At 61.6% G+C, this 57,671-nt stretch carries 50 protein-coding genes, 1 pseudogene and 1 riboswitch (1 of these 52 running past the window's edge); of the genes and pseudogenes, 20 read left to right on the top strand and 31 right to left on the bottom strand.

The features are described 5' to 3' along the window. Both Q1A06_RS18775 and Q1A06_RS18770 read right to left on the bottom strand, forming a co-directional pair. On the bottom strand, positions 1 to 1,525 hold the 5' portion of the coding sequence (locus tag Q1A06_RS18775) for a hydantoinase B/oxoprolinase family protein (RefSeq protein WP_299567179.1). Its footprint begins 173 nt before the window's first position; 1,525 of the gene's 1,698 nt are visible here — the first part of the coding sequence; its start codon is at positions 1,523 to 1,525; its stop codon lies beyond the left edge, outside the window. Beyond that, positions 1,522 to 2,088, bottom strand: a complete 567-nt coding sequence (locus Q1A06_RS18770; protein WP_299567177.1) for a tautomerase family protein — start codon at positions 2,086 to 2,088, stop codon at positions 1,522 to 1,524. The genes Q1A06_RS18775 and Q1A06_RS18770 overlap by 4 nt, the downstream gene beginning before the upstream one ends. A 162-nt stretch (positions 2,089 to 2,250) precedes the next feature. On the opposite strand from Q1A06_RS18770, the gene Q1A06_RS18765 reads away from it, so the two are divergent. The 8 genes and pseudogenes from Q1A06_RS18765 (at position 2,251) to Q1A06_RS18730 (ending at position 9,538) form a co-directional block, all read left to right on the top strand. After that, on the top strand, positions 2,251 to 3,048 hold the full coding sequence (locus tag Q1A06_RS18765; RefSeq protein WP_299567175.1) for a GntR family transcriptional regulator: 798 nt from the start codon (positions 2,251 to 2,253) through the stop codon (positions 3,046 to 3,048). Beyond that, positions 3,045 to 4,438, top strand: a pseudogene (leuC, locus tag Q1A06_RS18760) (3-isopropylmalate dehydratase large subunit). The gene Q1A06_RS18765 and the pseudogene leuC overlap by 4 nt, the downstream one beginning before the upstream one ends. Next, positions 4,435 to 5,025 carry a 3-isopropylmalate dehydratase small subunit gene (gene leuD / locus Q1A06_RS18755; protein WP_299567173.1) on the top strand — a complete coding sequence of 197 codons (591 nt, stop codon included), beginning with the start codon at positions 4,435 to 4,437 and terminating at the stop codon, positions 5,023 to 5,025. The pseudogene leuC and the gene leuD overlap by 4 nt, the downstream one beginning before the upstream one ends. 48 nt (positions 5,026 to 5,073) lie before the next feature. Further along, positions 5,074 to 6,072, top strand: a complete 999-nt coding sequence (gene dctP / locus Q1A06_RS18750; protein ID WP_299567171.1) for a TRAP transporter substrate-binding protein DctP — start codon at positions 5,074 to 5,076, stop codon at positions 6,070 to 6,072. A 57-nt stretch (positions 6,073 to 6,129) separates the two neighbouring features. Further along, the gene (locus tag Q1A06_RS18745) at positions 6,130 to 6,636 is read left to right on the top strand and encodes a TRAP transporter small permease (protein WP_299567169.1); all 507 of its coding nucleotides are present in this window, start codon (positions 6,130 to 6,132) and stop codon (positions 6,634 to 6,636) included. Beyond that, on the top strand, positions 6,636 to 7,943 hold the full coding sequence (locus tag Q1A06_RS18740) for a TRAP transporter large permease (RefSeq protein WP_299567167.1): 1,308 nt from the start codon (positions 6,636 to 6,638) through the stop codon (positions 7,941 to 7,943). Before Q1A06_RS18745 ends, Q1A06_RS18740 begins: the two co-directional genes overlap by 1 nt. A 130-nt stretch (positions 7,944 to 8,073) precedes the next feature. Continuing rightward, on the top strand, positions 8,074 to 8,841 hold the full coding sequence (locus tag Q1A06_RS18735; protein ID WP_299567165.1) for a MipA/OmpV family protein: 768 nt from the start codon (positions 8,074 to 8,076) through the stop codon (positions 8,839 to 8,841). Positions 8,842 to 8,860: 19 nt separating this feature from the next. Continuing rightward, positions 8,861 to 9,538: a nitroreductase gene (locus tag Q1A06_RS18730; protein WP_299567163.1), complete on the top strand. Its 678-nt coding sequence runs from the start codon at positions 8,861 to 8,863 to the stop codon at positions 9,536 to 9,538. A 115-nt stretch (positions 9,539 to 9,653) separates the two neighbouring features. On the opposite strand, the gene Q1A06_RS18725 is transcribed toward Q1A06_RS18730, so the two are convergent. Further along, the gene (locus Q1A06_RS18725) at positions 9,654 to 10,508 is read right to left on the bottom strand and encodes a DUF481 domain-containing protein (RefSeq protein WP_299567161.1); all 855 of its coding nucleotides are present in this window, start codon (positions 10,506 to 10,508) and stop codon (positions 9,654 to 9,656) included. 625 nt (positions 10,509 to 11,133) lie between these two features. On the opposite strand from Q1A06_RS18725, the gene Q1A06_RS18720 reads away from it, so the two are divergent. Genes Q1A06_RS18720 through Q1A06_RS18690 form a run of 7 tightly spaced genes read left to right on the top strand, consistent with a single transcriptional unit; the run spans position 11,134 to position 18,220 of the window. Beyond that, positions 11,134 to 12,867 (top strand): class I adenylate-forming enzyme family protein, encoded by a 1,734-nt coding sequence (locus Q1A06_RS18720; protein WP_299567159.1) that lies wholly within the window; start codon positions 11,134 to 11,136, stop codon positions 12,865 to 12,867. Then, positions 12,864 to 14,153 (top strand): 3-hydroxyacyl-CoA dehydrogenase, encoded by a 1,290-nt coding sequence (locus tag Q1A06_RS18715; RefSeq protein ID WP_299567157.1) that lies wholly within the window; start codon positions 12,864 to 12,866, stop codon positions 14,151 to 14,153. The genes Q1A06_RS18720 and Q1A06_RS18715 overlap by 4 nt, the downstream gene beginning before the upstream one ends. After that, positions 14,150 to 14,929 carry an enoyl-CoA hydratase-related protein gene (locus Q1A06_RS18710; RefSeq protein ID WP_299567155.1) on the top strand — a complete coding sequence of 260 codons (780 nt, stop codon included), beginning with the start codon at positions 14,150 to 14,152 and terminating at the stop codon, positions 14,927 to 14,929. The genes Q1A06_RS18715 and Q1A06_RS18710 overlap by 4 nt, the downstream gene beginning before the upstream one ends. Positions 14,930 to 14,942: 13 nt before the next feature. Beyond that, on the top strand, positions 14,943 to 16,250 hold the full coding sequence (locus Q1A06_RS18705; RefSeq protein WP_299567153.1) for an acyl-CoA dehydrogenase family protein: 1,308 nt from the start codon (positions 14,943 to 14,945) through the stop codon (positions 16,248 to 16,250). Then, the gene (locus tag Q1A06_RS18700; protein WP_299567151.1) at positions 16,247 to 17,014 is read left to right on the top strand and encodes an SDR family oxidoreductase; all 768 of its coding nucleotides are present in this window, start codon (positions 16,247 to 16,249) and stop codon (positions 17,012 to 17,014) included. Before Q1A06_RS18705 ends, Q1A06_RS18700 begins: the two co-directional genes overlap by 4 nt. A 4-nt stretch (positions 17,015 to 17,018) precedes the next feature. Continuing rightward, complete coding sequence (locus Q1A06_RS18695) at positions 17,019 to 17,795, top strand: SDR family oxidoreductase (RefSeq protein ID WP_299567149.1); 777 nt, start codon at positions 17,019 to 17,021, stop codon at positions 17,793 to 17,795. Positions 17,796 to 17,848: 53 nt separating this feature from the next. Beyond that, entirely contained in the window at positions 17,849 to 18,220 is a 372-nt protein-coding gene (locus Q1A06_RS18690) for a VOC family protein (protein ID WP_299567147.1), read from the top strand. Between the two features lie 78 nt (positions 18,221 to 18,298). Here the strand turns inward: Q1A06_RS18690 and Q1A06_RS18685 are convergent, their stop codons facing one another. The 17 genes from Q1A06_RS18685 to Q1A06_RS18605 form a co-directional block, all read right to left on the bottom strand. Beyond that, positions 18,299 to 19,168 (bottom strand): acyl-CoA thioesterase II, encoded by an 870-nt coding sequence (locus Q1A06_RS18685; protein WP_299567145.1) that lies wholly within the window; start codon positions 19,166 to 19,168, stop codon positions 18,299 to 18,301. Positions 19,169 to 19,177: 9 nt separating this feature from the next. Continuing rightward, the gene (locus tag Q1A06_RS18680; RefSeq protein ID WP_299567143.1) at positions 19,178 to 21,130 is read right to left on the bottom strand and encodes an acetoacetate--CoA ligase; all 1,953 of its coding nucleotides are present in this window, start codon (positions 21,128 to 21,130) and stop codon (positions 19,178 to 19,180) included. Beyond that, the gene (locus Q1A06_RS18675; protein ID WP_299567141.1) at positions 21,127 to 22,332 is read right to left on the bottom strand and encodes a serine hydrolase domain-containing protein; all 1,206 of its coding nucleotides are present in this window, start codon (positions 22,330 to 22,332) and stop codon (positions 21,127 to 21,129) included. The genes Q1A06_RS18680 and Q1A06_RS18675 overlap by 4 nt, the downstream gene beginning before the upstream one ends. A gap of 15 nt (positions 22,333 to 22,347) precedes the next feature. Further along, a complete protein-coding gene (locus Q1A06_RS18670) occupies positions 22,348 to 23,031 on the bottom strand; it encodes an ABC transporter ATP-binding protein (RefSeq protein ID WP_366523544.1) in 684 nt (227 codons plus the stop codon). 14 nt (positions 23,032 to 23,045) lie between these two features. Next, positions 23,046 to 23,807: an ABC transporter ATP-binding protein gene (locus Q1A06_RS18665; RefSeq protein WP_299567137.1), complete on the bottom strand. Its 762-nt coding sequence runs from the start codon at positions 23,805 to 23,807 to the stop codon at positions 23,046 to 23,048. Continuing rightward, positions 23,804 to 25,165, bottom strand: a complete 1,362-nt coding sequence (locus Q1A06_RS18660) for a branched-chain amino acid ABC transporter permease (RefSeq protein ID WP_299567135.1) — start codon at positions 25,163 to 25,165, stop codon at positions 23,804 to 23,806. The genes Q1A06_RS18665 and Q1A06_RS18660 overlap by 4 nt, the downstream gene beginning before the upstream one ends. Next, positions 25,162 to 26,118 (bottom strand): branched-chain amino acid ABC transporter permease, encoded by a 957-nt coding sequence (locus tag Q1A06_RS18655; RefSeq protein ID WP_299567133.1) that lies wholly within the window; start codon positions 26,116 to 26,118, stop codon positions 25,162 to 25,164. Before Q1A06_RS18655 ends, Q1A06_RS18660 begins: the two co-directional genes overlap by 4 nt. 81 nt (positions 26,119 to 26,199) lie before the next feature. Further along, positions 26,200 to 27,444, bottom strand: coding sequence for a branched-chain amino acid ABC transporter substrate-binding protein (locus Q1A06_RS18650; protein WP_299567131.1), 1,245 nt, complete (start codon positions 27,442 to 27,444; stop codon positions 26,200 to 26,202). A gap of 393 nt (positions 27,445 to 27,837) precedes the next feature. After that, entirely contained in the window at positions 27,838 to 28,632 is a 795-nt protein-coding gene (locus Q1A06_RS18645) for an IclR family transcriptional regulator (protein WP_299567129.1), read from the bottom strand. A 5-nt stretch (positions 28,633 to 28,637) separates the two neighbouring features. After that, positions 28,638 to 29,669 carry a phosphotransferase family protein gene (locus tag Q1A06_RS18640; protein WP_299567127.1) on the bottom strand — a complete coding sequence of 344 codons (1,032 nt, stop codon included), beginning with the start codon at positions 29,667 to 29,669 and terminating at the stop codon, positions 28,638 to 28,640. 11 nt (positions 29,670 to 29,680) lie between these two features. Next, entirely contained in the window at positions 29,681 to 30,331 is a 651-nt protein-coding gene (locus Q1A06_RS18635; protein ID WP_299567125.1) for a histidine phosphatase family protein, read from the bottom strand. Between the two features lies 1 nt (position 30,332). Beyond that, on the bottom strand, positions 30,333 to 31,325 hold the full coding sequence (locus tag Q1A06_RS18630; protein ID WP_299567123.1) for a nitronate monooxygenase family protein: 993 nt from the start codon (positions 31,323 to 31,325) through the stop codon (positions 30,333 to 30,335). A gap of 72 nt (positions 31,326 to 31,397) precedes the next feature. Next, positions 31,398 to 32,594 carry an acetyl-CoA C-acyltransferase gene (locus Q1A06_RS18625; RefSeq protein ID WP_299567121.1) on the bottom strand — a complete coding sequence of 399 codons (1,197 nt, stop codon included), beginning with the start codon at positions 32,592 to 32,594 and terminating at the stop codon, positions 31,398 to 31,400. A 24-nt stretch (positions 32,595 to 32,618) separates the two neighbouring features. Beyond that, positions 32,619 to 33,545 (bottom strand): SDR family NAD(P)-dependent oxidoreductase, encoded by a 927-nt coding sequence (locus Q1A06_RS18620; RefSeq protein ID WP_299567119.1) that lies wholly within the window; start codon positions 33,543 to 33,545, stop codon positions 32,619 to 32,621. Next, positions 33,545 to 34,366, bottom strand: a complete 822-nt coding sequence (locus tag Q1A06_RS18615) for an SDR family oxidoreductase (RefSeq protein ID WP_299567117.1) — start codon at positions 34,364 to 34,366, stop codon at positions 33,545 to 33,547. Before Q1A06_RS18615 ends, Q1A06_RS18620 begins: the two co-directional genes overlap by 1 nt. 2 nt (positions 34,367 to 34,368) lie before the next feature. Then, on the bottom strand, positions 34,369 to 35,484 hold the full coding sequence (locus Q1A06_RS18610) for an acyl-CoA dehydrogenase (RefSeq protein WP_299567115.1): 1,116 nt from the start codon (positions 35,482 to 35,484) through the stop codon (positions 34,369 to 34,371). 5 nt (positions 35,485 to 35,489) lie between these two features. Next, the gene (locus tag Q1A06_RS18605) at positions 35,490 to 36,668 is read right to left on the bottom strand and encodes an acyl-CoA dehydrogenase family protein (protein ID WP_299567113.1); all 1,179 of its coding nucleotides are present in this window, start codon (positions 36,666 to 36,668) and stop codon (positions 35,490 to 35,492) included. Between the two features lie 138 nt (positions 36,669 to 36,806). Between Q1A06_RS18605 and Q1A06_RS18600 the strand changes: the two genes are divergently transcribed. Continuing rightward, entirely contained in the window at positions 36,807 to 37,805 is a 999-nt protein-coding gene (locus Q1A06_RS18600; protein ID WP_299567111.1) for an NADPH:quinone oxidoreductase family protein, read from the top strand. A 52-nt stretch (positions 37,806 to 37,857) separates the two neighbouring features. On the opposite strand, the gene Q1A06_RS18595 is transcribed toward Q1A06_RS18600, so the two are convergent. Further along, on the bottom strand, positions 37,858 to 38,511 hold the full coding sequence (locus Q1A06_RS18595) for a histidine phosphatase family protein (protein WP_299567109.1): 654 nt from the start codon (positions 38,509 to 38,511) through the stop codon (positions 37,858 to 37,860). Between the two features lie 46 nt (positions 38,512 to 38,557). On the opposite strand from Q1A06_RS18595, the gene Q1A06_RS18590 reads away from it, so the two are divergent. Further along, on the top strand, positions 38,558 to 39,562 hold the full coding sequence (locus tag Q1A06_RS18590; protein WP_299567107.1) for an NADP-dependent oxidoreductase: 1,005 nt from the start codon (positions 38,558 to 38,560) through the stop codon (positions 39,560 to 39,562). Positions 39,563 to 39,574: 12 nt separating this feature from the next. Continuing rightward, positions 39,575 to 40,045, top strand: a complete 471-nt coding sequence (locus Q1A06_RS18585; RefSeq protein WP_299567105.1) for a MaoC family dehydratase — start codon at positions 39,575 to 39,577, stop codon at positions 40,043 to 40,045. Between the two features lie 40 nt (positions 40,046 to 40,085). Here Q1A06_RS18585 and Q1A06_RS18580 read toward each other — a convergent pair whose 3' ends face one another. From Q1A06_RS18580 to Q1A06_RS18560, 5 genes are all read right to left on the bottom strand, one after another. Continuing rightward, on the bottom strand, positions 40,086 to 40,397 hold the full coding sequence (locus Q1A06_RS18580; RefSeq protein WP_299567103.1) for a 2Fe-2S iron-sulfur cluster-binding protein: 312 nt from the start codon (positions 40,395 to 40,397) through the stop codon (positions 40,086 to 40,088). A 41-nt stretch (positions 40,398 to 40,438) separates the two neighbouring features. Beyond that, positions 40,439 to 43,282 carry an aminomethyl-transferring glycine dehydrogenase gene (gcvP, locus tag Q1A06_RS18575; RefSeq protein ID WP_299567101.1) on the bottom strand — a complete coding sequence of 948 codons (2,844 nt, stop codon included), beginning with the start codon at positions 43,280 to 43,282 and terminating at the stop codon, positions 40,439 to 40,441. A gap of 17 nt (positions 43,283 to 43,299) precedes the next feature. Then, entirely contained in the window at positions 43,300 to 43,659 is a 360-nt protein-coding gene (gene gcvH / locus Q1A06_RS18570) for a glycine cleavage system protein GcvH (RefSeq protein WP_299567099.1), read from the bottom strand. Positions 43,660 to 43,676: 17 nt separating this feature from the next. Continuing rightward, positions 43,677 to 44,798, bottom strand: a complete 1,122-nt coding sequence (gcvT, locus tag Q1A06_RS18565) for a glycine cleavage system aminomethyltransferase GcvT (RefSeq protein WP_299567097.1) — start codon at positions 44,796 to 44,798, stop codon at positions 43,677 to 43,679. 161 nt (positions 44,799 to 44,959) lie between these two features. Beyond that, a riboswitch (glycine riboswitch) is annotated at positions 44,960 to 45,045 on the bottom strand. A gap of 276 nt (positions 45,046 to 45,321) precedes the next feature. Further along, the gene (locus Q1A06_RS18560) at positions 45,322 to 46,512 is read right to left on the bottom strand and encodes an acyl-CoA dehydrogenase family protein (RefSeq protein ID WP_299567095.1); all 1,191 of its coding nucleotides are present in this window, start codon (positions 46,510 to 46,512) and stop codon (positions 45,322 to 45,324) included. Positions 46,513 to 46,831: 319 nt separating this feature from the next. Here Q1A06_RS18560 and Q1A06_RS18555 point away from each other — a divergent pair, with 319 nt between their 5' ends. Together Q1A06_RS18555 and Q1A06_RS18550 are read left to right on the top strand one after the other, a co-directional pair. Beyond that, positions 46,832 to 47,791, top strand: a complete 960-nt coding sequence (locus tag Q1A06_RS18555; RefSeq protein WP_299567093.1) for a TAXI family TRAP transporter solute-binding subunit — start codon at positions 46,832 to 46,834, stop codon at positions 47,789 to 47,791. Positions 47,792 to 47,843: 52 nt separating this feature from the next. Continuing rightward, positions 47,844 to 49,616: a TRAP transporter fused permease subunit gene (locus Q1A06_RS18550; protein ID WP_299567091.1), complete on the top strand. Its 1,773-nt coding sequence runs from the start codon at positions 47,844 to 47,846 to the stop codon at positions 49,614 to 49,616. Between the two features lie 10 nt (positions 49,617 to 49,626). Here the strand turns inward: Q1A06_RS18550 and Q1A06_RS18545 are convergent, their stop codons facing one another. From Q1A06_RS18545 to Q1A06_RS18525, 5 genes are all read right to left on the bottom strand, one after another. Further along, the gene (locus Q1A06_RS18545; protein ID WP_299567089.1) at positions 49,627 to 52,716 is read right to left on the bottom strand and encodes an efflux RND transporter permease subunit; all 3,090 of its coding nucleotides are present in this window, start codon (positions 52,714 to 52,716) and stop codon (positions 49,627 to 49,629) included. Next, a complete protein-coding gene (locus Q1A06_RS18540) occupies positions 52,713 to 53,885 on the bottom strand; it encodes an efflux RND transporter periplasmic adaptor subunit (RefSeq protein ID WP_299567087.1) in 1,173 nt (390 codons plus the stop codon). Before Q1A06_RS18540 ends, Q1A06_RS18545 begins: the two co-directional genes overlap by 4 nt. Positions 53,886 to 53,978: 93 nt before the next feature. Further along, entirely contained in the window at positions 53,979 to 55,367 is a 1,389-nt protein-coding gene (locus Q1A06_RS18535; RefSeq protein WP_299567085.1) for a M20 family metallopeptidase, read from the bottom strand. Further along, the gene (locus Q1A06_RS18530; protein ID WP_299567083.1) at positions 55,364 to 56,944 is read right to left on the bottom strand and encodes a gamma-glutamyltransferase; all 1,581 of its coding nucleotides are present in this window, start codon (positions 56,942 to 56,944) and stop codon (positions 55,364 to 55,366) included. The genes Q1A06_RS18535 and Q1A06_RS18530 overlap by 4 nt, the downstream gene beginning before the upstream one ends. An 18-nt stretch (positions 56,945 to 56,962) precedes the next feature. Then, positions 56,963 to 57,671: oligopeptide/dipeptide ABC transporter ATP-binding protein (locus tag Q1A06_RS18525; RefSeq protein WP_299567081.1), on the bottom strand; the 709-nt coding region annotated here is incomplete at its 5' end.

Here is a 57,671-nt window from a genome sequence, read left to right as displayed (position 1 = left end):
TACCGACCATTTTCGAGGCCATCGGCGGGTGATGCCAGCCGTCGTCCTGCTCATAGCTGAACACGTTGAGCGCCGCATCGCCGCCGCCCGCCACGCCGTGCGGGGCATAGCGTCCGCGCTCTCCGAACAGGAACGCTTTCGCGCCGTTGCCCTCCAGCACTTCGATCTCATAGGTGGCACCCATGCCGCCGCGATGCATCCCCGCGCCTGCGCTGTCAGGGCGCAGGGCCCACTGTTTGAACATCACCGGATAGGCGGCCTCGAGGATTTCCATCGGCGGAATCGTTGCGGTGGAGATCGGCGCGTTGCCGTGGTTGAGCCCGTCGCTTTCGGCGGAGCCGCCATGCCCGCCGCCGTAAAAGCTGAACATTACCCACGGCTGACCATTGTCACGCTTGCCCGAGATCGACAGCGCGTTGATCGTGCCATAGGCGTTGGCCACCACGCGGTCCGGGGCGGCCCCGGCTGCGGCGGTAAATATCACGTCGATCATCCGCAAGATCGTCTCCGTATATCCGCCAACGGGGGCGGGGAAGGGGGCGCACAGGAGCGAGCCGTCAGGGATCTTTACGTTGATGGGGCGCATCACGCCCGCATTGGCCGGAAGGCTGGGGAAAATATGTTTGATCGCGACATAGGCCGTAGCGACCGCGGTAGGCAGCGCGATGTTGACCGGACCGGCACAGCGCGGCGCGGTGCCGTCAAAATCCAGCGTCATGGTGTCGCCGCTGATCTCAAGGGCGACCTTGATCGCGAGCGGCGTATCTGTGATGCCATCGTTATCGAGGTAATCTGTCGCCTCCCAGCGGCCATCGGGCAGATCCGAAAGCTCTGCGCGCATCAACGCTTCCGCACGGTCCTGCAGCGCATCCAATGCGGCGCGTACCGTATCCGCACCGTATTCCGCCAACAGCTCGTCCATCCGGCGCACGCCGAGGTCGAGCGCGCCCAATTGTCCGTTCAGATCGCCCTGTGCGGATTGCGGCAGGCGGGTGTTGCGCATGAGGATCTCGATGATGTCAGTCTGCGTCTCGCCGCCTTTGACCAAGCGCACGGGCGGCAGCACGAAAGCCTCCTGAAACGCGTCTGTGGCCGCCGGGTTGTAGTTGCCCGGCACGGCACCACCCACATCGTGCCAGTGACCTACCGAGGCGAGATAGCAAAACAGCTTCCCATCGTGAAAATAAGGTCTGACAAGGCGCATATCGCTCAGATGGGTGCCGCCGATGTGCGCATCGTTGAAGATATAGATATCGCCGTCTTCCAAATCACCGTTCTTCGCCGCCTTGTCGATCACCGCCTTCACGGCGAACGACATCACACCGACAAAAATCGGCAGGCCGGATTTGCCCTGTACCAGCGTGTCGCCCGATACCGCGTGATACAGGCCGTGCGAGGCATCATGCGCCTCCGCGATGATCGGGTTGAAGGCCGCACGAAACAGGGTCGCGTCCATCTCGTCGGCGATCTGCTCCATGCGTCCGGCCAGTACGGCCAGCGTGATCGGGTCGATTTCTGTAGTCATGACAATGCCTTTGTTTCTGCGATGTCGTTCCAGACATCCTGCCGGGTCAAAAGGCCCTGAATCACCTCGAAGCGGTCGATGAACCGGATGCCGTCGAAGGCGGTGCCATCAGGCCATTCGCCCGACAATGTGCCACGACAGTAGACGATTGCGGCCTCGCCAGCGGATTGCATTGCGTCGATGCCTTCGTAGGTCTTGGCGACAAAGCGGTAGCGGGGCGCGGCCCAGTCGATCATCTCGGTCAGGGTGGTCATCGGTGCGGTGGCTGGAAAAGTCATGGTGAATCCCGCGCCCAGCATGCTGCCCGCAGTGTCCAGATCACGCGCCTCCATCGCGGCGAGAAAGCGACGCACGGTTTCGGCGGGGTCGGGCAGGGCAGGCGCGGGGGTGCGCCGTTCACGGCCACGCATGTAGTCGTTCGATTGCATCTCGTGGATCATGACCGTGACGGCCTCGGGCGGCGCGGGCACGACGATGCGCACGGCGTCCGTCAATGCGTGGCTCAGGCGGGTCTTGTCGGCGTCCGAGTACCCTTCGAGCACATGAATTTGCAGTACCGGCACGTCTGTCCTCCTCTGAAAGCTGTATGTTTTGTAATACAGATTAGACGTTAGGCATAGATCAAATTTTTCGGCCAAAAGCAGATAGATTTCTTGCATTTGTGTTTTTCGCCGTTAGGCTTGCCATACCGGAAAGGGTTCAAAAGTATGCCTGACAGACCTTCTGTGAAAACGCAGAGCGGCCTCCCCGAGGGGGGCAAGGCGCGGCGTGTCTATCTTCAGTTGCACGACGAAATCGCGCGGGGTGTCTATCCGGTCGGCGACATCCTTCCCGGCGAGCAAAAGCTGGCGGCGGCGCTGAACGTCTCACGGGTCACGGTCCGCCGTGCCTTGGACGCGCTGGATGCGGACGGGTTGATCGAGCGGCGCGCGGGGGCCGGTACGCGGGTACGCGCATCGACGGCGACGCCCTCGATGGCTGCCGATTTCACGACGCTGATGCCGCAGGTCGTGGAGATGGGCCAGACGACGACGGCGCGGTTGCTGTCGTTCAGCTATGGGCTGCCGCCCACGGGCGTCGCCGCCGCGATGAAGCTGGGTTCGCAGGCGCGCGTGCAGACCGCCGTGCGCTTGCGGTTGGTCGAGGGACAGGCGTTTTCGCATCTGACGACCTACGTCCCCGAAGCGATTGCCGAGAATTATACCGAGGCCGAACTGGCCACGACGCCGCTGTTCCGGTTGCTGGAGCGGTCGGGCGTCGAGGTCGAGACAGCGGATCAAAGCGTCAGCGCGACGCTCGCCTCGCCGGACGTCGCCGAGGTGCTGGGGCTGAGCGTCGGCGCACCCTTGCTGTCGCTCAACCGTGTCGTGCGTGACGTGGACGGGCGGGGGGTGGAATACCTCGCGGCCCTTTACCGCCCCGACATGTTTAAGCTGGAGATGATGCTGAGCCGTGTGGGCGCCGGCGAAGGCCGGCATTGGGAGCCGGTGGTGAACAAGGCGATGCAGGAGGCTGCGGAATGACGGCGCGCACGATGCTCGACAAGCTGTGGGACGCACACGAGATCCTCAGGCGCGACGATGGCACATCCCTGCTGTGGGTGGACCGGCATCTGGTGCACGAAGGGTCGCACCACGCGTTTGCCAAGCTCAAGGAACGCGGTATGCCGGTCGCACAGCCGGACCTGACATTCGGGGTTGTCGATCACTACGCGCCGACGCGGGCGGGCGACATGGCCCCCGACATTCGCCGGATGATCACGACGCTGGGCGAGAACGCGCGAGAGACGGGGATCAAGCTATTCGATCTGCGCGATCCGGGGCAGGGGATCGTGCATGTGATCGGGCCGGAGCAGGGGCTGACCCTGCCGGGGCTGCTGATCAACTGCGGCGACAGTCATACATCTACCCATGGAGCCTTTGGCGCGCTGGCGTTCGGGGTCGGGGCGACAGAGGTGGCGCATATCCTTGCCACGCAGACGATCTGGCAAAAGCGGCCCGAAACAATGCGCATTCGGTTTGACGGGGCGCTTGGCGCCGGGGTCGCGGCGAAGGATATGGCGCTGCACTGGATTGCGCAGTTGGGCGCGGGCGGGGCGCGCGGTCACGCGATTGAATATACCGGCGCGGCGGTCGAGGCGCTGAGCATGGAGGGGCGGATGACCCTGTGTAACCTGTCGATCGAGGGCGGCGCGCGGCTGGGCATGGTGGCGCCTGATGATGTGACATTTGCATATATCAAGGGGCGTCCGTTCGCGCCGGCGGGCGAGGCCCGGACAGCGGCGGTTGCCGATTGGCGCGCGCTGATAAGCGATAGGGATGCCGCGTTTGACCGCGAGGTGGCGTTTGATGCGGGCGACATCGCGCCGACCGTCACCTGGGGCACCACGCCCGAAGAGGCGCTGCCGATCACCGGTGCGGTACCCGATCCCGACAGCCTGCCGGGGGGCAAGGCGGCGCACGCCCGCGCGTCGCTGGATTATATGAAACTGACGGCAGGTACGCCGCTGGACCGGATCGCCATTGATCAGGTGTTCATCGGCTCGTGCACCAACGGGCGGATCGAGGATTTGCGACTGGCTGCGGCGGTGCTGAAAGGGCGCACCGCGAAGGTGCCGGGGTTGGTGTCTCCGGGGTCCACGCAGGTAAAGGAACAGGCCGAGGCCGAAGGGTTGGCGAAGGTGTTCGTGGATGCGGGGCTTGAATGGGCCGATGCGGGCTGTTCGATGTGTGTCGGCATGAACGGCGACCGCGTCGGGAACGGTAAACGCTGTGCGTCATCCACCAACCGCAATTTCAAGGGCCGACAGGGACGCGGTGCGCGCACCCACCTGATGAGCCCGGCGATGGTGGCCGCCGCTGCGGTCAACGGGCATCTGGCGATGTGCGGCCCCTGCTGGAGGGGCGGACATGAGCGGCTGGAGCATGATCGAAGGGCGTGCGGTGGCGTTGGCGCAGGCGAATGTAGACACCGATCAATTGATTCCGTCGCGGTTCATGTCGCAGCCGCGCAAGGATGGTTATGGAGAGTTCCTGCTCTACGATGCGCGTGTGGATGACGCAGATCATCCTTTGAACCGCCACGCGCAGATTGATGTTCTGATTACCCGTCGCAATTTCGGTACCGGATCAAGCCGCGAGGCAGCGGTTTATGCGCTGGTTGATTTCGGAGTCCGCGCCGTGCTCGCCCCCAGCTTCGGGGATATTTTCGCGGGCAATGCGGTGAACAACGGCCTGCTTCCCGCACGCATCAAGACGGAGGAGATCGAGGCGCTGATCAATGCGCTTGGACAGGCGGATGCGTCGGCGCGCGTGGATCTTGACGCGGGAACCGTAACCGTAGGCGACACCACCGTGACCTTTGATCTGGACCCTGTCTGGCGGCAAAAGCTGATGAACGGCTGGGACGACATTGATCTGACAGCACAGCACGCGGACGCGATCAGACAGTTTTGGGCGGGCAGACTTGCCGCGCATCCGTGGACGAAACCCACGCAATAGCAAGCATGAAAGGCGCGAAATGCGTCACCAACAAGGGAGAAAAACCAAATGAAAAATACAATTCTCGGCGGCATCCTCGCCACGACGGCGCTGGCCGGCACGGCCTATGCGCAGGAAACGATCACTGCCGTGCACGCCTTTCCCGAATCGCTGATCTATACGAAATCGTTTCTGGAATTTGTCGACAAGGTGAACGACGCGGGCGACGGCGTCGTGCAGATCGAAGTGCGCGGCGGACCGGAGGCCATCGGCATGTTCCAGCAGCCCGACGCGGTGCGCGCCGGTGTCGTCGACATGGTCTACACACCCGGCAGCTTTTACGCAGGTGCCTTGCCCGAGAAAGACGCGCTGGTCACGTCGAACAAGGTCGCGGCCGAAGTGCGCGAGAATGGCGGCATCGCATTGATCGACGAGATCCACCAGGAAAAGATGGGCGTCAAATACCTCGGCTGGTTCGATTCCGGGGTCTGCTACAACCTGTGGACGCGCGATGAGCCGGCGCTGGACGACAGCGGAAATCTGGATGTCTCCGGACTGAAGCTGCGCGGCAACGCCGTTTATAATGCGTTCTTCACCGACTATCTCGGCGCGCAGGTGATCGACTTGCCCACCACCGAAGTCTACGCCGCGCTAGAGAGGGGCGTCGTGGATGCGACCGGCTGGACCCAGATCGGTTTGATCGACCTGAAGTGGAACGAGTTCCTGAACTATCGGATCGAGCCGTGCTTTTTCTCGACCGACCTGGGCGTGATTGTGAACCTTGAGAAGTGGAACAGCCTGTCGGAAGAGGCGCGGACAATTGTGCAGGACGTGGCGATTGCACACGAAAAAGAATCCGCCGAAAAGCTGGGCGCCGTGCGCGACGAAGATTTCAAGGCGCTCGAGGAGGCGGGGATGACGGTGGTAACGCTCGAAGGGGACGCGGCCGACGAATATCTGGCGGCAGCGGTCCAGAACACGTGGGACCGCATGAAAAGCCTCATGGAAGAGGCGCCCCAGGGGGCTGGAAACTACGACAAGCTGATCGAGCTTTTTTACGACAAATAGACGAAACGTGGCGCGCGGGATCACCCGTGCGCCTGTCTTACGGAGGCGGCGCACAGAATGGAACTGATCGGCAAGGCGTACCGCGCGGTACTCTACGCGATGGCGGGCATCGCGGGACTTATGCTTGTCTGGTTGATGATTTCCGTCATCATGTCCGTCACCATGCGCAATCTCGGAATGCAGCCTTTTGCGTGGCTGTTCACCTCTTCCGAATACGCGATCTTGTACATGACGATGCTGGGCGCGCCCTGGCTGGTGCGCGAAAAAGGCCATGTGCATATTGAGCTGGTCACGGCCGCCTTGCCCGGCTCCGCACGCCGGATCGTCAGCCGCACGGTGGCGGCGCTCTGCGTTGCTGTCTGTGTGATGCTGGCGTGGAAAGGCGGGGAGCTGATGCTTACCAATATCGCGCGTAATGATCTGGACGTGCGGGCCTATTATTTCCCGAAATGGATACTGACGCTGGCTTTTCCGGTCAGCTTTGGCCTCATGGCCATCGAATTCAGTCGCTTCGTATTCGGCGCTGACCTCATGCACTCCGGCGAAGCGGGAATTCACGAATAATGGAATGGTTTGAATCGCTCGGCCTGCTGATCGGCTCTATCCTCGTGCTGATGGCGATCGGTATGCCTGTCGCGCTCGCGTTTCTGGCAGCGAATATCATCGGCGCGTGGTTTTTCATGGGCGGCGCGCGCGGTGTCACCCTAATGCTCAACAACGGGTTTGGCGGGCTGACCAATTTTGCACTGGTGCCGATCCCGCTGTTTCTTCTTATGGGAGAGATCTTTTTTCACACCGGTCTGGGCGCGCGCATGTTCAATGCCATCGACAAGCTGCTGGGCCGGCTGCCGGGCCGCCTGTCGTATGTGACGGTGCTGGGCGGCACCGCATTCTCGACGCTGTCGGGGTCGTCGATGGGCTCTACCGCCCTGCTGGGCTCTCTCATGGTGCCGGAGATGACGAACCGGGGGTACAAGAAACACATGTCTATCGGTCCGATCCTCGGCACCGGCGGTTTGGCGATCATCATCCCGCCCTCGGCGCTGGCCGTGCTGCTGGCGACGCTGGCGCGAATCGATGTGGGGGCATTGCTGATCGCGGGGGTTGTTCCGGGGCTGATCCTTGCGACCTTCTATATTGCAACGATCTACGTGCAAACGCGGATCGACCCGGATGCCGCCCCAGCCTATGACGTCGAGACGCTGAACACCGGTGCCAAGCTGGGGCTGCTGTTCAGGGACATCGTGCCGATGCTATCGGTGATGGTCATCATCGTGATCGGCATGGTGGGTGGTCTGATCACGCCCTCCGAGGCGGCGGCCTTCGGTGCGCTGGGGGTGTTGATCCTGGGCGTTTTGTTCCGCTGCCTGACATGGGATTCGATGAAGAAATCGGTGATCGGCGCGCTCCGGGTGACGCTCATGGCCTATCTCATCGTGTTCGGGTCCGCGACGTTCAGCCAGCTGTTGGCGTTCTCGGGTGCGTCCAGCGGGTTGATCCGCTGGGCCACCTCGTTCGATCTTGCCCCGGTCGCGATGCTGCTGGTGATGTTCGGGGTCCTTTTGCTGCTCGGCATGTTCATGGAGCAGATTTCGATGATGTTGCTCACCGTGCCGATCTTTTTTCCGCTGGCGGCAACGCTGGGATTCGATCCGATCTGGTTCGGGCTTATCATCCTGCTCGCGCTGGAAATCAGTTTTACCACGCCGCCGTTCGGACTGCTGTTGTTCGTGATGAAAGGCGTGGCGCCCAAAGAAACGACGATGCGCGAAATCTACGGCTCGGCACTGCCCTATATGGCCTGCTCAATGCTTCTGGTCGTGCTGTTGATCGCATTTCCGCAGCTCGCGCTGTGGTTGCCCGGTTTGTGAGGGTGCAGCGGCAACATGCGGGGTGGAAATATCATTTTCCCGATATACTTGATGAAACGCGGCGCTTATGAATGGTCGCAATCCGCGGACGCTGCTGCTGCGTTCGCATCTGTTTTTGGAGTTTGCCCCGATGCGTTTCGTTCCCCTTCTGTCTGCCAGCATTTTCGCGATCGGTCTGGCCCTGCCAGCGTCCGCGCAGGACCGGTCCTTCAACTTCTCACTGCGCGGTGGTGCTGCTGCGGTGCCCGATTACCCCGGTTCCGACAACTATCAGGGTGCTGCGGATTTCGGTTTCAAATTCGGCGCGCTGAAATGGGGCGGCACAGACATCGGCAGCGGTGTGCGCGGCATCCCCGCCAACGGCTTCACCTACTTTGGCGCGTTCAAGGTGATCGGCGAGCGGGACAGCGACGACTATGACGAGCTGACGGGCCTTGACGATATTGATACAGCAGTCGAGCTGGGTTTCGGCATCGGATACCAGCAGACCTATTGGAAGGCCTTTGGCGAAGTGCGCAAGGGTATCGGCGGACATACCGCCGTCACCGGGACCGTGGGTGCCGACTTGATCTATCGCCCCAGCGACCGTTGGCTGTTTACCGCGGGCCCTCGCGTGAACTTCGGCGACAGCGACTATGCCAACACCTATTTCGGCGTGACTGCTGACGAGGCGGCGGCGTCTTCGTTCGGGATCTACGACGCGGATGGCGGTGCCATGTCAGCGGGTATCGAGGTGCAGGGCACCTATTTCCTCGATGATAGATGGGCCATTGAGGGTGCGGTCAGCTATGAGAAGCTGCTCAACGATGCCGCCGACAGCCCGATCACGGCCACCGGATCGGAAGACCAATGGCGTGTGCGCCTGGGTCTGAGCCGCGTTTTCACGCTGAACTTCTAAACGACGGATAGATCCCTTCATGAACCTTGACGAGGCGATGCAATCGCGCCGCAGCATTCGCGGATTTCAGAAAAAACCCGTTCCGCGCGACGTGATCGAAGAGATCATCGCACTGGCCAATCGCGCGCCGTCGTCGATGAACACGCAGCCCTGGCATCTGCACGTGCTGACCGGGAAGCCGTTGGAGAAAGTGCGGGAGGGCAACTCCACCCGCATGCTCTCCGGGATCGCGCCCGTGCGTGAGATCGCTGACCACGGCGCCTATGAGGGTCCGCACCGCGATCGACAGGTTGAAATCGCAAAACAGCTGTTCGCCGCAATGGGCATCGCGCGGGACGACAAGGAGATGCGGCAAGATTGGGTGATGCGCGGGTTTCGCCAGTTCGACGCGCCGGTCTCGATCGTCGTGACTTTCGACAAATCGCTCGACGGTGGCACCATCGCGCACTTCGATCTGGGTGCCGTGACCTACGGTCTGGTGCTTGCAGCGTGGTCGCGCGGATTGGGTGCTGTGATCAATGGCCAGGGCATCATGCAATCGCCTGTTGTGCGCGAGCACGCGCAAATCCCCGACGACGAAGTGATCATGACCTGCGTGGCGATGGGTTGGCCGGACGAGGATTTCTCGGCCAATGCCGTGGTGTCAAAGCGGCGCGATGTAAATGACGTCGCGCGGTTCGTTGGGTTCGACGAATAATTCAGAAATGATGTACTGAAAACGGAAAAAGGAGGATGGGGGCAATCCCATCCTCCTCCGGTGATGGTGTCGCGCGGTACGAGGGTACCCGGCGACACCATACCGTTTTTCCGGTTCAGAAGCCGAGAACCAGAGAAACACCGAGTGTGTTGTCGGTGGATTCTGTGCCAGCAACCGGATCGGTGTTGTAGTCTGTCCGCAAGCTGACCCGTGTCGACAGGTTGTCCGACAGTTTGTAGTTCACGCCAGCGTCGTTCGAGACGATCGTGTTGACATCGGAGCCAAGAATGTCCGTGTCCATTGTGAACGATACGGTATCGTTGAACGCGTAGAAGTAGCGCGAGGAAACGATGAAACCACCTTCGGTCTCAGAGTCGCCGGTCACGTCCTTGAAGTAACGCACGCCGGGGCCCGCCTGCACACGCCATGTGTGGTTTGGATCCCGCAGGACACGGTAGCCTGGACCAAAGCCGAGGAAGGCGTCTGTTTCGGAGCCGTCGATTTCGTCATCGTTGTCGTCTGTCAGGTAGCCGTCATACTGGTACCGGGCGATACCGAACGCATACCATTCGGGTGTGAACTGGCGGCTGCCTTCGTATGTTGCAAAGAATTTCTCTTCGCTGGTGTCGCCATTGTCTTCGCCGTATTCGATGGCGAAGCCCATCAGGTGGTTCCAATCGCCGACACCATATGTCAGGCGGCCGGCACCGGCGACTTCACCTGTGTCGGTGTTGCCGTCCGTTCCGGATGCGGACAAAGCGAACGAACCGCGCCAGCCTTGTGGCACGCCGTTCGGGCCGAAACGCTCGATGTCGTTCTGGTCGTCGAGATCATCGTTTACGTCATCTGTGATGTCGTCGATGTCGTCGTTCAGGGCTTCGATACCGGTGATGCGGGTCTGCGCGAACGCAGGGGCAGCAACGGAAAGTGCCAGCGCGGAAACGGTGGCGAGTTTCAAAAGAGTGTTCATGGGTCATTCCTTTCCCAAAAAGGTGACCCGACCTATCGCAAGGACCGGGAGCTTCTGTGCTGTCAAACCGTATAGAAGAAGCGTATGGGGAAAGCTATATTGATATTAATTGCCTATAAGCTGATAATTTCTCACTTGAAATTTCAGCGGCGCGACAGGGTAAATTGCTTTGGCGGCCATTAGAAAAAGCGTGAAATAACTATGTTGTTTCAATGAGTTGTAAGGTCAAACGGGAAGATGCCAACCGGCAGATTTTCGCCGCATGGTTGTAATTCCGCGATATTTCGGTAAATGCGTGTTATTTTCGCAACCCTGGATTGGTTTTTCGATAGCAAAGTAGACAGGGTCGCATCCCATGGGGCCGATCAGGGGGTGTGCGCCAGTGACCACTAAAGCAGGCGTAATACTAGTTATGTAATATTTTGGTGTCTCTTCGAGCAGGCACCTATATATGCCCGCTTGGCCAAAGCCGGCGCATATGCGGGAATCTGATATTGCGAAACGAAGTTCCGACCTGCGGTATTGGCAGCGAAGAAATTTACCCCTAGTCTACCTTCAGAAGGAGTCGCGCCCCCAAGGGAGGTGGGTGCGGACGGCATCGACTTGGGAGGGTCACGATGAAAGAATGTCACTTTACCCGGAAGTGCCACGCATGACCGCGATGAGCCCCGAAGAGGCCGTAGCGCATGTCCTGAGCACCAATCCGACCTTCGCAGTTGCGCCCGCGGAAATACGCGGCGTGACGTACAAAGCTTTTAAGAACATTCCACCGACCGTTCCCGCGTTGCTTGCCGCTGGAATGGCACAACATGCGGACGGCGCTGCGAATTACCTTCTTTATGAGGGAGAGCGGTGGACGTACGGCGCTTTCTCCGAGGAAGTGCATCGAATGTCACATGTTCTCAAGGACACGTTCGGCATCGGCAAGCAGGACCGCGTTGCGATTGCCTTGCGTAACTATCCTGAATTGCTGACAGCGGTTCTCGCGATTTCCGCCACCGGCGCCACAGTGGTGTTCCTGAACGCCTGGTGGACAACGCAAGAACTTGAGTACGCGTTGCGCGACAGCGACGCAAAGCTGGTGTTCGCCGATGGCCCGCGGGCGGAACGTCTGCAGCCGCTGACGGCGGAGCTTGATCTGACCGTGATCGGGGTGCGCGATGGTGAACAGATGTCGCAACACAAATACGGAGCTCTGCGCGATGGCGCATCCAGTGCGGAACCTCTGGATATCACGATCGATACCGATGACGATTTCGCGGTGATGTATTCATCGGGCACCATGGGGCATCCCAAGGGGGTGGTCCAGACCCACCGCAGTGCGGTGAACGCGGTATTCACCTGGTTGATGCAGGCGGTCGTGGCACCCCTTGTCACGCCGCCCGAGGGAGGCGCGCCCGATGCGTTGCGGCCCTCAGCTCTGGTGGCGACGCCGCTGTTCCATGTCACTGCCACCCATCCGCTGTTCCTGCTGAGCCTCGTGGCCGGGGCGCACGTCACACTCATGCGAAAGTGGGACGCGGAGGAGGCGGTACGGCTGATCCGTTCCGAGAAGATCACCCGCTTTCTGGGCGTGCCGACGCAATCGGCAGAGCTGATGACGGCGGCGCGCCGCATGGGCACGCAACTGGAAACACTGGATTATGTCGGCTCGGGCGGGGCCAAGCGGCCCGGAGCACAGGTGGCGGCGCTGGCCGACGCCTTTCCGAACGCGGGTATCGCGACCGGTTGGGGTATGACGGAAACGAACGCCCTTGGCATCGGGATGATCGGTGATGACTACGTCGCGCGCCCCGAATGCGCGGGCAAACTTCACCCGCCGGTTCAGGAACTCAAACTGCTTGACGATGATGGCAACGAGGTCCCTCTGGGCGAGCTGGGCGAGATTACCGTCAAAAGCCCCGCCAACATGCGCTGCTATCTCAATCAGCCTGAGGCGACGGCGGATGCCCTGCAGGATGGCTGGCTGAAAACCGGTGATTTGGCGGTAATGGACGCGGACGGCTACATCACCATTCTCGACCGCAAGAAGAACATCATCATTCGCGGCGGTGAAAACATCGCCTGTCTTGATGTCGAAGGCGCGCTGCACCGCCTGCCGCACGTCATCGACGCCTGCGCATTCTCGGTACCCGATGAACGGTTGGGCGAAAGCGTAGGTGCCTGTGTGCAACTCGCCGAAGGGGCGAGCATGACACACGCCGAAATGGCGCAGGCGCTGGACAGCCATTTGGCGCAATTCAAGATACCGCAGCATCTGTGGGTCCAGCACGAACCGCTGGCACGCGGAACCACAGATAAAATTGACCGGCGCAGCCTGCGCGCGGTCTGTCTGGAAAACGGAGACAACAAAGCATGACACCAACGACAGAAGACATCGGATCCTACATCGCGCAAGCCGGCAAAAAGGCGTGGGACGTCGAAGGCCTGGACCCCAACACGCCCAAGCGCGAGATCAAGACCGTGGGCATCATCGGCGCCGGAACCATGGGCGGCGGCATCGCGATGAATTTCGCCACGGCGGGATATGAGGTGAAGATCGTTGAGACGACGCAGGAGGCGCTTGACCGTGGCCTGAAGGTGGTACGCGGCAACTATCAGCGATCTTCCGACAAGGGACGTTTTCCGCAGGATGAGGTCGAGGCGCGAATGAACCGTTTCGAGGGGCGGCTTGAGCTGGGCGATCTGGCGGAATGCGATCTGGTGATCGAAGCGGTGTTCGAGGACATGGACCTCAAGCGCAAGATCTTCACCGAGCTGGACCGTGTGATGAAGAAGGGCGCGATCCTCGCCACCAACACGTCCGCGCTGGACATCAACGAAATCGCTGGCATGACAGATCGCCCCGAAGACGTGATCGGCCTTCATTTCTTCTCGCCTGCCAACGTGATGAAGCTGCTCGAAATCGTGCGTGCCAAGCATACCGCGGACGACGTGGTTGCAACCTGTATGGATCTGGCGAAAGACATCAACAAGATTGCGACGCTGGTGGGCGTCTGCCCCGGTTTCGTGGGCAACCGCATTTTGTTCGCGCGCCAGAAGCAAGCCAACAAGCTGCTGCAACAGGGGCTGATGCCGTGGGATGTGGATGCGGCGCTGAACGCGTTCGGCTTCAAGATGGGTCCGTTCCAGATGAGCGATCTCGCAGGCCTCGATATCGGCTGGTCCAAGGGCGCAACGACCGACAACCCGATCCGCGACGCGCTTTGCGAAATGGACCGGCGCGGCCAGAAGACCAAGGCGGGTTTCTATGACTACGACGAGAACCGCCAGCCGGTCCCGTCGGATGTGACGGCGAAGGTGATCAAGGACATCACCGGCGCGGAACCCTCCACGATGAGCGAGGATGAAATCATCGAAATCTGTATCTATCCGATGATCAACGAGGCGGTGAAAATTCTCGAAGAGAACAAGGCACAGCGTCCGTCGGATATCGATGTGGTCTGGCTCAACGGCTATGGCTGGCCCGCCGACAAGGGCGGACCGATGTTCTATGGCGACATGGTCGGCGCGCAGGCGGTGCTGGACCGGATGGAAAAACTCGGCGCGGAAGATCCTGAATTCGCCCCCGCCGAGACGCTGCGCAAATTGGCAAAAGAAGGTGGCAAGTTTACCGAAATCGACACCGGAGGGCTGAAGGTATGAGCTACGACTTCATCAAGACAGAGAAGAAGGGCCATATTCTGGTCGTGACCATGAACCGCCCCGACGTGTACAACGCGGTGCACGCCGACATGCACCACGAGATGGCGCAGTGTTGGGACGACTTCGCCGCCGACCGCGATCTGTGGGTCGCGGTGCTGACCGGCGCGGGGGACAAGGCCTTTTCCGCCGGTAACGATCTCAAGGCGACGGCCACAGGTGGCGGCAAGAAGGGGATGCCTGACAGCGGTTTTGCCGGTCTGTCCTCGCGCTTTGATCTGGAGAAACCGCTGATCGCTGCGGTGAACGGCTTTGCCATGGGTGGCGGGTTCGAAACTGCGCTGAGCTGCGATATGCTGATCGCGTCGGAGAACGCGAAATTCGCGCTGCCCGAGGTAAAGGTCGGCTTCTTCGCCGCGGCATCGGGTGTACAGCGTTTGTCGCGCTATATCGGTCGATTGGCCGCGCAGGAAATGATGTTCACCGGACGCACCATCGGTGCGGATGAGGCGTTGAAAATCGGTTGCGTGAACGAAGTCGTTCCGCACGATCAATTGATGGAACGCGCGATGGCCAAGGCCGAAGAGCTGTGCACCGTTTCCCCCTCCGCCGTGAAGGCGACGAAACGGGTGCTCAACGAGATGGCCAAGGCCGATGGCATGGCCGACAGCATCGAGTTCTCGCGCGAGGTGATCGAGGATCTGAGCAAGACCGAAGATTTCAAGGAAGGCGTCAGCGCCTTCGTCGAGAAACGTAAACCCAACTGGGTCAATAAATAATCAGGAGACACCGATGTCCGATATACCGATGGAAATGAACAATCTTGCGATGTCAGAGAAGAACAAGCCTCTCTTGGCAGCTGTGATCAAGCATATCCGCGAGAACGTGGATCCGATTACCGAAGAGTATTATCGCCTCGGCGAAGGTCGGGAGGACCGTTGGTCACATGCGCCCGGACAGCTTGAATTGCTGGAGACAGCCAAGCAGAAGGCACGCGACGAAGGGCTGTGGAATTTCTTTTTGCCGAACGCGGAAACCGGTGAGGGCCTGTCGAACCTCGACTACGCCTACATCGCGGCGGAGCTGGGCAAGAGCCCGCTCGCGTCCGAGACGCTGAACTGCTCTGCGCCCGACACCGGCAACATGGAAGTACTGGAGCGGATCGGCACGCCCGAGCAGAAGGAGCAGTGGCTCAAGCCGCTGCTGCGCGGCGAGATCCGGTCGGCCTTCGCGATGACCGAACCTGACATGGCGTCGTCGGATGCAAAGAACATTTCGACCTCCGCCGTGTTGGAAAACGGCGAATGGGTGATCAACGGCGAGAAGTATTACATCTCCGGTGCGGGTGATCCGCGCTGCAAGATCATGATCACGATGGTCAAGACGTCGCCGGATGCCGAACCTTTCCGCCAGCAATCGCAGATCCTCGTGCCAATCGACGCCCCCGGTGTCGAGATCGTGGGGCCGATGCACGTCTTTGGCCACGACGACGCGCCGCACGGCCACATGCACATCAAGTTCAAGGATGTGCGCGTGCCGCAGGAAAACATCCTGTGGGGCGAAGGTCGTGGATTCGAGATTTCGCAGGTCCGCCTTGGGCCGGGCCGCATCCACCACTGCATGCGTTCCATCGGGGCGGCGGAAAAGGCGCTGGATCTGATGATCGAACGGGGCCTGTCGCGCGAAGCGTTCGGCAAGAAGATCATCGACCTGGGCAAGAACATGGAAACCATTTCCCGCGCCAAGATCGAGATCGAGGCGATGCGCCTGATGGTCCTGAAAGCGGCCAAGGCGATGGATACGCTGGGCAACAAGGAAGCCCGCATCTGGGTGTCGATGATCAAGGCGATGGTACCTGAAAAAGTCTGTAACATCATCGACGACGCCATGCAGGTGCATGGTGCCACGGGCATTTCGCAGTGGTCGCCATTGTCGGGCATGTACACGTCGCAGCGCACGCTGCGCTATGCGGACGGCCCCGATGAGGTCCACCATCATGTGATCGCGCGCGCCGAGGTGAAGGACTATCAGTCATCCAACGCCCGTACCGATCGCGCCCGCAGCGAGATCGCCACCGGCCGCGAGCGGAGCGGCGTATGAGCTTGTTCGATCTCACCGGAAAGGTGGCGCTGCTGACCGGCGCCTCCAAGGGCATGGGGCTGGCGATGGCGACCGCACTGGCAGAGCACGGAGCGACCGTCGTGATTTCCGCGCGCAAGCAGGACCAGCTGGACGAAGCAGCCGAAGGCATCAATGCCCTCGGCAAGGGCAAGGCCTACGGCATCAGTTGCAATGTGGGCTATGAGGATCAGTTGCAGGCACTCGTGGACCAGACCCACGAGAAAGCGGGCAAGATCGACGCAGTGATCGGCAATGCGGGTGTGAACCCCTATTACGGCGTGACCTCGAAGATCCCCGATGATGCCTATGACAAGACGATGAACGCCAACGTCAAATCCAACCTTTGGCTGGCACGGATGGTGGTGCCGGACATGATCGAAAAAGGGTCGGGGTCCATGGCCTTCACCTCCTCGATCGGGGCGTTCAAGCCGTCTGTCATGCTGGGCACCTACGGGATGTCCAAGTTGGCGTTGATCGGGCTGTGCCGCAATCTCGCGGCGGAGTTCGGGCCGAAGGGCGTGCGGTTCAATGCGATCTGCCCCGGGCTGGTGAAAACAGAATTCGCACGCGAATTGTGGGAAAACCCGGAAACGGAAAAGCGTATCAACGAGGATATTCCACTGCGCCGTCTGGGCGAGCCCGAAGATTTCAAGGGGCTGGCCGTGTATCTCGCCTCCGATGCCAGCAAGTACATGACCGGACAGGCGCTGACCGTCTGTGGCGGCTCGAACATGTGGACGTGACGCGATGGAATTGAAAGACAAGATCATCGTCGTCACCGGTGCAGCATCGGGAATCGGTCGCGCGATGTGCGTCCGGTTTGCCGAGGAAGGCGCGAAGTACATCGCCTGCGTCGACCGGGACAAGGCCGGCGCCGAGGAGACGGCACAGATGATGGGCGGTACCGCCTATCAGGTCGACGTCTCGGACAAGGATCAGATCACCGGCATGATCGACACCGTAGAGAAGGATGCAGGACCGATCGACCTGTTCTGCTCGAACGCGGGTATTTCCGTGCCGGGTGGTGTCGAGGTCGAGGACGATGCGTGGCAAAAGATCTGGGAGATCAACGTAATGTCCCATGTCTGGGCGGCGCGCCATCTGGTGCCGCTGATGTCGGAGCGTGGCGGCGGCTATCTGCTCAATACGGCTTCGGCGGCGGGGCTGCTCAACCAGATCGGATCGGCACCCTACGGCGTGACAAAACACGCGGCAGTGGGCCTCGCGGAATGGCTGGCGCTGAGCTATGGCGATCAGGGCATCAAGGTGTCGGTTCTGTGCCCGCAGGCGGTGCGTACCGAAATGACCCGCGGCCACGAGGATCACGTCGCCGCGATCAATGGCATGATGGAACCCGGTCCGGTAGCAGAGGCCTGTGTTCAGACCATCCGCGACGAGACGTTTCTGGTTTTGCCGCATAAGGAAGTCGTGCAATACATGCGTAACAAGACCGACAACTATGATCGTTGGATCGGCGGCATGCGCAAGCTGAACCGCCGCTTCGGCAGCTTCGACGACGCTTGATTCCCAGAGCGCCGGGGCTACGCCGGCGTCTTTTTTTCAACAAGGATACCTTCATGATCGGCTATACCACCATCGGCGTTTCAGATATGGAACGCGCAAAGAAATTCTATTGCGACCTGTTCGAGAAGCAGGGTGCGAAGGTTGTGATCGACGCGGGTCGCATTGCATTTATCGGAACGGGCCGGGGCACACCGATGCTTGCCGTATGCGAACCCTACGACAAGGAAGCACCGACGCCGGGGAATGGCGTGATGATCGCGTTCCCGGCGGAAACGAAAGAAGAGATCGACGCGCTTTACAACCGTGCGATCGAGCTTGGCGCGACATGCGAAGGCCCCGCCGGACAGCGGATTCCGGACCGGTTCTACGGCGCTTATGTCCGGGACTTGGACGGCAACAAGCTGTGTTTCTTCATTTTTGGATAAAAAGTTCCCGGCCTGCGGATGTCGGCCTGTGTGGCGGGCGTCCGTGCCGGGATATTTTCAGCCAAAAGAAATGGGCAATCAGCCCTCTTTATTGAGCGGTCGCATCAGGCCTTCCTGAGCGACACTTGCCACGAGCTCACCGCTGGCGTTGTAGATGGAACCGCGGTTGAATCCCCGCGCCTTGCCGGTCCAGGGCGCGTCGAGATCGTAGAGGTGCCAGTCCGAGAACTCGATAGGGGCGTGAAACCACATGGCGTGGTCGAGGCTCGCGCTCATCACATTGCCTTGGAACCAGGTAACCCCGTGCGGGCGAAGCGACGATCCAAGCAGGTTCATGTCGGAGGCGTAGGCGAGCAGGCAATGCTGCATTTGCGGTCCCTGCCCCTGCGCCGCCTCCATCCGGAACCACAGTTGATTGCGGTCCGTCGTCTTTTCCGGCGTGAGGAAATCGCGCGGGGCGACCTCGCGCAGTTCGATGGGGCGTTCACGCAGGAAATCGGCGCGGTGGCGTTCCGGGATCTTATCGGCGTGTGCATCGCGCAGTTCGTCCCGGTTGGGCCAATCCTCGGGTGCGCCGACCTGGGGCATCTCGTGCTGGTACTTCCAGCCACTTTCTTCGACATGGAAGGACGCAGAGAGATTGAAGATCTGTTTGCCATGCTGGATCGCGACCACTCGGCGGGTTGTGAAGCTGCCGCCATCTCGGGCGCGGTCGACCTGATAGACAACGGGGATCTCGGGATCGCCGGGACGGATGAAATAGGCGTGCAGACTGTGGCACAGCCGGTCCGGAACTGTCCTGTACGCGGCCATCAGGGCCTGTGCTATGACGTGACCGCCGAAGATTCGCGTTGTCGTCTCGCCACCCGATCCGATCCCGCGGAACAGGTCTACCTCAAGCTGTTCGATGTCGAGAAGTTCGAGAAGTTGGTCGGCTACGGTGCTCATGAAAGGGCCTCAGGCAGGGGCCCGTGCCGCGGCATAGGCGATGAAGAAATCGAAGCTGTCGGGATTGGCCATGCTGTCGCGATTGACGACCGTCTCCGCATCTCCTCCCAACAACAGCTTTTTGACGGGAACCTCAAGCTTTTTACCCGACAGTGTCCGGGGTATCTCGGCGACTTCGATAATTTCGTTGGGGATGAAGCGCGCCGAGACGCTGCTTCGGATGGCGGCGTTGATCTTGTCCTTGAGCGCGTCGTCGAAAGCCACGCCGGCGGCCGGCACCACGAAGAGCGGCATGAAGCTGTCACGGCCCAGAAACTCGAGATCGATGACGAGGGAATCCGCGATCTCTGGAAGTGCCTCTACCGCCTGGTATATTTCGGCGGACCCGAGCCGCAGACCCTTGCGGTTGATCGTGGCGTCAGAGCGGCCATAGATTACGCTGGCCCCTTTTGCGTCAATGGAAATCCAGTCGCCGTGGCGCCAGACGCCGGGATAGGTGTCGAAGTAGCTTTCGTGCAGGCGCGATCCGTCATCGTCGCCCCAGAAGAAAAGCGGCATCGACGGCAGCGGTTCGGTGCATACGAGTTCGCCGACTTCACCAATCAGCTCTTCGCCGTCCGGTCCGAAGGCGCGCACGGCATTGCCCAAAGCGCGGCACTGCATCTCGCCCGCGCGCACCGGCATGCCGGGGTGGCCCATTACGAATGCACCGGCCAGATCGGTGCCGCCCGAAATCGGCGCGAGCCAGACATCGGGTTTCACATCGCGGTAAATCCAGGCGTAGGCATCGCTGCTGAGCGGTGAACCGGTAGAGCCGAGGGAGACGAGCGCATCAAGATCCACCTCGGTGCGCGGGGTCACGCCCGCCTTGAGGCAGCCGCTGAAGAACGCCGCACCGGCGCCAAAATAGTTGATCCGCTCGTCCGCGACGAAGCGCCAGACGGCCAGCATGTCGGGATGATTTGGCGCGCCGTCGTAAAGGCACACCGTTGCCCCCTGCCCCAGCGCAACCCATTGCGCGTTCCACATGATCCAGCCCGACGATGTAAGCCAGCAGAACCTGTCACCTTGGCGCAGATCATGGTGCAGCGATTGCTTCGCGGCTTCCAGAACGATGCCGCCGTGACCATGCACGAGCGGCTTGGGGTTTCCGGTGGTGCCGGACGAATAGACGATCCACAAGGGCTGATCAAACGGCACCTGTACCGAGGCATATTCGGCATCATGGCGGGTCAAATCGCCCCATGCGACGTGTCCCTCAGGTAGATCGCCGACCATGGGCAAGGTGACGAATTGGACCACGCTGGGCAATTGCGCGTCGATTTCGGCCAAAACCTCACGCCGGTCGATGGTTTTGCCGGCGTGAACGTAACCATCCTGCGCGATCAGCACTTTCGGCGCGATCTGCCTGAACCGGTCCAGGATCGCGACATGGCCCATATCGGGCGCGCAGAGCGACCATGCCGCACCCAGGCTGGCGCTTGCCAGAAACGCGATCAGCGCAGTTTCTGTGTTCGGCAGGATCGCCGCGACACGGTCGCCCTGCTCCACACCCATCTCGCGCAGCTCTGCCGCGACAGAGGCGACCTGACGGCGCAATTCGCCCCAGCTCAGTTCGACCCGCCCCGCAGTTTCGGAGTACGAGATGATCGCGGGTTCGTTTTCGTGGCCATCGGCATGCTTGAGGATCTGGTCGGTGTAATTGAGCATCACACCGGGGCACCATTCGGCACCGGGCATCTCGCGCGACGCCAGAATGCGCTTGTACGGCACACTTGCGCGGATCTCGAAGAAATCCCAGATCGCGGCCCAGAACGCCTCAAGGTCGGACACGCTCCAGCGCCACATCTCGTTGTAATCCTCAAACGAAAGATCGCGCGTGTCACCGAGAAACCGCTCGAAATCGGCCATCGTCGAACTTTCGGCCCGCTCGGCCGTCGGGGTCCATAAAATATCGCTCATGTCATCGCTCCATGCACCAGTGCCTTGAGCTGCGGACGGGCGGGGTACGCGCTGCTTGGCGAAAGTTGGGTGAAAAAGATCACGGACGTCTCCGTTTGCGGGTCGATCCAGAAAAACGTCGATGCCATGCCGCCCCAGCTGTAATCGCCGATGCTCGAAGGCGTACGCGACCGGCCCGGGTCCAGCACGACCGCACCGCCAAGTCCGAACCCCATGCCTTCCATGGGCTGTTCGGCAAAACTTGACGGTCCCATCGAAGCAATGTCGCCATTGAGATGGTTGCGCATCATGAAGGACAACGTCTTTGGCCCGATCAGGCCGGCACCGCCGGTGCGCATCATTTCGGCGAATTTCAGGTAATCGTCTATTGTGCCGACCAATCCGCCGCCGCCGGAATACATCTTGGCGTCGAGAAAGGGCGATCCCTCGACATCGTCGATCAGCCGCAGCGTTTCGTTGGTGTTGTCGACCCTACCGAGAGAAAAGCCGCTGCCCGCCAGCGGCGTGTAGAGAGCAGAGAACCTGTCACGTGCGGTGACGGGTACGGAAAACCGCGTCTCGTTCATACCCAGCGGATCAAAGATCTCTTCGACGAAGAACTGCTCGAGCGTTTTGCCCGAAACCACTTCGATCACATGACCCAGAATGTCGATACTGACGGAATACTCCCACCGGGTGCCGGGGTGAAAGGCAAGCGGCAGGTCGGCGACGCGGTCGCACATCTGTGCCAGAGTTCCCTGGTTGGACCGGAATATGATGTCTTCGTCGGCCATCTTCTCGCCCAGGACACCAGGATTGAACGGATAGCTCAGACCGGAGGTGTGGGTCAGCAACTGGTGCAGCGTCGGCGTGGCGCAACGCGTCACGTCGTCGATCGTCGTGGCGCCGGTGATCAGGCATTCCATATCATTGAATGCGGGGATGAATTCCGACAGCGGTGCATCAAGGTGAAACAATCCGCGCTCGGCGAGCATCATCAGGGCAACGGACGTGATCGGTTTGGTCATCGAATAGATGCGCGCAACGGTATCGCGCTGGAATGGTGTCGCGCGGGCCAGATCGCGCAGCCCGCAGTCGTGATAGTATACTTCCTGCCCACCCTGCGCGACAAGGACGGACGCGCCGGCGAACCGGCGCGTGTCTATGTAGCTTTGCATCCATGTCGCGATACGGTCGAGGCGGGGCTGGTCATAACCGGTCATCGGGCTGTCCTTTGCTCAAACTTCGAGCCATTCCTTACGCACGTCTTCGCGGTTTTTCAACTCATTGGGCGTACCCTCAAAGACAACCTGCCCGTGACCCATGACATAGACGCGATCCGCGATATCCATGGCGATCGACAGTTTTTGCTCGACCAAAAGTGTGGAAATACCGCGCTTTGCGATCTCCTTGAGCACTTCGGCGACTTTTTGCACCATTTGCGGGCTCAACCCTTCGGTTGGTTCGTCGATCATGATGAATTCCGGATCCCCCATCAGGGTACGGCACATCGTGAGCATTTGCTGCTCTCCCCCAGAGAGCACCGATGCCTCGACATCGGCGCGGCGTCTGAGATTTTCGAACATGTCGAACATGTTCTCCATCGACCAGCGTCCGGTTCCATCCTTCTGGCCGGGCTTAAGCCCAAGTGTCAGGTTCTGGCGTGTCGTCAGCCCCGGAAAGATATCGCGATTCTCCGGCACATAACCGATCCCCAGATTGGCGACTTCGTACGCCTTCTTGCCGGATATTTCCTGACCTTTGAACTTGACCGATCCGTGCGGTGTAACCTCGCCCATGATCGCCTTGCATGTGGTCGACCGCCCCACGCCGTTGCGGCCCAACAGGGCCACGATCTCGCCCTCCTGCACATTCATCGACACACCCTGAAGGATGTGCGATTTTCCGTAGTAGGCGTGCATGTCTGTGACTTCGATCAATGTTCTGCCTCCAATGCCGCGCCAAGATAGGCTTCTTGCACGCGCGCATCGGCGCGCACGTCGGCGGGTTTGCCGGTCGCGATGATCTCTCCGTAGACCAGCACGCTGATCCGGTCCGCCAGCCCGAAGACGACGCCCATGTCGTGCTCCACCATGATCAGCGTCTTGCCTTCGGTGACCTTCAGGATCAGATCGGTGATATAGTCGGTTTCCGAATGGCTCATCCCCGCCGTCGGTTCATCCAGCATGATTACGTTCGCGCCGCCCGCGATGGTGATCCCGATTTCCAGCGCGCGTTGTTCGGCGTAGCTGAGCGTACCTGCGGGCAGGTGACTCCGCTCGGACAGGTTGATTTGCTCCAGCACGGCTTCTGTCCCTTCGGTCAAGTCCCGCTTGCGGTTGACCATGTCCCAGAAGGAATACCTGTACCCCATGGACCATAAAAGAGCGCAGCGGACATTTTCGAATACCGTCATCGCCGGAAAGATGTTGGTGATCTGAAAGGACCGAGACAACCCCTTGCGGTTGATCTGGAACGGCTCAAGTCCGGTCAGGTCTTCGCCGTGCAGCTTGACCGTACCGGCCGTCGGCGCGAAACGGGCCGTGATCAGATTGAAAAGGGTCGATTTACCGGCGCCGTTCGGCCCGATCACCGCATGGCGTTCCGCCTTGCCGATGCTCAGGTCGATGCCCCTGATGATCTCCGCCTTGCCAAAGCTCTTCTTGAGACCTTTGAGTTCGAGAGCGGGCGTGCTCATGCGGCACCTCCTTTCACAGTCTGGGATGCAGGTGCCGTGTTCGCCGAATTCCACGCATCTTTGAGAGAGGGCGCGGTGGCACGGGCAATGCCCAGCCCGATCAGCGTGATTGCGCCCGCGATGATCCAGGGGAGAATCGCGTGGCTGTCGAAGGTCGTCCAGAACAGCGTCATCTCGTTATCCCCGGTTGCCGCGTGGCGAAAGTGGAACATCATCTCGACCAGGGCCGCGAGGCCGAGAATGCCGATCGCCGCCGGTAGCAGTGTTCGCAGATACGGCACGATGAGCAGCCGCGCACGCCCCATCTTGAACGCGGGCACGTGCATCATGATCAGACCCGCCAGACCGCCGGGAAAGAACATGACAGTCGCGAGGAACAGCGAGCCGGCATAGAAGGCCCAAAGCTCTGTCTGGAGGCTGAGAACGGTCTGGACCAGCGTGAACACCACCGCACCGATAATCGGCCCGAAGAAGAACCCGACGCCGCCAAGGAACGTCACCAGAAGGATCACGCCGGAAGAGGCCGTGTTCAGGTTTTCCTCGGTCAGGATCTCGTAGTTGATGGCGAAAAGCCCGCCCGACACACCGGCGAAGAAGCCGGACGCGACGAAGCTGTAAAACCGGACCCAGCGCGATGAGTAGCCGAGGAATTCGGCGCGTTCGGGGTTGTCGCGTACGGCGTTGGCCATCCGACCGACGGGCGTGCGGCTCCACAGGTACATCAGCAGCGCCGAGAGAACGACCCAGGCAGCGGTGAGGTAGTACACCTCGATCTGTTGCAGAAATTCGACCCCGAAGAAGGGCTGGGCATAGGTCCGGTCACCGGACACCCCGCCCTCGCCGCCGAAAAAGGCGACGATTATGACGGAACATGCCGCGATCAATTCGCCGACACCGAGCGAGATCATCGCAAACACGGTACCCGCCGAACGTGTCGAAAACGCGCCCACGATCATTGCCAGCCCCATGCCGAACAGACCGCCGAACAGCGGCAGGATCACCAGCGGGAAGCTGGCGAAGAAATCAGACATGTTCATGATGTGCATACACGCAAACCCGCCGACACCGGCATAGACGGCATGGCCGAACGACAGCATCCCGCCCTGTCCCAGCAGCATGTTATAGGCCAGCGCGAAGACGATCGTGATCGACATCTGGTTCATGATCGTCAGCGCGGAGTTGTTGGTGAACACCAGCGGCAACATCAGCAACGCGGCAGACGCGATAACCCAAGGCGCGACGGCGATCATCAATGGCCGGAACTGCATCCTCTCGGACGGGCGCGAGGGATCGGTCGTGATCTGCTCTTTGGGGCGTGCCCCTTTGGGCAGGTCGGTATCGGGATCAAATTGGCTCATGTGCTGCGCTTTCCGAAAAGTCCTGCAGGGCGGAAGATGAGGATCAGCACCATCAGGATGTAGGGAAGGATATCGGCGATTTGGGGGCTCGTGAGGCTCCACAGGTCACGGAAGATACTCTCGTCGAGGTTTTCCGGCGTCGAGATTCCCAATCCGTTCAGGATGTTCTCCATCTCGATGTTGTAGGATTTCGCGAAGGTGGTGATCCAGCCGATCAACAGCGATGCGACCAACGCCCCCCAAAGCGAGCCGAGGCCACCGATCACGATGGTCACGAACACGATGGACCCGAGGACGAATGCCATGCCCGGAAACGTGCCAAGCACCGGTCCGGCGATCACACCGGCAACACCGGCCAGCGCCGTGCCGACGCCAAAGACGCCCATAAAGATCAGCGGCACGTTGTGCCCCAGCGCCTCGACAGTGCGCGGATAGCTGAGTGCGGCCTGAATGATCATGCCGACGCGGGTTTTGGTCAGAACGAAGAGCAGGCCGATGAAGATGGCCACCGACACGAAGATCATGAAGATCTTGTACGCCGGGATCGCGGCGCCGGAGATGGCGAATGCGGTAAAGTTGAGGATGTCCGGTACGTTGTAGGGCATCTGGTTCTTACCCCAGATGAATTGCACCAGTTCCTCGATCAGCAACGCCAGACCGAAGGTAAAGATCAACTCGGGGACGTGGCCGTATTTGTGCACCCGGCGTAAGCCATAGCGTTCGACGCCGGCGCCCAGCACGCCGACGATCAGCGGCGCGATCAGAAGGCCCATCCAGAACCCCAGCGCAATGCTGATCTGATAGGCGAAATACGCGCCTAGCATGTAGAAACTTGCGTGGGCAAAATTCAATACACCCATCATCGAGAAAATAAGGGTCAGGCCGGCGGACAGCATGAAAAGCAGCAGTCCTGTCACCAGCCCGTCGATCAGATTGACGAGAATGAGGTCCATTGGCCCCTCCGGTAGAGTGGTGATGCGGGTTATAGGTGCCTGCCTTCCATGGTCGGAAGGCAGGCAGGATGCAGCGCGCAGTTAAGGGCGCTTCATCTCGCAGGTTGTGGCGATATCGGCGGACGCCATTTCGACGGTCGCTTCGTTCACAACGCCGAATGTCGAGCTGTCGAAGGTATACGTCACATCTTCATCCGTATGGTTCAGAATGTTGATGTTCTGGATCGCCTGATGGTCTTCGGGACGCATCATGACCTTGGAACCCCAGATCGTCTGGTACTCCATGCCTTCGAGGGCTTTCGCAACGGCGACGACATCATCCGCTGTACCGGCTTTCTTGATCGCTTCGGCAAGCATCCCGACCGTATTGGAAATCCGGGTCTGGTCGACATTGCCTTCGGGGTATTTGGCAGAAAACGCGTCATAGTACGCGGATGCTTCTTCGGTTGGCGGCGGGTTTACGATCCCTTCTGACACCAGACGAATAACACCTTTGCCTGTCTCGCCGAATGCGGCTGTCATCCCCGAACCGGCACCATAGTAAGTGTAGATCGGTCCGTCAAAGCCGTTTTCGATGATGGATTTACCCAGACCCAGCATGTCCGCGCCCCAGTTGCCGGTGATCACGGCATCCGCACCGGATGCGACGATCTTGCGCGAGTAGGGGGTGAAGTCCTTCACCTTGCCGATGGGGTGCAATTCGTTGCCGACGACTTCAATGTCGGACCGCTTCTCGTCCAGCATGCTGACTGCGGCGTCGGCGACGGCCTTGCCGAAGGAGTAGTCCTGACCGATGACATAGACCTTCTTGATGGAGTCATCCTCGGCGATCACATCCGTCATCGCGTCCATTTTCATGTCGGCGTTTGCATCGAAACGAAAGTGCCAGAAGTTGCACTTTTCGTTGGTCAGCGCAGGATCGACAGCGGCGTAGTTCAGGAACAGAACGCGGCTATCGGGATTGCGACGGTTATGCTTGTCGATCGCTTCGGTCAGCGCGAGCGCCACGGCCGAGCCGTTGCCCTGCACGATATAGCGGATCCCCTGGTCGATAGCGACCTGAAGCTGGATCAGCGATTCTTTCGGGCTTGTCTTGTTGTCGAAACCAATGACTTCGAACATGTCGCCGTCAAGAACACCGCCGTTCTGGTTGACCATATAGTCCGCGGCGAACTCAAGCTGGTGCAAGCCGTTCGCACCGGTGCTTGCAAATGGGCCGGACAGGGGATCGATGAATCCGATCTTGATATTCTCGGCGAATGCGGCGCTTGCGCCGATGACAAGTGAGAGTGCGGAGACCGCACCAAGCTTGGTGGTTTTCTTCATTTCTTTCCTCCCTAGGACGGTCCATCGCTGTGGTGCGATTTTTCAAGTCTCGGACCTGTTTTTGATCGTTGCACACCCCCCGTGTAAGTCAAGCATTCAGGTGCGATTTGTCATGGCTATTTGAAATTTTCTTGACAGGCGCGGCACCGATATCCGCAGGGTTGACCTTCCGTCACGTTAGCGAAATAATGAATTTATCATGATACATTTCAATTGTTTACGAGGAGACGCTCTGCGAACGCAGTCCCGCCGGATCGGCGGCGGTCGCAACCCCGAAAGTAGGTTCGGCCGCATGCCGCATAGGGCGCTTTCGGCGTCTGTAGCCGGCAAGGAAAGACTCGGCGGCTCCCCCGATCGTTCCGCTGTGCGGAACAAGCGCCCGTTGATTCCGGGCTACTGTTGCAGGCTCAGCCCCTGTGCCACTTTCATCAGCCGTTCGGCATAGACATTTTCAAGCTGCTTTGGTTTGACTTGGTAAGACGGCCCGCCCACGTTCAATCCGTAGATGCGGCCATCGCCTAGCGAGTGGACCGGGACAGCGATGCCGTTCACATCCGACCGCCAGTTGCCAAACCCGGTGCAATACCCCTTGAGGGCATACTCCCGCTTTGCGTCCTCATAAATGGTGCGCGCCTCGATCTCGAAGGCCTTGCCGCGTTCGCGGGCAAAACTGAAAATCTGGTCGCAACGCTCTTGCGGGGTCGCGACCAGGATCGCCTTGCCGATGGCGGAATGAAACAAAGGTAGCCGCGTTCCGACATGCACCATCAATGTGATGTGTTCCGTCGAGGTCTCCGTTGCTAGATAAATAACCTCGGTGCGGTGTTGCTCGCCCAGTGCCACGGTGACGAACGAGTTGGGTCCGTCCAGACGCAGCGCGCGCATCTCGTGCTTGGCACGGTCACGCATTTCCATTGCGGCAAGGCGGCTGAAGCCAAGCCGCAACACGCCCGCGCTCAGACGGTATGTACCGACTCGGGTGTCCGCCACAAGATAGTCGAGCGCGCACAGAGTGTGGGTCAGCCGCGAAATAGTGGCTTTCGGCAGGCCCGTGCGTTCGGAAAAATCGCTGTTGGTCAGGGTCATGTCATCGCGGCGAAAGCAGCGAAGAATCTCCAGACCCCGCGCCAGCGCGGTCACGAAGTTGCGGTCCTTCTCCTCAGTCAGATCTGTACCAAGCGGATCCACTGCCGTTACCCCCGCTTCAGGGCGTCAAGCCCGTGCTGCGCGAACACCGGCACGTACTGGCCCACCTTCATCGCCCGTTCGGGATTGGACGCATTCCCGTCGAGCGCGCGCTTCAGAACCCCCTGGATGATCGCCGCCATGCGGAAGAAGTTGAACCCGAGGTAGTAGCCGAAATTGTCGATGCCCTTGAGGCCGCGCCGCGCGCAATAGGCCGCAATGAATTCCTCGTCGGTCGGGATACCGATGCTGGCGCGGTCGATCCCTGCCAGACCCCGTCCTTCGGTGTTCCCGGGCATTTGCCATTGCATGATGACGGCGGCGAGATCGGCAAAGGGGTGGCCGATGGTCGACAACTCCCAATCCAGAACCGCGCGGCAATCGGTGCCATCCTTGGCAAAGATCATGTTGTCGATCCGGTAATCGCCGTGCACCAGCGTGCGCTGGCCGTCGTCTTCGGGACGCTCGGCGACGAGCGCGTCCATCAACTGGTCCATCGCCGGGATCTTCTCGGTTTCGGATGCACGGTACTGTTTCGACCAACGCCCGACCTGCCGTTCGAAATAGTTTCCTTCGGGGCCATAATCCGACAGACCCACCGCGTCGATGTCCACCATGTGAAGAGCCGCCAGCACGCGGTTCATCTCGTCGATGATCTTGCCACGGTTCTCGTTCGTTTCCTCGGGCATGGCGGGCAGGTTAAAATTGCGCCCTTCCACATGATCCATGATATAGAACATCGACCCGATGACATCATCGTCCTCGCACAGGATATGCATTTTTGCCACCGGCACGTCCGTATCCGCCAGTGCTTTTTGCACACGATACTCGCGGTCAACCGCATGGGCGGATTTCAACAGGATTCCCGGTGGCTTGCGACGCAGAACATAGGCATGCGCCGGTGTCTTGAGCATGAACGTCGGGTTCGACTGCCCGCCCTGAAACTTGGTGACCTCCATCGGCCCTTCGAAACCGGGCAGATTATCTTTGAGGTAGGCGGAAACCGCCGCTTCGTCGAGTGTCTGTGTGTCGGCGCTCATGCCAGTATCCCTTAGCTATAACTCATCAGCTTGATTGCATCCGGTGTTGCGAAATGCGGTGTCGTATTGAATTCATTCAACGAAAACAGCGGGCCCGAAAACACGAACCGCGTGATCGCCGCATTCTTGATTTGCAGGTTCAAGTGCATCATGTGCCGCGCGGGAGCACCCAGCGACGCCGCCGTAAGCTGCCCGATAACGCCACCCGAACTTACGACCAGAACCCGCCTTGCCGCCGTATCGGTGGCAAAGGCGCGTGCCGCCTCGACCCTGTCCGCGAAAGCATCCCACGTCTCGTAGGGGTTGTCGATCTCGCCGTCCTGCCACGCGAATACAGTGTCGCGCAGCGTCCGGAAATGTTCCTTGCGGTCGCCTTTTACGACGTCTGGCACCTTACCGTTGAACCGCGCATCGAGAAGTGCGGCAAAATCGTATTCATTCAGGCCAGCGTGACGTTCGCCGTCCGCGCCGAACCCCATTTCCACGGCGGTGTCGATTTGCCGGTCAAGCGTGCCGGTCACAATCCGGTCCGGGATCCAGTCCATCCCGCGCAGCCAGTCCCCGGCGGCCCGCGCCTGCGCACGTCCCAAATCAGACAGCACATCGTAGTTCTGCTGTCCGAAAGAGGCCTGTCCGTGCCGTATGATAACAAGCTCGGCCATCTCAGGAGAACTCGGCCGCCAGCTTTTTGCCCGCCGCTTCGTATTCACGCGCCATGCGGTCCACGATGTTTCTGGCCGGTCCGACCGATTTGATCGCCCCGATGCCTTGGCCCGACCCCCAGATCGTTTTCCAGGCTTTCGGCTTTTCGCGGTCCGACCCGAAATTCATCGACGACGCGTCGGCCTGTGGCAGGTTGTCGGGATCCATGCCCGCTGCCTCGACCGACCCTTTCAGGTAGTTGCCCCAGACGCCGGTGAACAGCGATGAATACACGATATCATCCGCACCGCTGCCGACGATCATATCCTTGTAGGCCTGATCGGCGTTGGCCTCGTCCGTGGCGATGAACGGCGAACCGGTATAGCCCAGATCGGCCCCCAGCGCGCGCGCGGCCAACAGGCTTTCGCCCGTCGCTATCGCCCCCGACAGCGCGATCGGCCCGTCGTACCATTCGCGGATTTCGCGCACGAGCGCGAAGGGCGATTGTTGGCCCGCATGTCCGCCTGCACCGGCGGCCACGGCAACCAGACCATCGGCGCCCTTCTCAACAGCCTTCCTGGCGAATTTGTTGTTGATGATGTCGTGCAGCACGATGCCACCGCACGAATGCGCCGCCTCGTTGACTTCTACCCGCGCGCCCAGCGACGTGATCCAGACCGGCACCTCGTGCTTGACGCAAATCTCCAGATCCCGCTCCAGACGCTCGTTCGAGCGGTGGACGATCTGGTTGACCGCATAGGGCGCAGCAGGGGTATCCGGGTTCGCCTGGTTGTGGCGGTCCAGTTCTTCCTTGATCTCTGTCAGCCAGGTGTCGAGCAGCGGATGCTCGCCCTTGCCCTCACGCGCGTTGAGCGCGGGAAATGCGCCGATGATGCCCGCCTTGCACTGGGCGATGACCAGCTTGGGCACCGAGATGATGAACAATGGCGATGCGATCAGCGGGATGCGCAGACCGCGCAACGCCTCTGGCAGGTGGGAATCGTCTCGGGGCATGGGGCCTCCTGATGGCATATTGACGGTGAGGGGGCGGGAAAACCCGCCCCTCTTGTTGGCAAAGCGCAAGGCTTACAGGACTTCGAAAAGGCCCGCAGCACCCATTCCGCCGCCCACGCACATGGTGCAGACGACGTATTTCGCACCGCGGCGCTTGCCCTCGATCAGCGCGTGACCGACCATGCGCGCACCGGACATGCCGTAGGGGTGACCGATGGAGATCGCACCGCCGTTGACGTTCAGGATATCGTCGGGGATGCCCAGGACATCGCGCGACTGGATCACCTGCACGGCGAAGGCTTCGTTCAGCTCCCACAGGCCAATGTCGTCCATCGTCAACCCGTGTGCCTTGAGCAGCGGCGGCACGGCGTAGATCGGGCCGATGCCCATCTCGTCGGGCTCGCAGCCCGCGGCCATCACGCCGACGTAGCGGCCCAGTGGTTGCAGGCCCATCTGTTCGGCCTTCTTCGCTTCCATCACCACGGTCGCGGAGGCGCCATCGCTGAGCTGCGACGCGTTACCGGCCGTGATGTATTTGCCTTCCTGGATGACGATGCCGTCCTTGAACACCGGCTGCAAACCCGCAAGGCTTTCCTTGGAGGTACCGGGGCGGTTGCCCTCGTCCTTTTCCAGCGTCACTTCGTGCTCGCTGATTTCCTTGGTTTCCTTGTTCTGCACCATCATCTTGGATGTCATCGGCACGATCTCGTCGTCGAACTTACCCGCTTCCTGTGCCGCATGGGTGCGGTCCTGGCTGCGTGCAGCGTACTCGTCCTGCCGCTCGCGGCTGACGTTGTACCGCTCTGCCACCGTTTCGGCGGTTTCCAGCATCGACATGTAGATCGCGGGCTTGTGCTCCTGAAGCCATGGATCGGCCTTGACGCGCATTTCGGGCGTCTGCACCATCGAGATGCTTTCGACACCGCCGCCCACGACGACGTCCATGCCGTCCGTGATGACCTGCTTGGCCGCCGTGGCGATCGCCATCATGCCGGAGGCGCACTGCCGATCCAGCGACATGCCCGCAACCGTGACCGGAAGACCCGCACGGATCGCCGCCTGACGCGCGATGTTGCCCGCCGCGTGGCCCTGCTGCAGGGCGGAACCCATGAGGCAATCCTGAATTTCCGCCGGGTCGACGCCGGCGCGCTTGACCGCCTCGGCGATAACGTGGCCCGCAAGCGCCTGTGGCGTGGTGTTGTTGAACGCACCCCGGTAGGCTTTGCCAATGGGGGTCCGTGCTGTGGATACGATGACTGCGTCGCGCATGTTGAAGTCTCCTTTGTAGTTAAATTACCAGTCCAGCTTCAGGCCACTGGCCTTGGCTGCACTGAGGGCGTATTTCTTGGTCTGGCCGAATGCGTCGCCCAGTTGTTCCTGATTTTGCGGATCTCGAATTTGCGCGAATTGCGCAGCGACAGCTTCGGGGGTGTTGTCGTCGCCCGTCAGGGTGATGCCGCGCGTCTCGTACACGCGGGTTTCGGCAAAGCTGCCCGCCCCCGCGCCAAGAATCACCTGGCTCGGGCCGTCGTCGCTCACCAGATAGAGCAAGCCCGGCGTGATGGTTTCGGGAGCAAGCAATTCCTGCGCCTCGGGTGGCAATAGATCCTCGGTCATCCGTGTCGCCGCCGTCGGGGCCAGGGTGTTGACGCGGATGTTGTCGCGCGCGCCTTCCATGTGCAGGACATTCATCAACCCCAGCATGGCCGCCTTCGCGGCACCGTAATTCGACTGCCCGAAATTACCGTAAAGCCCCGACCCCGAGGAGGTCAGAACGATGCGTCCGTATTTCTGTTCGCGCATGATCGGCCAGCACGCATGGCAGACGTTGGCGGATCCGATCAGGTGCACATCCACGACTTTGCGGAAATCCGCCATGTCCATCTTGGCGAACGTCTTGTCGCGCAGGATACCTGCGTTGTTGACCACCACGTCGATGCGGCCCCAGGCGTCCATCGCCTGCGCGACCATATCCCTGACGCCGTCCTCGTCGGACACGTCACAGCCATGCGCCATCGCTTCGCCGCCCGCCGCCTTGATCTCGGCCACCACGGAATCCGCCGCCTCCGACGACGCGCCGACACCGTCGCGGCCCACGCCCAGATCATTGACGACAACCTTGGCACCACGCGCGGCCAGACCCAATGCGTGACAGCGGCCAAGGCCGACCCCCGCGCCGGTGACAATCGCCACCCGTCCGTCAAATTGAATATCAGCCATCAGTGCAGCGCCTGTTCAAAGATGTTCGGCCCTGACATCACGTTGATGCCGCCGGAAATCGGGATTGCCGCGCCGGTGACATAGGCACCACCGCGCCCACACAGGAACAGAACGCTGCCCGCGATGTCTTCCTCGCGGCCGACCCGCTGCAGCGGCACATCTTTGCCAACCTTGTCGCGCATGTCCGTATCATGGGTCGCAAAGGCGGTCATGCGGCTGACGAAGGGCCCCGGCGCCAAGGAATTGACGGTGATCGCATCGCCCGCCAACTCCTTGGCCAGTATCCGCGTCAGATGCATGACAGCGGCCTTGGACGCGGAATAGCTGTAAGCGCCGTCGCCCATTTCCCGCTCGCCCATGACAGAGCCTACGTTGATCACGCGGGCCGGGTCGTCGACGCTGCCCCCGGCCTTGAGCATCGGCAACAGCTTTTGCGTCAGGTCGAAGACCCCGGCGACGTTCACGCTCATCACCTTGTCCCACGCCTTGAACGGGAAGTCGCCCAGCGGGGCACCCCATGTCAGGCCGGCGTTGTTCATCAGGATATCGAGCGTTTCCGTCCGCTCCTTCACGGCGGCGACCAAGGCGTCGACACCCTCTTCGCTGCCGACGTCCCCGGCAAAACCGATCGCCTTGCCGGATGCGCCCAAATCGTTGAGCTCTTCGGCGACGGCTTCACATGCCTCGCCCTTGCGGCTGGCAATCAACACGGTTGCCCCCGCGCGCACCAGTGCCTCGGCAGCCATGCGGCCGATCCCGGTGGCCCCGCCGGTAACAAGGACTGTTTTGCCCTCAAGCCCGAATAGTGACTGAATATCCATGCTCAGAATCCCCTCAGTGCGGCGATTTTCTCGGCGTGATAGCTGTAATCTCCCAGCCACTCCGCCGCGACCCGCGCCCGCTTCATGTAAAAACCCATATCGTAATCATCGGTCATGCCAATACCACCGTGCATCTGCACACCCTCGATCACCGCCAGCTTGGCCGTCGCGGTGGCACGCGCCTTGGCCAGTGAGACCGCCAGCGTCGCATTGCCGGGATCAGTGTCGAGCAAGCGGCCCGCGTTCAGAACCGCCGACGCGGTGACTTCGGTTTCGCACCACAGGTGCGCCGCACGGTGCTGCAACGCCTGAAAGCTGCCGATCAGAGTGCCGAATTGCTTGCGCTCCTTGAGGTAGCCAACCGTCATGCCGAAAGCCCCCGCCGCAAGGCCAGCCGTTTCCGCCGCCAGTGCCGCCTGTCCCGCTTCGAGCGCGGGCTTCAGAACGCTCATCGCGCTGTCGACCTGGCCCAGAACGTCATCGCCCGTCGCCTCGACATCGTCAAAGGTGATCCGCGCCGCATCCCGGGCGTCGATCATGTTGGACGCATCTCGAGTGATTCCTGCGCGGTCTGCCGGAATGTCGAACAGCGTCAGACCATCACCGGTTTTCGCCAGCACCAGCAACCTGTCGGCCATGGCACCGTCGACGACAAAAGTCTTCCTGCCATTCAGCCGGAACCCATTGCCGTCCGCCTTCGCGTCCATCTCGGTGGCGTTGGGGTCATGTTTGATCCCCTCGTCGATCGCCAGCGCATAGGTCAGATCGCCGCTGGCGATCTTCGACAGTGCATCCTTGGCCCGTGTATCGCCCACTTGCCGCAGGGCCGTCGCCGCCATCACGGCGGTCGACAGAAACGGGCTGACCACCAGCGTCTTGCCCATCTCCTGCGCGATCACATTGGCGGCCGCATATCCCATGTCAGAGCCGCCCTGCTCTTCGGATATCAGCACCCCGGCCCAGCCCATGTCGGCCATTTCCTTCCACAGCTTCGCATCAAAGGTCTTGCCCTCGTCGCGCAGCTTGCGGAACGCCTTGACGGGTGCAGCCCCGTCAAGAAATCCGCGCGCCATGTCGCCCAGCATCGTTTCTTCTTCGGTCAGCACTAGTTTGGTCATGTCAGTTACCCCGGAAGTCCCAGCACGCGGCGCGACACGATGCTCAGCATCACTTCGCTCGTCCCGCCTTCGATTGAATTGGCCTTGGTGCGCAGCCAGTTGCCTGCGCGGTTGCCCTGCGGCCCGTCCCATTCCAGCGCGTCCGAGCCGCCCGCCGCCATCAGCAATTCGTGGCGCTGCTTGTTCAGCTCGGTGCCCATGTATTTCAGCATCGCGGAGGCATCGCCCGCACCTTGCCCCGCTTCAGACTGGTCCTTGTACCGCTCAAGCGTCAGGCCAATCGCAAGCGCGTCCACCTCGCAACGCATCGCGTCGGCGCGCAGCGTGGCATCCGTCAGCCCGTCGTCGCCCATCGTCTCGGCCAGCACCGCGCCCAGGGCACGGCCGCCGCCCGACAATCCCTGACCGCCGCCCGAGATCATCTCGCGTTCGTGGGTGAGCAGGTATTTCGCAACATCCCAGCCGCGATTCTCCTCGCCCACGATCTGCTCCTTCGGCACTTTGGCATCGTCGAAAAACGTCTCGCAGAACGGCGAGATGCCCGAAATCATGCGGATGGGCCGCGTTTCGACGCCGTCCTGCTCCATGTCGATCAGCAAAAACGAAATGCCCTTGTGCTTGGGGGCCTCGCGGTCGGTGCGCACCAGCGCAAAGATCCAATCGGCCTGATCGGCGTAGGAGGTCCAGATCTTCTGGCCGTTGACGAGCCAGTGATCGCCCTTGTCCTCGCCCTTGGTCTGCACATTGGCCAGATCCGATCCCGCGCCCGGCTCTGAATAGCCCTGGCACCAGCGGATCTCGCCGCGTGCGATCGGAGGGAGATAGTGCAACTTCTGCTCGTGGCTGCCGAAATGCAAAAGCGCGGGCCCCAGCATCCAGATGCCGAAGCTTTGCAGAGGTGAGCGCGCGTTGATCCGGTCCATCTCCTCGTGGAAGATCTTTTCCTGCTCGCGCGTCAGACCGGCTCCGCCGTAGTCCCTGGGCCAAGTCGGCACCGTGTAGCCCTTGGCGGCGCAGCGTTCGAGCCACTGCTTCTGCGCCTCGCTGGTAAACTCCCAGTTCTTGCCGCCCCAGCAGATGTCCTCTTCGCCGGCCCCGCTGTCGCGCATTTCCTGCGGACAATTCTCTTCGAGCCACGCGCGCAGCTCCGCGCGGAATTCCTCAGCCGTCTGACCAGTGTCCATGCGTCATCCTCCCTGTGAAAACCCGCAACCTCTTGCGGGCTACCATTCCGCAGAGCAGAATTGCATTTCGAAATTCGATTGACAAGACCGAGTTGCACTGACCCTACTGCATCCCAAATTCAACGGAGGATTACCCAGATGAAAGCAATGCTGAGCCACGAGCCGGGCGGCCCCGAGACGCTGAAATTAAGCGAAATGGATACGCCGGAACCCAAAAAGAACCACGTGCGAATCCGCATCCGCGCCGCCGGTCTGAATTTCCCTGATACGCTGATTATCAAGGACATGTACCAAATGAAACCACCGCGCCCCTTTGCGCCGGGCGGTGAGGTTGCGGGCGAAATCGACGCGGTCGGCGAGGGTGTCACCGGTTTTGCTGTGGGCGACCGTGTGCTGGCGATGACCGGTTTCGGCGGGTTTGCCACCCATATCGTGGCGGAGGCCGCGCGGGTGATGAAGATACCCGAAGGGATGCCATTCGACGAGGCGGCCTGTCTGATGCTTACCTATGGCACGTCGCATCACGCGCTGAAAAACCGCGCCGAGATCAAGCCGGGCGAATCACTGCTGATCCTCGGCGCTGCCGGTGGCGTGGGTGTGGCCGCGATAGAGCTTGGCAAGGCGGCGGGTGCGCGCGTCATCGCCGCCGTCTCGTCCGAGGACAAGGCGCAGTTCTGCCGCGACCTGGGTGCCGACGAAACCATCGTTTACAGCCGGGAGATGGACGACCGCGACACGCAAAAGGCGTTCTCGAACAAGATCAAGGAGCTTGCGGGCGGTGACGGCGTCGATGTCGTCTACGATGCAGTCGGTGGGCCCTATGCCGAACCGGCGGTCCGCGCGCTGGCATGGAAAGGCCGCTATCTGGTCGTCGGTTTCCCTGCCGGCATTCCGAAAATTCCGCTGAACCTCACACTGCTCAAGGGCTGCCAGATCGTCGGCGTGTTCTGGGGCGCGCACACCCTGCGCGAACCTGATATGCACGCCGAAAACATGGCCGATCTGTTCCGCATGTATGCGGATGGTCAGATCAAGCCGCGCATCTCGGCGCGCTTCCCGCTGGAACAGGCGGCGGATGCACTTAACCTGATGCAGGACCGCAAGGTACAGGGCAAAGTCGTTCTGGACATCGCGTAACCCCGCGATGCGGATGCAGCGGCCCCGATACGTACCCTTGGACGACTGCGCGTTACAAATGCGCGCAGTCGTTAAAGCCGCGCACGATCATGCGTTCTTCGTGTATGACGATGCGGCTGATCGACCCGTTGGCTGCACCGTTGAACGCAAAGGGCGCCGATCCGCTGGCAATCGCCAGCGCCGCACCCACCACCCCGCCATGTACCACTACCGCGACCAGTTGGTCGGGGTGGGTCGCCGCAATCTGGCGCAGACCGCGCGCAACGCGGGCATGCAGATCCGCCGTTGTTTCGGCCCCCGGTATTTCACCCCATTCACCGCTGTCGCGCGCCCGCACGAAAGCGGGATCGTTCGACGCCGCGCGAAAGCGGTATTCGCCCCCGTCCCAATCGCCCAGAAATACTTCGCGCAGTTCCGGCATCACGATCGGCGTGCGGCCCAACGCCTTTGCAAGCGGGGCTGCCGTCTGGTGCGTGCGTTGCATCGTCGTGACGTATATCGCGTCGATCGCCTCGCGGACGAGACGGTCTGCGACGGCGCGGGCCTGTGCCTCCCCTTCGGAGCGCAGCGCCGGATCGCCCTGCCCGTCGATCATCGGAAACACCTCGCCGCGCACGGCGGCCTGTGTTTCGCCGTGCCGGATCAACAGAATGTCCGTCGCTCCCGGCGGTGGCGTGAAACGGTGCTGGCGCGCTTCGTTGCTCATAACTTTCCCTCTCGTTTTCTGACACATTAACCGCAAGGACAACACTATGACAAACCGACAAATCGTCGTCGCAGAGCTGCCCAAGGGCCAGCTTGCTCCCGAGAACTTCACGATGACCGAGGTCGACATGCCGGTGCCCGCCGAGGGAGATGTGCTGTTGCGGGTGATCTTGATGTCCATCGACGCGGCCAACCGGTCGTGGATGCAGGGCGCGACCTACCGCGATGCGGTCAAGGCCGGCGATGCAATGCCGACCTACGCGATCTGCGAAGTCGTCGAAAGCAACTCCCCACGCCTTGCCAAAGGCGACATCGTGGCGGCCGAAGCCACATGGTCCGACTATGTCACGGTGCCCGCGCACAAGGCCACCAAGCTGCCGTCGGTAAAAACACTGTCGCATCTGATGTCGGTGTTCGGAATTGCGGGCAAGACGGCCTATCACGGTCTGATGTCCATCGGACAGCCGCAGCCGGGCGAGACGGTGCTTGTCTCCGCCGCCGCCGGATCGGTCGGCGGATATGTCGGACAGATCGCCAAAAGTCTCGGCTGCCGCGTCGTCGGCATCGCCGGGGGAGCCGAAAAATGCGACTGGGTGGTGGAGCATCTGGGCTTTGACGCCTGCATCGACTACCGCGCCGACGGCATGTTCAAGGCCTTGCGCGCCGCGTGCCCCGAGGGCGTCGATGTCTATTTTGACAACGTGGGTGGCACCGTTCTGGAAACTGCGCTCAACCTGATGAACGAACGTGGCCGCATCGTCTGCTGTGGTGCCATCAGCCAGTACGAGAGCACCGCGCCCACCGGCCCGCGCAACCTGCCCGGTGCCATCGTCGTCAAGCGCCTGCGGATGGAAGGCTTTATCGTGATGGACTTCGCCCGCGACGACGCCAAGGCGATCCGTGCGATGCAGGGCATGATAGAACGCGGCCAGATGAAAGTGACCGAAGACATCGTCGAGGGACTGGAAAACGCCCCCTCCGCGCTGATCGGTCTGCTGGGCGGCGACAACAAGGGCAAGCGCATGGTGCGCGTGTCCGCCGATCCAAGCTGAAGGAGCTACCCCATGTCCGCATTGCAAGACGCCCTTGAGACCTCTCAGAAACTGATCGGCACAGAAGTTGGCGTGTCGAACTGGATTCTGGTCGATCAGGACATGATCGACCAGTTCGCCAAAACCACCCACGACGAGCAATGGATCCACGTCGATCCCGAACGCGCCGCGCGCGAGACGCCGTTCGGCGGTGCCATCGCGCACGGGTTCTTGACGCTCTCGCTCGCCAGCCGCTTTGCCTACGACTGTTTCAGCACGATGCCGGGGCAGGTCATGGGCATCAACTATGGCATGAACAAGCTACGGTTCCTCAAGCCCGTCGTCGCGGGCAGTCGTCTGCGCGGGCGGTTCACGCTGCAAAAAGCTACCGCCAAAAGCGAGACGAACCTGCTGCGCGAGAACCTTTTGACGATCGAAATCGAGGGCGAAGAGACCCCCGCGCTGATCGCGGAATGGCTTGGCCTAGCCATATTCGAAGACTGAAGGCGCGCGCGCGCGGCGGTGGTTCACGCCGGCGCGCGCATCACGCTTTCGGCACGCTCACGGTGATCCCGTCAAGCGCGGCCGACATCCTGATCTGGCACGACATCCGGCTGGCTTCCTGCCGCGCGGTGGTCTGATCCAGCATCGCATCCTCGAAGGCATGCACCGGTTGCAGTTTGGCCAGCCACCCGTCATCAACGACGACATGGCAGGCGGTACAATCCAGACGACCGCCGCAAGTTTCCCCGAAATTCGGGATGCCGTTTGCTTTCGCGGCTTCCATCAGAGTGGTGCCGGCATCTACATCCGCCGTTTGCGTGCTTCCATCGGGAAGCCTCCACGTCGCTCTCATCGTAAGCTCCTTCAATTCCGGTCCGCGCATACGGGGCACTGTTATTCCGCAGCGTCCAGATAACTGTCCATCGGCGGGCAGGTACAGGCCAGGTTGCGGTCGCCCCAGACATTGTCCACGCGGTTCACCGGGGGCCAGTATTTATCGACCCGGAACGCCCCCGGAGGAAAGCAGCCTTTCTCGCGGGTATAGGGGCGGTCCCAGTCCTTTACGAGATCTTCCATCGTGTGCGGCGCGTTCCTGAGCGGGTTGTTCTCGGCGTCGATCGTCCCGTTCTCGATCTCCGCGATCTCGGCACGGATGGCGATCATCGCGTCGCAAAAGCGGTCAAGCTCGGCCTTGGTCTCCGACTCTGTCGGCTCGATCATCAAGGTGCCGGCGACGGGCCAGCTCATCGTGGGGGCGTGAAATCCGCAGTCCATCAGACGTTTGGCGATGTCATCCACCGTCACTTTGACGCTGTCGGCGAAGGGGCGCGTGTCGATGATGCATTCGTGCGCGATGCGCCCTGTCGGCCCTTTGTAGAGCACGTCGAACGACCCTTCGAGCCGCTTGGCGATGTAGTTGGCGTTCAGGATGGCGACGCGCGTGGCCTGCGTCAGCCCCTCGCCGCCCATCATCAGGCAGTACGCCCAAGAAATGGGTAAAAGCGAGGGCGAACCAAAGGGAGCTGCGGAAACGGCCCCCTGCCCCGAGACCGGATCGCCGGGCAGATGTTCGATCAGATGTTCCTTGACCCCGATCGGACCCATGCCGGGGCCACCGCCGCCATGCGGGATACAGAATGTCTTGTGCAGGTTGAGATGGCTCACATCACCGCCCAGATCGCCGGGGCGCGACAGGCCGACCATTGCATTCATGTTGGCCCCGTCGATATAGACCTGCCCGCCGTGCGCATGAACGATATCGCACACGTCGATCACGGTTTCCTCAAAAACACCGTGGGTGGAGGGATAGGTGATCATGCAGGCGGCAAGGTTGTCGGCGTGCTCCGCCACCTTCGCGTTGAAATCTTCCAGATCGATATCGCCGTTGACGGCGGATCGGATCGGCACCACTTTCCAGCCGACCATATGGGCCGAGGCCGGGTTTGTCCCGTGCGCTGACATCGGAATCAGGCAGACGTTGCGGTGCCCTTGACCATTTGCACGGTGATAGGCGGCAATTGTCAGCAGTCCGGCGTACTCCCCCTGCGCGCCAGAATTCGGCTGCATCGAAATCGCGGCATACCCGGTCACATCGCACAGCTTGGACGACAGATCGTCGATCATTCGGGTATAGCCTGCAGCCTGATCCTTGGGGATATAGGGGTGCAAGAGCGCAAATTCGTCCCAGCTGACCGGCATCATCTCGGCGGCGGAGTTCAGCTTCATCGTACATGACCCCAGCGGAATCATCGCACGGTCCAGCGCCAGATCGCGGTCGGCGAGACGGCGCATGTAGCGCATCATTTCCGTCTCGGCGCGGTTCATATGAAATACCGGATGCGTGAGATACGCAGACGTACGGATCAGCTTTTCCGGCATGTGGTAATGTGGCGTGTAATCCTTGTCCTCGCGCGCGATCCCGAAGGCGCGCCAGACCGCTTCAATGGTCGCGGACCGCGACCGTTCATCAAGCGTGATACCGACCTGCGTGGTGCCCACCTTACGCAGATTTATGCCCTCGTCGACGGCCGATTTCATCACGGCGGATTGCAGCGGGCCGACATCGACGGTGATCGTGTCGAAGAACGTCGCGGGACGGATGTCGAAACCGCCGGATCTCAACCCTTCCACAAGACGCGCGGTCTTGCGGTGGATCCGCTGGGCGATGGCTTTCAAGCCCTCGGGGCCGTGGAAAACCGCATAAAAACCCGCCATCACTGCCAGCAGGGCCTGCGCCGTGCAGACGTTCGAATTCGCTTTCTCGCGCCGAATATGCTGTTCGCGGGTTTGCAGCGACAAACGGTAGGCGCGATTGCCGTGGCTGTCGATGGACACGCCCACGATGCGGCCCGGCATGGAGCGGGCAAAGTTCTTTTTGGTCGCCATATAGGCGGCGTGCGGGCCGCCGTATCCAACCGGCACGCCGAACCGCTGGGTACTGCCCACGGCAATATCCGCACCCATTGCTCCGGGTTCTTTCAGCAAAGTCAGCGACAAAGGGTCCGCCGCAACGATGCCGACGGCATTCGCTTCGTGCAGCGCCGAAATTTCGGCGGTGAAGTCGCGCAGATGGCCGTATGTCCCCGGAAACTGAAAGATCGCGCCGAATACGGCAGAGGCATCCAGATCATCGGGGTCGCCGACAATCACCTCGATCCCCAGAGGGGCGGCGCGCGTCTTTATCACGTTGATGTTCTGAGGATGGCAATTCTCATCGATGAAAAAGCCTATCGCTTTCGATTTCGCGATCCGCTTGGCCATCGTCATCGCCTCGGCGCAGGCCGTTGCCTCGTCCAGCAGCGACGCGTTCGCGATATCCAGCCCGGTCAGGTCGGACACCATCGTCTGGAAATTGAGCAACGCCTCGAGACGCCCTTGCGAAATTTCCGGTTGATAGGGCGTATAGGCAGTGTACCACGCCGGGTTCTCAAAGATGTTCCGCTGGATCGCGGGCGGGGTGACGGTGCCGTGATAGCCCTGCCCGATCAGCGAGGTCAGCACCTTGTTCTGCGACGCCGTGATTTTCATGTGATGCAGCAGTTCCCGCTCCGACAGCGGTTTGCCGAAATCCAGCGGCTTGGCCTGCCGGATCTTGGCGGGCAGCGTGTCGTCGATCAGCGCATCGAGGTCCTTCGCGCCCACGACCTTCAGCATGTCTTGCATCTCGGACACCGAGGGGCCGATGTGGCGACGGTTGGCAAAGTCGTAGGGCAGATAGTCCGTGGGCGTAAAGGTCATGGCAGGGCTCCGGTCGGTCAGGCAATAAGGGCTTTGTAGGCGGCGTCGTCCATGTAGGCGTCCATCTGTGCAGGGTCGGAAGGCTTGATCTTGAAGAACCAGCCCGCGCCCGTCGCATCCTCGTTGGCCAGTGCGGGATTGTCCGCCAGCGCCTCGTTCACCTCGACGACTTCACCGTCGATAGGGGCAAGGATATCTGAGGCGGCCTTGACGCTTTCGATCACGACAATTTCGTCATCCTTGGCCACCACGGTTCCCACGTCGGGGAGTTCGACAAAAACGATATCGCCCAACTGCGCGGTCGCATGTTCGGTAATGCCGACGATAACAACATCGTCTTCGCGGCGCAGCCATTCGTGTTCTTCGGTGAATTTCATCTTGGGTCTCCGTGGGGTCAGCGTTTGAAATTTGCGGGAATAAAGGGAAGCGGCGTAACGGTCAGCGGCAATCGTTTGCCCCTCAGTTCACCGAATACCGTCGTGCCCTTTGTGGCATGGTCTGCTGTCACGTAGCCCATGGCGACGGGGCTGCCGACGGTCGGGCCAAAGCCGCCCGATGTGATTTTGCCGATGGGGGTGCCGTCCTGCGCGCTAGCAAACAGCGGAACGCCTTCGCGCATGGGCGCGCGGCCTTCGGGCAGCAGGCCCACCCGCTTGCGGGATGCGCCATCCTCCAGTTCCTTGAGGATCACGCCGGCGCCGGGAAATCCGCCCGCACGTGCGCCACCCGTGCGCCGCACCTTTTGGATCGCCCAGGCAAGGGCGGCTTCGGTCGGGGTGGTATCGGTATCCATGTCATGCCCATACAGGCACAGCCCCGCCTCCAGCCGCAGACTGTCACGCGCGCCCAGCCCGATTGGTTCGACCTCCGCATGGGCAAGCAGCGCCCTGGCCAGCATTTCGGCCTGATCTGCGGGCACCGAAATTTCGTATCCGTCTTCGCCGGTATAGCCGGAGCGTGACACCCAACATTCGGCCCCCGCCAGCGATAGCGTCGCCACATCCATGAACCGCATTTGCGCCGCTTTCGCATCGAACGTGCCAAGCACCCCCTCCGACGCGGGGCCCTGAAGCGCCAGCAGCGCGCGGTCGGCCACTTCCGTGACCGTCACGCCGCTCAGGTTCGCTTGCATATGCGCGATGTCGGCCGCCTTGCGGGCAGCGTTCACCACGATGAATATATGATCACCCCGGTTCGCCAGCATCAGGTCATCGGTGATACCGCCGGACTCGTCGGTAAATAAACCATACCGCTGGCGGTTTTCGGCCAACCCCAAGATATCGACCGGAATCAACGTCTCAAGCGCGCGCGCGGCCGTCTCGAAATTCGCCCCACCGACGATCACCTGTCCCATGTGACTGACATCGAACAGCCCCGCCTTTTCGCGGGTATGAGTGTGTTCTTTCATCACGCCCAGCGGATATTGCACCGGCATCTCGTAACCCGCAAAGGGCACCATTCTGGCACCGAGCGCGGTGTGCAGATCGTGTAGCGGCGTGTGCATCAGGTCCGGCATCGACAGCTCCTCTTGCAGAAGGCGCGCGGATCAGCGGGATCCTGCGGCACCACGTCAACGCATCGGCTTACGGCCTTTGCGCGTGATGCCCCCTCTGTCCTTGCACCTGAGATTGCTATCCCTTCGGTGTGCGCCTGTCCGCGCCGCTCTCCAGAGTCTTCGATACCACGTCGGTCCGTTTGCCTGAGAGTTTCCGGGGCGGTTGCTCCTTCGGCACCAGCAAGGCTGGTTCTCCCGACAGTGATAATAGCGCGAAGATGACCTAGTTGGTCAGGCTTCGCAAGATGTTTGAACAGCCGGTGTCGACGTTTCAGGCCCTGCGCAGGGCATCGCCTCCTGCACCGCCCACAGCAGGATCTTCCGTCCCGGTGTCCGCCGGCCAATCGCGTCGAAGGCGCTGTGCCCCGACGCTGAACCCCAAGCGAAAAGTTGTCCTGTCCGGACCAAGCTGATCTGTGGCCACGCCCCGCCGGATCCTCACCTGTTGTTCCGACGGAGTTTGACGCGCGCCACACCGGCGGCCCTAGTCCGGTTGGGATTTTGCCCAGTCTTTCTTAATCTTCTTGGCAAGGCTCCATTTGTGAACCTCGGTAGGGCCGTCATAGATACGAAACGCCCTGATTTCGCGAAACACCTGTTCCACGATGGTGTCGGCAGTCACGCCCTGTCCGCCCATGCACTGAACACAGCGGTCCGCCACGCGCATTAGCGCCTCCGATACCGCCACCTTTGCCATCGAGCTTTCGACGGTGCCGCGCGCGCCGGTATCGAGTACATCCGCGCACCAGTAGATCATCAGTTCCGCTTGCTTGAGGTCCATCATGTTCTCGGCCAGCATGAATCCGACGCCCCCGTGATCCACGAGCGGCTTGCCGAACGCGTGGCGGCGGTTGGCATAATCCGCGGCGATTTCGTTGGCGCGGATGCACGCGCCGAGCCAGCGCATGCAATGGCTCAGTCGGGCCGGTGCCAGCCGCACCTGCGCGTATTTGAATCCCTCGCCCGCCTCGCCGAGCATCTGGTCGGCAGGCACGCGCAGGTTGTCGATGGTTATCACGGCATGCCCGCCCGGCATCGAGCTGTCGATGGTATCTAGCACCCGTTCGATCCGAACGGCCGGGTCCGGAAGGTCCACGAGAAACATGCACGCGCCCTCGTCGGCCTTTGCCATGATGATGCCCATGCCCGCACCTTCGGCGCCGGTGATGTAGGTCTTGCGCCCGTTGATGACCCAGTGATTGCCATCCAGCTTGCAGGTGGTCTGCATCATCGATGGATCGGATCCCGCACCGCCGTCTTCTGCGGGTTCCGTCATGAAAAAGGCCGAGCGTATGTCGCCGCTGACCATTCTCGGCAGGAATCTGTCCCTGAGATCCTGCGATCCGACCTTGCCCAACAAAAACATGTTGCCCTCATCCGGCGCGCAGGTGTGTACCGCCAGCGGACCCAATGGCGACAGGCCCGACCGGATCAGTACCGCCGCCGTCTCGCGCTGCGTCAAGTGATCTCCGCCGTCCAGGATGTGCGGCGTCATCAGATCAGCCGCGCGGGCCAATTCCTTCAATTCGATCGACAACGCCTCTGCCGGACCATGCGTACCGAGGCGCGGATCCCGCTCGAACGGCACAACCTTGTCACGCACGAACTGCTCGACCCTGTCGGCAACCCCCAGGGCGCGGTCTGATATGCCGCGCCGTTCCATTTCAAAACTCATGTCGAAGCCTTTCTCGCTATCGTGCTGCCCGGTGCCGCGTCGGGCCCGGTCCGGTCATGTGGCGCACTCTACTCACGCCGGCGCTTCGCTCCAATAGGGCGCGCGCAGATCTTTTCCGGTCGGCGGGCACATTCGAACCGCAGTGGAAACACCCCGTGCAGTTTCGCGCGGCACCCTCATCACCCTTCCGCCTTCTTTTTTCAAAGTCATGGCTTGAGGCGGCGTGGCTTATCCGATCTTGTGGGTTTATTCCGTTCCCCGCGGGCCCATAATGAAGACCCTGCGCAGGGAACCGGCACAGTCTCTTGGAGGAGAACACATGACCAACTTTCTCAAGGCCCTCATCGCGGCCACGTCACTTGCCCTGATGTCGACATCCGCAATCGCGCAAGAGAGGATAACCTACAAATCCGCCAAAACCGCGTCGTCCTATTATCAGATGGGCGTGCAGATTTCCGAGGCCATGCGCAGCGCGACCGATGGTGATGTGATTGTCACCGTCGAGGAAAGCCAGGGATCGGTCCAGAACGTGATGGAAGTCCGCGCGCGCGGCGGTGATTATGTGTTCACAACCCCGCCCGCGCTGGTCGGGCTGGCGCAACGCGGTGCCGCCATGTTCGAGGGCAAGGGCGACCCCGCCTTCGACGAGATCCGCGCACTGTTCCCGATCCCTTCTCTGACGATGCATTTCGTCGTGTCCAAAGACAGCGGCATCGAGCAGATGGCCGATCTGGCGGGCAAGACGATCCTGCTCGGCAGCGGTTCGTTCGGCGCAACAGAGGGTGAGAAGTACATCGGCCTGTTCGGCCTCGAAGGCGCAGTGAACATCGCGGATTCCGAATTGTCCAACGCTGTCGCCGCGATGAAGAACGGCCAGATCGACGGCTTTGTGACCGCCGGATCCTACCCGGCCCCCAACGTGATCGAGGCCGCCGCGTCGATGGACGTGCGGGTGCTGTCGCTGTCGGACGATCAGGTCGCACAGACCAAGCGCACGCCGCTGACGATTCCGGCGGGCACCTACGCCGGTCAGGATACCCCGATCACCACGACGTCCCTGCCAGTGGTTGCCTATGCAACGACTAAGATGAGCGACGATACTGCCTATCTGCTGACCAAGACATTCTGGGAACAACGCGACGAAATGGGCAGCGCCGCCGCGTGGTGGAAAGGGATCAGCCCCGAGATGATCGAGAACATCACCACCGCGATTCACCCCGGCGCCCTGCGCTACTATGAGGAAACCGGCGCGCCGCTGACCGACGCGCACCGCGGTTGAACATGGCTGGCGCGGGGATCACGAACCGCGCGCCAATCCTGAAAGACACCAAATGACGCACTTTCCTGCCCGCGGGCTCTGGGTCTGGCTGGGCCTGTTGATGATCGTGGCCCATCTGGGGCTGATCTTCTACGGTCTCGTGCCAAATCTCATCGCCCGCCCGCTGCACCTTGCTCTGATCCTGCCTTGGGTGTTCGTCTATCCCGCGCCGCCCGGTGTCGCACGCATGGCGGGCGTCATGCTGGCCACAGTCGGCGTGGCCAGTTGCCTGTGGATCGCCCTCACCCATCAGGAATTGCGAAACCAGTACGGATTTATCGAAACCCGGTTTCAAATGGCCATCGCAGTCCTGCTGCTCGCGCTGGTGATCGAGGGCGCGCGGCGCATGATCGGCTGGCCCCTGCCCTCGGTCGCCGCGCTGATGCTGGCCTATGGTCTTTTCGGGCACCTCATTCCCGGCGAATTCGGCCATTCCGGCACTCCCATCGGCAGCTTTCTGGGCACCCTCACGATTGCCGAAGGCGGCATCTGGGGCAGCCTTACCGGTGTTTCTGTCGGTGTCGTCTCGGTGTTCGTGATCTTCGGCGCGGTGCTGAACGCGGGCGAAGCGGGACAAGGCTTCATGAATGTCGCCAACGCGGCGGCGGGCCGTCTGCGCGGCGGGGCCGCTAAGGTGTCGGTGCTTTCCTCGGCGCTTTTCGGGTCTATTTCGGGATCAGCGTCGGCCAACGTCGCCTCCACGGGCGCCGTCACCCTGCCCGCAATGACCAAACTGGGCTATCCCAAACGCCTCGCCGCCGCCGTCGAAGCGGTCGCCTCTTCCGGCGGACAGATCATGCCACCCCTGATGGGGGCGGGCGCGTTCGTCATGGTCGAGCTGACCGGCATTCCCTACACTGAAATCATGTTCGCGGCCCTTCTGCCCGCGGTGCTGTTCTTTGTCGCTGTCTGGGTCGGGATCGACGCCTACGCCACCCGATACGAGTTGCGCCAGGTTCCGGCCGATCAGCGCCCTTTGCGCCGCGATGTGGCGATCACCTCGGCGTTCTTCGCGGTGCCTTTTGCCGTTCTGCTGCTGGGCATGTTCGCGTTGGACTTCACCCCGCAATACGCAGCCGCCCTTGCGATCTTTGTCGGGCTGGTTGCCCTCCTGTTCAACGCGCACAGCGGATTTGATGCGCGCATGGGGTTCGAACGGCTGGGCGATGCCTGCCTCAACGCCGGACGGCAGATTGCGATGATCGGGTCGATCATCATCTGCGCGTCCATCGTGATCGGCGTACTCGGCATCACCGGGCTGGGGGTCAAGCTGACATCGTTCATCGTGTCGGGGTCCGGTGGTCTCCTGTGGCCATCGCTGCTGCTGACGGCACTGGCCTGCCTGCTGTTGGGAATGGAGGTCCCGACGACCGCCGCCTACGTCATCTGCGTTTCTGTCGCCGGTCCCGCGCTGATAGATCTGGGGCTGGAACCGTTGCAGGCGCATCTGTTCGTGTTCTGGTTCGCGCTGCTGTCGACGATCACGCCACCCGTCTGCGGCGCGGTGTTCATCGCCGCCGGTATGGTCGGTGAAAACTGGCTCAAGGTGGCGACAAGCGCGATGGCGCTTGGCATCGGTCTGTATATCATTCCGCTGGGCATGATCGCGAACCCCGACATCATCCGCCTGCTGCAAAGCCCGCTTTCCGCCGCCATCGCCTTCGGTCAAATGGCGGTTGGGCTGGCGTGCGTTTCGTTCGCCGTGATCTCGAAATACAATCCGGCCCTGCGGCTGGCGCTGCTCGTGGCGGGGACTGTCGTCATCTTCATCCGCCTCGTGATCTGAGGCGCGCGGATCAAATGGTCTGCGCCGCCTCCATCTCTTTTTGCAGCCGCGCTTCCTCCTGTGCCTTCGGCGTGGAGAACCGCGCCATCAGAACGTAGGCAACCGGTGTGAGGTACAGCGTGAACAGCGTCGCAAGGCCAAGCCCCCCGACGATCACCCATCCCAGCGCCTCGCGCGCCTCGGCCCCCGCGCCCGACGACAGAACCAGGGGCACACCACCCAGCACGGTCGACGTCAACGTCATCATCACCGGACGCAGACGGATCGTCGAGGCATCGAGGATCGCTGTACGGACATCGCGCCCCTGATCGCGCAGCTGGTTGGCAAATTCGACGATGAGGATCCCGTTCTTCGCCATGATTCCGATCAGCATCACCAGCCCGATCTGACTGTAGACGTTCAGGCTTTGCCCGGTCATCAGTAACGCGAATACCGCACAGGCAAGTCCCAAAGGCACCGTCGCCATGACCACGACGGCGGAGATAAAGCTTTCGAATTGCGCGGCGAGGACCAGAAACACCACGAGGATTGCAAACCCGAACGTGAGGAACAGGCCCGCGTTCGTCTGGTCCAGCGTCGCCGCCTCGGCCAGCGGCACGATCCGGTTTTCGTCCGCCAGTATTTCGTCGCCGATCTGCTGCACCTGTACCAGCGCATCGCCCAGTGACATTTCGGGCGTCAGCCCCGCTGTCAGTTCGACCGACCGGTTCTGGGCCTCGCGGTCAAGCTCGGGGGCGACCGCGCGCTCTTCCAGCGTGACAAAACTGGCCATCGGAACCATCTGCCCGGTGCCCGATTGTACAAAGATATTCTCCAGATCGCCCGGATCATCCACCGGATCGGTCGTTGACAGCATTTGCACATCGAAACTCTTGTCATCGATGAACACCGATCCGACGGTGCGCCCGTCAAGGACCGCCTGCAACGCCTGCCCCAATCCGGTGATGTCGATATCGAGATCGGCAGCAAGCGCGCGGTCGATCTGCACGAACAACTGTGGCTGGGTGCGCTCGTATTCCAGCCGCACCTGGCCCATCGCGGGGATCTGGCGCAACCGATCCTCCATGCGTACCGCCACATCGCCCAGCTGGTCATAGCTGGTGCCGGTGATGGCGAACGACAGCCCCCGCCCCGCGCCCCGGATGCCCAGCGAATTGGGCTGGATCGCAAAGGCGCGCACCCCGATGATTCCGCGCAGCTTGCCGTTGATCTCGCCAACGATTTCCTGTTGCGCGCGAGCGCGGTCTTGCCAATTTGCCAGCGTGAATACCATAAAACCGCGATTGTCCGCGCCAAACCCGCTGATCGAGAAAATGTTCGTCACCTCACCGCGGTCCTGAAGCGGTGTCACCAGATCCTCGATTTCGCGCATTTTGCTCTGGGTGTAATCCAGCGACACACCCTGCGGGGCGGTCACGCTCAACAACGCGACGGCGCGGTCCTCCGATGGGGTCAATTCCTGCCGGATGCCAGACGCCATCAATGCGGCTGTTGCGGCCACGAACAGCGCCGCCAGCACCACCGCGAACGGCATCGCCAATGCCCCGCGCAAGGTGATCTCGTAGAACCGCGTCAGCCGGTTTCCGAGCCAGATCATCGGGCCACGCGGGTTCTTGTCCGGCTCCTTCGTCAACAGGCGGCTGGCCAGCACCGGACACAGGCTGAGCGCGACGACCGAGGACAACAGAACCGCCATTGCTAGCGTGAACCCGAATTCTCGGAACAACCCACCCGCCTGCCCCGGCAGGAACGAAAGCGGCACGAAAACCGCCGCCAGCGTCGCTGTGGTGGTGATGACGGCAAAGAAAACCTGCGAGGCGCCGTTCACGGCCGCAGCACGCGGCCCCATTCCGGCCGCGCGCTGACGCACGATATTCTCGAGCACGACGATGGCATCGTCGACGACCATGCCGGTGGCCAGAACCAGCGCCAGAAGCGTCAGGATGTTGACCGAAAACCCAACCAGATAAATCGCCGCCAACGTACCCACCAATGCTACGGGCAGTGTGAGCGCGGGTATCAACGTTGCGCGGATGTCGCGCAGGAATATGAAAATCACGGCCACGACGATCGCGACGGCGAAGCCAAGTGTTTTCAGCACTTCTTCGATGGAGCCGGAAATAAAAGTCGCATCATCGGAGGTGACGAAGATGTTGACACCGTCGGGCAGGCTTTCGTTCAGCTCCGCCACAACCGCGCGCACCGCGGCAGAGATTTCGAGCGTGTTCGATGTGGCCTGTCGGATGATCCCGATACCCAGCCCCTGCTCGCCATTGGCGCGCAGCACCGTCTCGCCGGGCGCGGGGCCAAGCGACACGCGGGCCACATCGCCGACCTTCACATCCGGCCCCAGATCGAGCGCCTCGAACGCCTCCGCCGTTGCGACGCTGGCCGTTGTGCGCACGTTGATCGACTGGCGGTCGCCCGCCAGATCGCCCGCCGGCGCATCAAAGGCGACGCTCGACAGAGCGCGCTGCATGTCGCCAAGCGTCAAGCCCCGGCTTGCAAGTTCCAAGAGGTTAATGTCGACGCGAAAGATCGGCTCGCGGTCGCCGTAAACCTGCAGATCCGCGACGCCTTCGACCGATATCAGACGGTCCTCCACGCGGTCCTGAACGATGGCCGTCAACTCCTGCGGCGAGCGCCTCGAAGAGGTGACGGCGATGCGCATGACCGGCTGGGCGTTGGCGTCGGCCTTGACGATTTCGGGCTGATCGGCGTCTTCGGGCAACTGGTTGGTGATCCGTGCGACCGCATCGCGCACATCGGTCGCCGCCACGTCGATATCGACGTTATCGTTGAATTCGACCGTGACGCGGCTGCGCCCGAAACGCGAGTTCGACGAAATACTCCGCACCCCTGACACGCGGCCCACAGCGCCTTCGATCCGCCCCGTCAGTTCCTGATCGACGGATTCGGGCGACGCCCCCGAGAATGTCGTCGTGATGGTGACGACGGGGCGATCCACGTTCGGCAATTCGCGGATCTCGGTCCCGAAAAACGCCGCCACACCGGCCAGAACGATCAATGCATTCAGGACGAACGCAAGGATCGGTCGGCGCACGAAAAGCGCCGTGCCGCCGGAGGTGCGCGCGCTCACAGGCGCGCCCGTTCTACCGTTGCGGAAGCAGCAGACGCCGATCCTTCGTGCGTCACGACATCGACGTCGACCCCGTCGCGCAGGGTCTGGACACCCTCGGTCACGACAAGATCATCCGCCGCCAACCCCTCGGCGGTGATCAGGACTTCGTCGCTGTTGCGCTGCGCGATCTCGACGGCGACGCGGGTTGCGATGCCATCACGCACGGCCCAGACGAAGGGGCCATCGCTTGACCATTGCACGGCAAGCGGCGCGATCGACAAAAGCGTTTCTCCGGGAAACGTGAGGTTGACCGAAAACGCCATACCGGCGCGCAACAGATCCGCGTCATTCGTGACACGTCCCTGTACCAGCAAGGTGCGGCTGGCCCGGTCCACCACCGTGTCAATCGCACTGATCTCGCCTTTCAGCGTGGTGCCACCCTGGCCAAGGGGGCTCACATCGAACGCCTGCCCGGTTCTGATCTTGGAAACGATGCGTTCCGGCACGCGAAAATCAATGAGAATGTCAGACCGGTCGGTGATCGTCACGATCATGTCCTGTGCGCTCACGCGGTCGCCTTCCTCCAGATCTATAATCCCGACCCAACCCGAGATCGGCGCGGAAATCACCCGCTGCGACAGGTCGAACTCCGCCTGCCGCACGGCTAATTCGGCGCTGCGCAGGGCAAGCGTGGTTTCGCGCAGGCGCACGCCCGTTGTCGCACCTGTCGCCTCGAGCCGTTCGATGCGGTCCGCATCGGCACGCGCATTCTCCAACTGAATCTTTGCCTGCTCCAGCGCGATCTCTTCCTCTTCGTCCTGAAGCCGGGCAATGATCTCGCCGCTCTCGACATAACCGCCCGCCGTCAGGGCAAGATCGGTGATCACGCCGACCGCGTTGGAACGCACTGTCACCGACCGGCGGGCGCGCCCGTCACCGATGGCGTTGACCCGGTCTGCTATGGCGCGCTCATCCACCGGCACGGCGATCACCTGCACCGCCCCACCGCCGCTGCCGCGACGGTTCATGACCTCTGCCATTTGCGGATCGGTCGCTTCGATGCCCAGCAGATCAAGCAGCCCCATGCGCGCGAGCAAGGGATGCGCCGCCGGGACATAGGCGATCCAGATATAAAAACCGGCCGCTGCCACGACGAGCGAGAGAATGATCTGCCGAAGCACTTTCATGCCGGATGCCTTCATCTAAGGAGCAAGTTGGACGTATATTTAACGCACCGCCCGCAAAAGCACATCAATTCATTGCGAGCGGGAGCCGATGTATTACGGCGCCGCCCCACCGTCCGCGCCGATGTCCCAAAACAGACCGGTCATCACCGTGACCGCGCTTTTACAGACCGGTTTAAGGACATGCTCATTCGGCGCATGCTGGTTACAACCAAGATAGCTGTGCGGCACCCAGACCGTCGGAAGCCCGAGAATATCCGCAAAGCATTCGTTCGGCAAAGATCCGGCAAGGTTCGGCAGCACATGCGGTGCCTGACCCGCCGTGCGCGTCAGAGATGCCTTCACATAGCCGACCCACGGGTGATCGGGATCGAGCCGCGTCGCAGGGAAGAACCCGCGTTCGTGTTCGATGATCTGTACCTTGTCGAAACCATGCGCATCCAGATGGCGGCGCAGCGCGGGCAGCACCTCCTTGGGATCGGTGCCCACCACATAGCGCAGTTGGCATGTCGCCCGCGCCTTGTCCGAGATCGCGTTTTGCGGCGCTTCGGGCACGCCGCTCTTCATCGCCAGCACCGCAAAGGAGTTCCAGCCATAGACCCGCTCGGCGGGCGTCAGGCTTTCCTCGCCCCAATCCTCGTCAACGGGCGGATTGCTGTCTTCGGTCACTGGCAGGCCTGCCAGCGCCTCGCGCACCGAATTGCTCAGGCTGTCGGGCCGCCATTCGGGGATCCAGATCTGCCCGCGCGCATCGCAGATCGACGCCAACGCATGCGCGAGGATCATCGCGGGATCGGCCAGAAGCCCGCCCCAGTTGCCAGAATGATGGGCGCCCTCTCGCAGATCAACGCTCAAATCGAACGACATCCCCCCCCGCGCGCCCATGAACATCGTCGGGCGATCCGGCTTGAGCCGTGGCCCGTCCGACGCAATCAGCACATCGGCGGACAGCATCTGCTTGTGCGCCTCCATGAACGCCGCAAGGCCAGGCGATCCGATTTCCTCGCTCATCTCGAAGATGAACTTCACGTTGAAGCCAAGGCTTCCGCGCTCCGCCAGCACTGTCTCCAGCGCGGCGATATTGACCAGATGCTGAACCTTGTTGTCCGCCGCACCCCGCCCGTACAGGCGGTCATCCACCTCTGTCAGCGCAAAGGGTGCCAACCCCGCGTCCCACTGACCGGTCTGCGCCCATGTCACGTCACCGTGGCCATAGCTGAGCACGGTTTTCAGCGCCGCGTCCTCGATCCGCTGCGCCACCAGAAGCGGGCCGCCATCGGGGTTGGGATTGTCGTAGATCTCGCACTCAAACCCAAGCCCGCGCAAGCGCGGCTCGATCGCTTCGGTCAGGTATCGGGCCAGTTCGGCGCGTTGGCCGGGGTTCTGGCTTTCGGTCTCAAAGGCGACCAGTCCCGCCAGATCGGTGCTGAGCTGACCGCTCTCGAAATACGCCTCGGCGCGGGCAATCGCGTTTTCACGGCTCATGCTGTGACCTCGCTTTCGTTCACGGCGTCGCCCCACGGCGACATGATTTCTGTACAACCGCTGTTTGTCCCGCCGCGCCGCATGACCCCGGCGGGACAGGCAAACGCATAGGGAAAGACCGCGCGCTTGGTCGTCGTCACGTCATAGCTTGCCCGTAACCCCTCGATGATTTCGGCGGGCAGGGTTTCATCCGCGACGATTCCATCGCCCCCCGAGGCGTCGATCCTTTGCTGATGAAACGCCTCGCCGATGTCCATGTCGAAATCCGCCACAAAGCTGCCCAGCTGCGCCACCGCCGACACAATTTTGCGCCCTCCCGACGCCCCAAAGCCGAATCGTGTGTCGCCCTTGCTGCCGAGCATCGGGCAGACGTTCATCAGACACGGCTTGTCGGGGGCGAGCGAGTTGGGCCGACCCTGTGCGGGATCGAACCACATGATGCCGTTGTTCATCAGAAACCCGGTGGAGGGCGACACGACCCGGCTGCCAAATATCGACAACAGTGTCTGCGTCTGGCTGACCATATTGCCCTTGCGATCCACGACCGAGAAATGCGTAGTGCAGCCTTCGTTGCCGTGCGTCTCTCCGTCATGGCCCATCTGCGACAGCCGCGCTGCATAGGCGCTTTGCAGTCCGTCGGCATAGGCGGTGTAGGCAGTCTTGTCCGGCGCGGCGCCGAATTGCTGCGCCTCCATCGCGGCAAAGGCATCGCGGATCGTCGGCCCCGCCGTCAGCCCCGGCAGCACGTCGAAACGGGTCCCGCGATACTCGAACGTCAGCGGGTCCGAAAACCACGCGTGGTAGCTCTTGAGATCGTCGTGCGACAGGCTCCCGCCCTTGTCGCGCATATCCTGCGCCATCGCCGCACCCAGGTCCCCGTCATACAGCGCGCGGTGCCCCTCCTCTGCGAGGATCTGCAGGCTGTCGGCCATCTTGCCCATGCCAAGCCTCTTTTCCGCCAGCGCGGTCCAGCCGGATACGGTGGGCCATTGGCCGTCTTCGAGAAACAGCGCCGCCGCGTCCGGGTCTTTTGCGAGGATCCGCGTTGTCGATGCGATGATCAGCGCGGCATACCAATCTACCAGCAGCCCTTCGCGCGCAAAGTCAATCGCGGGGGATAGCAACTCGGCCCACGGCACCGTACCGAAGCGCGCGTGCATCTTGCCCATCCCGTCGACCAACCCCGGCACCGCCACCGCCGTCGCGCCGTACACGTTGCGCTCACCCTCAACGGTGTCCCATGGAAACAGATCGCTCGTCTTGCCCTGCCCGCTCAGCGGATAGTCGGCAGGGTCCAGCCCTGCGGGAGAGCGCATGCCGTAGTTCAATGCATAGGCGCGCCCCTCGTCCGCGCGCCACAGCATCAGGCCACCACCGCCGGCAGGTCCGCTCATCCACGGCTCAAGCACACCGATGGCAAAGGAGGTCGCGATGGCGGCATCGACCGCGTCACCGCCTGCCGCCAGCACCCGCGCCCCCGCTTCGGCGGCGCCACGGTGCTGGGCGGCAACAACGCCGTGCTCTGTCTCGATCACCACCTTCGTGGTGTTCTGGGTGCGCGAAAGGTTCTGGCTCATGGTATGTGTCCGTCTGGTTCAGGTGGTTTCCATCGCGACTTCGGGATCGTGAAGGTGGCATTCCACCAGCCCCTGCGCGTCCTGTATCGCGCGCGGCGCGCGGCTTTCACACAGCGGTGTCGCCGCGGGACAGCGGGGGTGGAAATGGCAGCCCGAAGGCGGGTTGATCGGATTAGGATAGGCCATGCCGAGATGCGTCTCGGGCACATCCATCGCCGGGTCGGGCGTCAGTACCGATTTAAGCAGGGCCTGCGAATAAGGATGGCGCGGCGCGTCGAACAGGTTGGCCACCGTCGTCTTTTCCACGATCCGGCCCAGATACATCACCGCAACTTCCGTGGCGAGGTGTTCGACCACCGCCAGATTGTGGCTGATGAACAGGTAGGTCAGCCCGAATTCACGGCGTAGATCGCCCAGCAGATTGAGGATCTGGCTTTGCACCGACACATCGAGCGCCGAAGTCGGCTCGTCGCAGATCACGATTTCGGGGCGCATCACCAATGCGCGGGCAATCGCCACGCGCTGGCGCTGACCGCCTGACATCTGGCTCGGATAATTCGTCAGCACCCGCGACGGCAGCCCCACCACATCGAGGATCTCGCGCACTGATTTCTCACGGCTGGCCTCATCCCCCGTGCCGTGCACCCGCAGAGGCAGCGCGATGATGTCCTGAATGGTCTTGCGCGGATTGAGCGAGGAATAGGGATCCTGAAAGATCGGCTGAATA

Origin of the sequence: uncultured Sulfitobacter sp., from assembly GCF_947497275.1 — a bacterium.
GTDB lineage: Bacteria > Pseudomonadota > Alphaproteobacteria > Rhodobacterales > Rhodobacteraceae > Sulfitobacter.
This window is presented reverse-complemented; position numbering and strand designations above follow the sequence as displayed.

Bases quoted from the DNA above. Each gene is read 5' to 3' on its own strand.
- leuD (WP_299567173.1), top strand. From the start codon at position 4,435: ATGAGCGGCTGGAGCATGATCGAAGGGCGTGCGGTGGCGTTGGCGCAG.
- dctP (WP_299567171.1), top strand. From the start codon at position 5,074: ATGAAAAATACAATTCTCGGCGGCATCCTCGCCACGACGGCGCTGGCC.
- Q1A06_RS18745 (WP_299567169.1), top strand. From the start codon at position 6,130: ATGGAACTGATCGGCAAGGCGTACCGCGCGGTACTCTACGCGATGGCG.
- Q1A06_RS18740 (WP_299567167.1), top strand. From the start codon at position 6,636: ATGGAATGGTTTGAATCGCTCGGCCTGCTGATCGGCTCTATCCTCGTG.
- Q1A06_RS18735 (WP_299567165.1), top strand. From the start codon at position 8,074: ATGCGTTTCGTTCCCCTTCTGTCTGCCAGCATTTTCGCGATCGGTCTG.
- Q1A06_RS18730 (WP_299567163.1), top strand. From the start codon at position 8,861: ATGAACCTTGACGAGGCGATGCAATCGCGCCGCAGCATTCGCGGATTT.
- Q1A06_RS18725 (WP_299567161.1), bottom strand. From the start codon at position 10,508: ATGAACACTCTTTTGAAACTCGCCACCGTTTCCGCGCTGGCACTTTCC.
- Q1A06_RS18720 (WP_299567159.1), top strand. From the start codon at position 11,134: ATGTCACTTTACCCGGAAGTGCCACGCATGACCGCGATGAGCCCCGAA.
- Q1A06_RS18715 (WP_299567157.1), top strand. From the start codon at position 12,864: ATGACACCAACGACAGAAGACATCGGATCCTACATCGCGCAAGCCGGC.
- Q1A06_RS18710 (WP_299567155.1), top strand. From the start codon at position 14,150: ATGAGCTACGACTTCATCAAGACAGAGAAGAAGGGCCATATTCTGGTC.
- Q1A06_RS18705 (WP_299567153.1), top strand. From the start codon at position 14,943: ATGTCCGATATACCGATGGAAATGAACAATCTTGCGATGTCAGAGAAG.
- Q1A06_RS18700 (WP_299567151.1), top strand. From the start codon at position 16,247: ATGAGCTTGTTCGATCTCACCGGAAAGGTGGCGCTGCTGACCGGCGCC.
- Q1A06_RS18695 (WP_299567149.1), top strand. From the start codon at position 17,019: ATGGAATTGAAAGACAAGATCATCGTCGTCACCGGTGCAGCATCGGGA.
- Q1A06_RS18690 (WP_299567147.1), top strand. From the start codon at position 17,849: ATGATCGGCTATACCACCATCGGCGTTTCAGATATGGAACGCGCAAAG.
- Q1A06_RS18685 (WP_299567145.1), bottom strand. From the start codon at position 19,168: ATGAGCACCGTAGCCGACCAACTTCTCGAACTTCTCGACATCGAACAG.
- Q1A06_RS18680 (WP_299567143.1), bottom strand. From the start codon at position 21,130: ATGAGCGATATTTTATGGACCCCGACGGCCGAGCGGGCCGAAAGTTCG.
- Q1A06_RS18675 (WP_299567141.1), bottom strand. From the start codon at position 22,332: ATGACCGGTTATGACCAGCCCCGCCTCGACCGTATCGCGACATGGATG.
- Q1A06_RS18670 (WP_366523544.1), bottom strand. From the start codon at position 23,031: ATGCACGCCTACTACGGAAAATCGCACATCCTTCAGGGTGTGTCGATG.
- Q1A06_RS18665 (WP_299567137.1), bottom strand. From the start codon at position 23,807: ATGAGCACGCCCGCTCTCGAACTCAAAGGTCTCAAGAAGAGCTTTGGC.
- Q1A06_RS18660 (WP_299567135.1), bottom strand. From the start codon at position 25,165: ATGAGCCAATTTGATCCCGATACCGACCTGCCCAAAGGGGCACGCCCC.
- Q1A06_RS18655 (WP_299567133.1), bottom strand. From the start codon at position 26,118: ATGGACCTCATTCTCGTCAATCTGATCGACGGGCTGGTGACAGGACTG.
- Q1A06_RS18650 (WP_299567131.1), bottom strand. From the start codon at position 27,444: ATGAAGAAAACCACCAAGCTTGGTGCGGTCTCCGCACTCTCACTTGTC.
- Q1A06_RS18640 (WP_299567127.1), bottom strand. From the start codon at position 29,669: ATGAGCGCCGACACACAGACACTCGACGAAGCGGCGGTTTCCGCCTAC.
- Q1A06_RS18635 (WP_299567125.1), bottom strand. From the start codon at position 30,331: ATGGCCGAGCTTGTTATCATACGGCACGGACAGGCCTCTTTCGGACAG.
- Q1A06_RS18630 (WP_299567123.1), bottom strand. From the start codon at position 31,325: ATGCCCCGAGACGATTCCCACCTGCCAGAGGCGTTGCGCGGTCTGCGC.
- Q1A06_RS18625 (WP_299567121.1), bottom strand. From the start codon at position 32,594: ATGCGCGACGCAGTCATCGTATCCACAGCACGGACCCCCATTGGCAAA.
- Q1A06_RS18620 (WP_299567119.1), bottom strand. From the start codon at position 33,545: ATGGCTGATATTCAATTTGACGGACGGGTGGCGATTGTCACCGGCGCG.
- Q1A06_RS18615 (WP_299567117.1), bottom strand. From the start codon at position 34,366: ATGGATATTCAGTCACTATTCGGGCTTGAGGGCAAAACAGTCCTTGTT.
- Q1A06_RS18610 (WP_299567115.1), bottom strand. From the start codon at position 35,484: ATGACCAAACTAGTGCTGACCGAAGAAGAAACGATGCTGGGCGACATG.
- Q1A06_RS18605 (WP_299567113.1), bottom strand. From the start codon at position 36,668: ATGGACACTGGTCAGACGGCTGAGGAATTCCGCGCGGAGCTGCGCGCG.
- Q1A06_RS18600 (WP_299567111.1), top strand. From the start codon at position 36,807: ATGAAAGCAATGCTGAGCCACGAGCCGGGCGGCCCCGAGACGCTGAAA.
- Q1A06_RS18595 (WP_299567109.1), bottom strand. From the start codon at position 38,511: ATGAGCAACGAAGCGCGCCAGCACCGTTTCACGCCACCGCCGGGAGCG.
- Q1A06_RS18590 (WP_299567107.1), top strand. From the start codon at position 38,558: ATGACAAACCGACAAATCGTCGTCGCAGAGCTGCCCAAGGGCCAGCTT.
- Q1A06_RS18585 (WP_299567105.1), top strand. From the start codon at position 39,575: ATGTCCGCATTGCAAGACGCCCTTGAGACCTCTCAGAAACTGATCGGC.
- Q1A06_RS18580 (WP_299567103.1), bottom strand. From the start codon at position 40,397: ATGAGAGCGACGTGGAGGCTTCCCGATGGAAGCACGCAAACGGCGGAT.
- gcvP (WP_299567101.1), bottom strand. From the start codon at position 43,282: ATGACCTTTACGCCCACGGACTATCTGCCCTACGACTTTGCCAACCGT.
- gcvH (WP_299567099.1), bottom strand. From the start codon at position 43,659: ATGAAATTCACCGAAGAACACGAATGGCTGCGCCGCGAAGACGATGTT.
- gcvT (WP_299567097.1), bottom strand. From the start codon at position 44,798: ATGCCGGACCTGATGCACACGCCGCTACACGATCTGCACACCGCGCTC.
- Q1A06_RS18560 (WP_299567095.1), bottom strand. From the start codon at position 46,512: ATGAGTTTTGAAATGGAACGGCGCGGCATATCAGACCGCGCCCTGGGG.
- Q1A06_RS18555 (WP_299567093.1), top strand. From the start codon at position 46,832: ATGACCAACTTTCTCAAGGCCCTCATCGCGGCCACGTCACTTGCCCTG.
- Q1A06_RS18550 (WP_299567091.1), top strand. From the start codon at position 47,844: ATGACGCACTTTCCTGCCCGCGGGCTCTGGGTCTGGCTGGGCCTGTTG.
- Q1A06_RS18540 (WP_299567087.1), bottom strand. From the start codon at position 53,885: ATGAAAGTGCTTCGGCAGATCATTCTCTCGCTCGTCGTGGCAGCGGCC.
- Q1A06_RS18535 (WP_299567085.1), bottom strand. From the start codon at position 55,367: ATGAGCCGTGAAAACGCGATTGCCCGCGCCGAGGCGTATTTCGAGAGC.
- Q1A06_RS18530 (WP_299567083.1), bottom strand. From the start codon at position 56,944: ATGAGCCAGAACCTTTCGCGCACCCAGAACACCACGAAGGTGGTGATC.